The sequence below is a fragment of the Microbacterium sp. P5_E9 genome (assembly GCF_054049175.1).
The window spans coordinates 1-47,617 of record NZ_JBFUMV010000024.1 but is presented as its reverse complement, the minus strand read 5'-3'; the positions used below and the strand labels follow the sequence as shown (position 1 = coordinate 47,617).

Here is a 47,617-nt window from a genome sequence, read left to right as displayed (position 1 = left end):
CCCCCCGCCCCCCCCCCGCCCCCCCCCCCCCCCCCCCCCCCCCCCGCCCCCCCCCCCCCCGAGTCTGGCCAGCGTCTACATCATGAACGAGATTCGCACGGTGCGGCGTCGCGGGATCGAGGGGTTCTGGAGCAGCAGGGCCCGGCGGGCAGCTGGACCGACCTGGTCGAGGTCAACCCGCGAAATCGGCAGCGGCTGATCGATGTCGGTGCCGCCGAGTTCGAGAGTGTCATGTGGCGAGGCGTACGTGCCGAAGTCGACCGAGTCGATCCCCGGCGTGCCCGACTACCTGATCAATAGCATCAGGGTGCCCACGCTCATCGTTCGCGGCGGCGCGAACGACATCGATCATCCGAGACGGACATCGTTCGACGTCCATTCGCCTATTGCGGGGTCCACGCTGATCGACCCGCCATGGCCTGAAGACGCCTGGGAGCGCGCGCAGGCAGCCCGGGACGCGGGGCGGGGGAGCATCTTCGATCCACGGATGGACGCAGTCCCGGCCTTTCTCGACTCTCTTGAGCAGTGAGCGCCGTGGAAGAAGATTGGGACTTGCGCGACGCGACTCGGAGCAAGTGTTTGGTCCAAATGACGAATCAGCCTACGCTGGTGCAACCTGAAGCCGTCCGCCGCATCGACGCGAGTGTGCACGTGTTCTTCGCATCGGACGCCGAGTTGCGCGAGTACCTGGGTGAGCCTGGGCCAGCCGGGGATTCCTTACTCCGGACGTCTCGCACACGATGCAGTTCGGCAATCGGTACGTGCGCGGATCGCAGCCCGACCCGGCGGCACGCCCGGGCTCTGACCCGGAGTGCGTCGGACGGGCGTCTCTGTGAGGAGAAGGGCTTCGGTCGCCGGCGCTTGTCGAGGAACCATTCTTGACATAGGGTGAGAGCAAACATTTGGTTCCCGGCAGTGATGCCGGCGATAGACCCAAAGAGAGGTTCACTGATGAGCACCGTCACCGAGCATCTTCCCGCCACGGACATCGAGTCGGCAATCGCCACCGGTCCCAACGGCGACGACGTCAATGCGAAGGTCCCCTTCCACATGGTGGACTCGCTGCACGTGCCGGCTGAGCGCTACTACTCGCGAGAGTTCTTCGAGCTCGAAAAGAAGCATCTCTGGCCTAAGGTGTGGCAGATGGCCGCCCGCGAGGAGGAGATCCCGCACCCGGGCGATTTCGTCGAGTATGAGATCGTCGGCCAGTCTTTGCTGATCGTCCGTCAGACGGACGGAAGTATCAAAGCCCTGCACAACGCGTGTCGCCACCGTGCGACCGAGCTGGGCAAGGGATGCGGCCGCTTCCCCGGGAACCAGATCGTCTGTCCCTTCCACGGGTGGCGGTGGAAGACCGACGGCTCGATCAGCCATGTCTTCGGCCGTGAAGGCTTCGAATCGAGCACCATCGACCCGACGGACATCAACCTGCGTGAGGCGCGTTGTGAGACCTGGGCTGGCATGGTCTGGATCAACATGGACCTCGACGCACCGCCTCTCCTCGAGGCGCTCTTTCCCGCCGCGAACATCCTCGAGCGCATGGGCGTGCAGAACATGCAGGCCAAGTGGTGGAAAGAAGCGATCATCAATTGCAACTGGAAGCTTGCACAGGAAGCGTTCTTTGAGGGGTGGCACGTGAAGCAGACCCACCCCCAGCTGTACATGTACGGCGGTGACCCGGACAGCGAGCAGAACGTCGTCAACACCGCGTACACGCCGTTCATCAACGGCCACGGCCGATTCCAGAGCGGCGACGCACGGTCAAGCTACGGAGGCGCGCTCGATTTCCTCAAAGCAGCGAAGACCCTTGCGAGTGGTCAGGATGCCATGACGCTCGAGCGAGATGTCACCATCTTCGAATCCGTCGCCGGAGACATGGACACCAGCACCCCGGAGTACATCCAGAGGGCGCTGAAGGCGCTGTTCGACTTCTGGGAKAGCGCGGGAATCGCAGCCCCGGAGTTGACCCCTGAGGTGATGAAGCAGTGGGGCGGCGACATCCACATGTTCCCCAACTACCTGATGCTGCCTCAGTACACGAATTGCCTGGTCTATCGCGTGCGTCCATACAACGATGACCCGGACTGGTGCCGTTTCGAGGTGTGGTCTCTGACGACCTACCCCAAGGGCCACGAGAGCGGGCGCCTCACGCTGAGCGGTCGCTACGACAAGGACGACGACGACCACTGGGGCCTCATCCCCCGCCAGGACTTCGCCAACCTCGAGCGGATGCAGCGTGGCATCAAGAACGTGTCGCTGGCTCAGACGACGCTGGCTCGCGACTGGGAGATCACGATCTCCAACATGCACCAGGAGCTCGACCGCCGCCTGGCCGCGGAGCTGTGAGTGGCGTGTTCACTGCAAGCAACGTCCAGGACGTCTCGTCGGAGGGGGGTGCGCAGTTCACACGCGCCCTCGCAGACAAGCTCGTCGATATCGACCGCAACCGCATCAACAAGTCGGATGAACTCGTCCTGCGAAAGGCCGTCTTCGGCCTGATCGAGATCGTCAGCATCCTCGAAGCGAGGGTGGCTGCGCTCGAAGGAGACGACGCGGAGGCCTATTGGCGCGCGAAGTTGGAAACCGACATGGGAGCACCGCGCCCCGATGTGCTTCGAATCGGTGATGACGATTAGCGGGGAGGCGCGATCCTCATGGCGCGCGTGAGGATCCTCCCGGCAGGAATCGATCTCGAGGTCGAGCCGTATGAGTCGGTGGCAGAGGCGGCTTGGCGTCAGGGCTACGTCTGGCCGACTCAGTGCTGGGGGCAGCTGGATTGCATGAGCTGCTTCACGAGGATCGTCGACGGTGAGCGCGATGCTCTGCCTGCCGGGGATGCAGAGCTCGACGCTGTACGGATGAAGATGCCGGGACCGATGGCTAGCGACAGCCTGGTGCGGCTGGCATGCCAGCTGCGATGCAAGGGCGACTCCCTGGTTCTCGAGAAGCGGGGCGTGCGGTCCGAGGTCGCCGAAGACAACAACATGAAGGATCTGGAAAGGAGTGCGACATGAGCGCAACAACCGAGGTCGTCGGTACGGCCTCCGTTCTCGACACCGCGGCGCTGCGGAGTCTGTGGCGGTCGATGGCCCGTGAGGAAGCCCTCGATACGCGCATCGTCACCGGCATCAAGCGAGGGGAGCTCGCTACGGTGATCTGGCCCTCACGGGGACAGGAAGCCGTGTCCGCCGCGATGGGTCACGTGCTCCGGCAGGACGACCGGCTGATCACCACCTACCGCGGTCTGCACGATCACGTCGCGAAGGGCGTGCCGCTCACCGAGATCATCGGCGAGGTGATGGGCACCTCCGTCGGCGCCTCGCGTGGCAAGGGCGGCACGATGCACATCACCGATCCCGAGCATGGAGTGCTGCTCACGACCGGCATCGTGGGTTCCGGCGTACCGATCGCAGTGGGTGCCGCCCTCGCCGCGGTCAAGCAAGGCTCGGACCGTGTCGTCGTCGTCACGTTCGGCGACGGGGCCACAAACACGGGGTCGTTCCATGAAGGCGTCAACCTGGCGGCGGTCTGGAAGCTCCCGGTCGTCTTCCTGTGCCAGAACAACCTGTACGCCGAGATGACTCCGATCGAGGACACGATGGCGATCCCGCACGTGGCCGATCGCGCAAAGGGCGTCGGGATGCCGGGGGTCACGATCGACGGCAACGACCCGGTCGCGATGGTGGCGGCACTCGAGCAAGCCGTCGATCGTGCACGGTCGGGAGGTGGGCCCACCCTCGTCGAGGCGGTGACCTTCCGCTTCGAGGGTCACTACGCGGGCGACTCCGGCAAATACATCCCCGGCGATCAGCTTGCGCACCAGAAGACGGTAGACCCCATGATCACCTTCCCCCGCTACCTCATCGAGAACGGGGTCTCGCAGGAGGAGATCGACGAGATCCGTGCCGAGGCTGCGGCCGAGGTCGAAGAAGCGCTCAAGATCGTTCTCGCGGCAGCCATCCCGGATGCCGATGAGATCCGTGCCGACGTCTACGCAAATGAATTGGTGGTCACTCATGACTGAGACACGCGTCATCTCCATCCGTGAAGCCCTCAACGAGGCACTCGAGGAAGCCCTTCGGACCGACCCCACAGTCTTCCTCCTCGGGGAGGACCTCGCAGATCCCGCCGCGGGGGTCAACGGTGTCACCCGCGGACTTTCGACCGCCTTCGGTGACGACCGGGTGATGAACACCCCGATATCGGAGGCAGCGATCATCGGCGCCGCCGTCGGTGCCGCGATCGAGGGCTTCAAGCCCGTTGCCGAGATCATGATCATGGACTTCATCGGAATCGCGATGGATCAGATGGTCAACCATGCGGCCAAGATCCGATACATGTCGGGCGGGCGCACAACCTGCCCGCTGACCGTGCGCACCGCCGTCTTCGCGGGAACCGGTTCGGGCGGCACGCACTCGCAGTCCCTCGAGGCCTGGTTCATGCACGTTCCAGGAATGAAGGTCGTCTTCCCGAGCAACCCTGCCGACGCTAAGGGGCTGCTTCTCGAGGCCATCTTCGACCCCGATCCTGTCCTCGTCATCGAGGCGTCACGCCTGTACGGGCTGAAGGGTGAAGTGCCGGTCGGTGACGGACATCGGGTGCCCATCGGAAAGGCGGCGGTACTCCGCCCCGGATCGGACATGACCCTCATCACGTACGGCCTGGCGACCACGGCGACCTTGCAGGCCGCCGAGAAGCTGGCGGAAGAAGGCATCGAGGCCGAAGTCATCGATCTTCGATCGTTGCTTCCCCTCGACATGGACACCGTGCTCGAGTCGGTGGGTCGCACTCGTCGTGCCGTCATCGCCCACAACGCCACGACCTTCGCGGGGCCCGGGGCCGAGATCGCCGCGCAGATCTCGGCGAAGCTCTTCGGGGTCCTGGCCGAGCCGGTCCAGCGCGTCGGGGCGGACTTCACGCCGATTCCCGCGCGGGCCTCTGAATTCGCCGTGACGCTTGGCGTGGACGGCATCCTCAATGCAGCAAGAACAGCGATGGGAGCAGTACGTGTCTGAAGTGTCGGTAACGATTCCGAAAGTGTCGATGGCGTCCGAGGAGGTCGTCTTCGTGGGATGGCTGGTCGGCGACGGGGCTCCCGTCACCGAGGGGGATGCGATCTACAGCATCGAGACGGAGAAGGTGGAGACGGACATCGAGGCGGCTGTCAGCGGCATTCTCCGGCACGGAGACGCCACGGACGACGAGACATACGCGGTCGGCAGTGAAATCGGACGCATCGAGCTGGCGTCTTGAGCGCAGTGGTCTGGGACGAAGAGTTCGACGTTGTTGTCATCGGCAGCGGGGGCGGCGGACTTGTTACCGCTCTCGCCGCGCGTGAGGCCGGCGGGACAGCGCTGGTCGCCGAGAAGCGGGATCTTGTCGGGGGGGTCTACCTCGATGTCGGGCGGAGTCGTTTGGCTTCCGAATAACCCCCTGATGCAGCGCGCGTCGACGTTCGTTCACCGCCGTCCTACGAGGACGCCAGCGGATGCCGCAACGAGGCCACTGCAGGGCCAGCGCTCAGAATTGAGGTCTTGCCAAACATCAGGGGCATCTCCAGGTATGCCCTCTGCGCCTCGCTCAGAGCACCTTCGAGCGGAGCATCCGAGCCGTGGTCGCCCGAAGTCACCGGTATCGGTGGTACCCCCACAGAGCTGGGGGCCAGCCACGGCGTGAGGACGCTTGCAGGGCCCGTCACGACCAGGATCTCTGTGCCGAGCACCGCAGAGATGATGTCGCCGAAAACGCCCAGCTTCTCGCGGGCGTCGCCAAGCGCATCCAGCACGGCGTCTTCTGCCCGTTGAGCACGCTCCGCGAGTTGCCGGGCGTAGGCCGCAGGGCCTAGGGACTCCAGGGTCGGCCTCTCGTTCAGATGGAGTGCCAGCGCCGTGAGCGACGCGAAGCGCTCCAGGCACCCGCGGCGACCGCACCCGCACTCAGGTCCGTCTCGCGCGACGGGAGTGTGTCCGAAGCCCGACGTTGCGCCGTGGTTGAGGAGCATTGCGCCGTGGATGATCGCGCTTCCCCCGACTCCGCTGCCCACCATGACGACGACGGCGTTGTCGGCGGTGCGCGCGGCGCCGGACGCATGCTCGGCCAGCGTGGCGGCGTCGCCGTCGTTGACCACATGAAGCGCACGGACGTTCGCCTCCGCGAGTGGAGAGAACAAGTCGTCCATCGACTCGGCGTCCCAAAGCATCTCCTCGGAGCTGAGTCGCCCACCCTGCTGGATTCCTGGGAATGCGATAGCCAGGGACGTACCGGGGGCATCGACCGCGGTCGAACCGCGGACGACGTCCGCGATGGCCGTCCCGATCCGTCCGGGCTCCCAGAGGCCGGGGTGCGTCACTGTCTCTGAGGCGAGCACGCGGCCCTTGAGGGCGGCTATGCGGATGTCAATGGCGTTGTGATGAAGAGCGACCCCCACCAGCGCGGGTCGCTCGTCATCCAGTGTCAGAAGCCGCCGTGGCCGTCCGCGTCCGGATGCGGGTGCGGATTCGGAATGGAGCACCCTTGCAGAAACGAGCTCGTTGACGAGCAGCGAGATAGCTCCTTCAGCGAGTCCGGTTTTCTGCACCAGCTCAGTGTGAGTGATGTCGGGGGTTTCGCGGATCGCCGTGGCGACGAGCCCCAGGTTGCGGTCTCGCAGCTCGCCCAACGCTGATCGCGAAGACATCAGTTCGCGCTCCCTTGCTTTTATCTCAAACTTCGAGAATAATAGAAACGTTGCGACATGACGTCGCACCCCTTCCATACCCCGACGACGAGGAGGTCGTGTGTCCGACCATACGCGCGCCAATCAGAGCGCGATCGCACCGAAACCCCGCATTCAAGGCGGAGCAAAGTTCGTGTCAGGCTATCTCCTGTCCACGGCAGGGCTGTTCGCCGTTTTCCAGGGGATGCAGCAGATTCTGCTGCCGAGCCAGGTCGCCTCGATCGACGAAGCGGGCAAGGTTGCGTCGCTAGGTGTGCTTGCCTCGCTCGGAGCGCTCGCGGCGGCGGTCGGCAACCCGCTGTTCGGCGCCATGTCCGACAAGACCCGAAGCCGCTTCGGCCGCCGCACGCCGTGGCTCGTCGCCTCCGCCATTGGGCTCACCGGGCTGCTGGCCTTGATGGGTTCGATGCACGAGCTGCTCTGGCTCGGCGTTGTGTACGTAGGTGTGATGCTCAGCGCGGCCGCATACCAGGCAGTGCTGACCTCGCTGCTCCCCGAGCGGGTGCCCGTGAGCCGACGCGGCCTCATCTCCTCCTTGATGGGTATCGCCACGACCCTGGGCGTCATCTACGGGCTCAACCTGGCGCCCGCCTTCGTCCAGAACCCGGTCGTCGGATACCTGCTGCTGGTCGCCGTTCTGGTGGTCGGAACTCTCTTCCTCGTGTTCCTCGCGCCGGACCCGCTGGCAGGCCGGGACGAGCCCGAGCCGTCGGCTCGTCCCCGTCTGTCGGCGAGCGAGCGCGTTAGCAGTTTCGCCGCGTTCTTCGCCGGCTTGCGCGACCATGACTTCGCATGGGCGTTCTGGGCGCGCGTGACAATCATGGTCGGGTTCTGGACGGTGTCGGCGTACCAGTACTACGCGCTCACCGACTACATCGGCGTCGAGAACCTGCCAGGGGGCGATCCGGCGACGGCTGTCGCTCTCCTGGGCACAGTGAACCTCGGATTCTCCATCCTCTCCACGGCGATCGCAGGACCTTTGTCGGATCGCATCGGACGGCGGAAGATCTTCGTCATCATCGCCTCAGTCGGCATCGGCATCGGAATGCTCATCCCGGTGTTCGTCCCCACCTTTGCGGGGATGCTCGTCTGGGCAGTCGTGGTCGGGCTCTCGTACGGCGCTTACGCGTCCATCGACCAGGCTCTGATGACCGAGGTCCTTCCCGACGAGGAGCACAACGCGCGCGACCTCGGGCTCCTGAACGTGGCAACCGCAGGTCCGCAGATCGCCGCGCCCTTCCTCGCAGCCGTCATCATCGGGGCCACCGGGGCGTATCCGCCGATCTACATTTTCGCCGCGGTGGTCGCGCTGCTCGCCTCGGTGTTCATCATCCCGATTCGAAAGGTGCGCTGAGATGAAGCTGCGAGAAATCCAAAGCATCCAAGGCACACTCCGCGGTGTGGAGGCCGATGGGGTGTTCACTCTCCTGGGTGTTCCTTACGGCGACGACACGTCGGGCCCCCATCGATTCCGCGCACCGCGGCCGGTGCCGAGCTGGTCGGGCGTCCGTGAGGCGGTCACCTTCGGACCGGCAGCGCCTCAGCTCGACTCTCGTGGGGAGCTCGAGAAGTTGATGCACCCGCGGAACGGATCGCCTCTCGAAGGCGGACCGATGGATGAGGACTGCCTCCGCATGAACGTGTGGGCCCCGTCCGGGCGCGAGGGCGCCGAGTTGCCTGTGCTCGTATGGCTTCATGGAGGTGGTCATCTCGCCGGCTCCGGCAACGAGATGTGGTTCAACGGAGACGTCCTCGCCGCGCGCGGTGATGTCGTCGTGGTCACGGTGACCCATCGACTCGGACTCTTCGGATTCCTCGATCTTCGCGATCAGGGCTACCCAGACTCCGCCCACGCGGGGATGCTCGATATCATCGCCGCGCTCGGCTGGGTGAGTGAGAACATCGCGTCGGTGGGTGGCGATCCGTCACGCGTCACCATCGCCGGGCAGTCGGGAGGAAGCGGCAAAGTGGCGGCGCTGCTCGCGATGCCCGCCGCCCGTGATCTGTTCGTCCGGGCGATCATGATGAGCGGGCCGTTCGCCCGGGTGCTGCCTCAGAATGCCGTCACCGGATTCCGTGACCGCGTCTTCGAGGCACTCGGCGGCCCTTCCCCGGATGCGCTCGAGAATCTCTCCGCCGCCGACCTGCTCGCCGCACAAGGGCGCGCGCTCGCGGGAGGTGCCGATGTCTTCGGGCCCCAGGCCATGGAGTCGATGGCCGGAATCGGTCCAGTCCTCGACCGCGTTCACCTGCCCGAGCACCCGTTCTGGCCCACGGGCGGAGTCGGATTGCGAGGGAAGCAACTGCTCATCGGTTGGACCGCCCACGAAGTCGGTTCGCTGCTGGCATCAGACCCCGGCTACACGATCCAACTGACGGCGGACGATGTCGTCGCTCGGCTCACCGCCTTCGGCATACCGGATCCGCAGGCGCTCTTCGACGCCACATCCGCCACAGTGCCGTCCGAGCCGCCGCACCTCGTCTACGCGCGACTGCTCAGTGGGATGCTGTTCGCCGGACCGGCACGAGAAGTCGCCACGCGTGCGCGCGAGACCGCCGACGAAGTCTGGGTATACGAATTTGCGGAGCCGAGTGACGCGCTGGGTGGGCTGCTCGGATCGTGCCACTCGTTGGACATCGCCTATGTCTTCGGCACAGTGGATCGGATCCCGCTCGTCGGCGCGACGCCGGCGCGCGTCGATCTGTCGCGCCGGATGATGAATGCGTGGGTCGGCTTTGCGACGAGTGGTGCGCCCGCTCCCGTCGAGGAGTGGCGACCGTGGGGGAGCGGCGGAGAGTCGATGCACCGCTTCTCAGCGACCCGGTAGCACGCAGAGAGCGTGACCAATTTGGTGCGCTGATGGTCGTATGGATCCTCGCTCTCGCAACTCGAGCCTGAGAGAGCAACACTGAGCCAGCCGAAGCTGGGCTTGGGGTGGCGTTCGAAAGTTTCCCGGCTGACTGTCAATGAGCCCGAAGGTGGCTTCCCAGTCGTCCCATTCGAAGTTGTCAAGCAGGCTCCAGTGCAGATACCCCGGATGTCGATGCCGTCGGCGATCGCGTCGGCCATGTCGTTCAGTGCGATCGTGGTGTACGCGATGCGTCGCTTGTCGTCGCTGGCGGCGATGCCGTTCTCCGTCACCAGGATCGGGACGTCGCCGACGACGTCGCGGGTGTGGCGGAGTGCGATGCCGAGTGCGTCGGGGCGGTATGCGCACCCCATGATTGTGTTGTCGGGGTGCCCGGGGTGAGGGACGAAATCGTCATCGCGCGCGACTTTGAGGTATTTGTCCTCGATTAGGTACTGGACGTCGGCGTACTTCGCTTCGTTGCCGGGGGTAGGGGTGCGCCTCCATCCGCGGCCGTTTTCGCGCCCAAGGGTCCCACTGAGCGTTCCAGGGGCGCTGTCGCGCCGTGGGGGGCGGGAGTCTCGTGCATGGCTGGCTCTTGCCGGCCAGGGTTGTCGAGGTGGATGCTGGCGGTGTCGGTCGCGGTGACGTCGAGATCCCTTGGTGCTTCGAGCCCGACGCTGAGCGTGACGCGGAAGGGCACCCACGGGAACCGTGGATTGTTGCCTTCGAGCACGAGTGTTAGATTCCTGAACTCTTCCCCGCCCTTCCCCGTGACCGGCCTCGTTTGAAGGAGGCTGCTGATGGATGTGGTGCACGAGCGGGCGGCGGGGTGGACATCTCCAAACGCGACGCGAAGGTCGCGATCCGGGCGCCGGGTAAACGCGCAGGGACGTTCACCACGAGCGTGACGACGTGGGGTGCGATGGTGCCGCAGATTCTGGAACTGGTCGAGTTCCTGCAAGCCCAGCAGGTCACGGTGGTGATGGAAGCGACCGGCGACTATTGGAAGCCGTTCTACTTCCTGATGGAAGACACGCTGCCGGTGATGCTGGTCAATGCCCGGCAGGCGCGGAACATCCCKGGGCGGAAGACCGATGTGTCGGACGCGGCGTGGCTGGCGCAGTTGGCCGCGCACGGACTGCTGCGGGCGTCGTTCGTCCCGCCGGAACCGATCCGGCAGCTGCGGGATCTCACCCGTGCCCGCGCGGTCGCGACCAGGGACCGGACCCGGCAGGTGCAGTGTCTGGAGAAGTTCCTCGAGTCCACCGGGATCAAGCTCTCCTCGGTGGCATCGGCATTCCCGCGTGAGGCGCATCCACCCTAACGGCTATCGCGCAGGCCACTTTCGCGTCCAGGGGTCCCCAGGGGGACCCTTGGGGGACCACTGTGATGCGCCACCCGCACCGTGCTCCTGCCCCGGAATCCCCAGCACCCGCGTGATTCCGCGGTTGCGATCAGCGATGACCGGTGAGGGGATTCCACCCCGCAGGGGTGGTGCACTGCAGACGGACTTCTCGCTTGAGTCGTCTGACTCTGCCGCCCCGCAGGCCCGCGATTCGCTCTTGGGCGCGGGCTTACGGGCTCCGTCGGAGCAGGTTGATGCGGACTGTGCGCAGGCTGGTCTTGGGAAACATGAAATACCGCTCGTCCCCGTTCAAGGTGCGCCGCGGGATCCATCGCCCATCGTGGTACTCACCTTCGATGAGCGTGTCCAGTTCGACGATCGCGTCTGAGCGCGAGAAGCGCACGGAAGCGCCGCGTGCGACCACGAGGAATTCGTCCTCGGCGGTGCGGATGATCAGGCCGTAGCCGATCAGGACCGCTGCGGCCTCGCCAGTACCCTCACCGAACATGCCTCGCGTGTCCATTGGCCCCGAGATCGTCACCGTGTAGCCGCCGAGTTCGACCTGCTCCTGCTCACCGGTGACGAGACGGAAGCCATGAATGCTGCCCGTAGCCTGTGCGTCGGTGATGACCCTCGTCATGCTCTGCATCGTCGAGAACGCGCTGAACAGATCCTGGTCGTCTAGAACGTCCTCGATGCCGAACGGATGAAAGCCCATCGCTCGGTACGCGCCGATCGCTACGAACGCCAACCCGGCATCGGGGCGGGCTTCGGGAATGAATATGCCGTTCCCTGCGACGTCATAGTCAGCCAGCGTGCCCGCGAAATCATCGATGTATATGTCGGGTGCGAGGAAGTCAAGCGAGGGGGCGCCGATCTGCCAGATGTCGATCATTCGAGAAACGGGTCCGCCGCTGGGGTATCGCCCAGGGACGTCGGCGTTCGGCTGTGGGCCCAGCCATGCATTGGTGTAGATCGGCAGCGGGTGTTCGGCGACTCCGGCGCGAGCAACGCGTTCTACGAAGCGGCTGAAGCCCCAGCTCATAAACACCTCTTCGGCATCCTGGTCCGTGCCGAACACCTCGGCCCAGGTTCCCGATTCGGCGGAGCCGCCTCGATCCCAGAGGTTACGGACCCACGGGTGCAGCGCAGCGCCTCTCGTGGCGAGGCCGCGAAGCAGCTCTGTGGGCACCGGCTCGGCCCAGGCGGTGTCGGCCAGCGCACTGCGGTCACGGCTGTCGCCGAGCAGTCCGACCTCGTTCTGCACCTGTACAGCGACCACGGTGTGGTCGGGATCCACCCGGCGGATGTGTTTCATGAGGGTCGCGAACGCACGCGTGTCTGCTTCGACGAGCGCCTCGCTGAACACGCTGAGGATGGGGCCGTCGAGGCTGAATCGACCGGTGAGCAGTCGTTCGGGGTCGCGCTCCGCACGGGGGAAGCGCTTCTCATCGCGTCGCACCCAGCTCGGTGCGTAAGACGACTCGGCATTCTTGTAGGAGCCGAACCAGATGAGGACGAGCCGGATGCCACGGGCTCGCGCCTGAATGATCTGGTCGTCCACCGCGGTGAAGTCGAATAGGCCTTCCTCGGGCTCGACAAGCTGCCAGCTGGCAGCTCCGATGATCGAGCGAACGCCGTTCTCGGCCAGACGATCCCAGACCGGAGCCATATATGCGGGGCTCGACGGGCTCGAGTTGTGCAGCTCGCCACCAAGAGAGAGAAACGGTGCGCCATCGACCAGCAGATGAGCGCCGTGCGCGGTGCGCTCCACTCGGGGGATGCTATCCAACCCACCGGCACGGTCTTGGAGAGCAGTTGTTTCGGCGGCGTGCGTCATTGCGAACCCTTCGCGGCTGTGAGTATCCGACGCTTGAGTATGCATGAGTGGCAATCGGTTGTCAAACGTCTATCCTGGTTTCTCTCGACCGGGCGGTGCACGGTCAGGCTGAAGCCCGAACCGCCCTCAGCGGGCACGACGCGGTTCATTGGGCGATCGCCGCGGCGGATCAGGATGCCGCTGCCGGCGCGATGGCGACTCCCATGGCGACCGCATCCCGACGACTGGCGTCCGACCGGCGGACTGGTCCGCATCGACGTGGATACGGATTGCCGCGCTTCCCTCGTCGGGGATGGTTCGACCGACATCACCTTGTGGCGGCACACACATCGCCAATATCACCGAGCTCTCCGGCGATACCACCTGGCTCAGGAGCAATGGGGTCGAAGGGGGGATCGAGCTGAGCATGCAGACAACCGTCAACGTCGGCTGAAGAACGACCAGGTGCGGGCCGCAAAGATGCTGACGTCTCCGAACCAGACCTGACGGTCATAGGCGAATTCAGCCGCATAGTGGGCGGCACTCCAAGACCMCGGTGGGCATCACAAGTCCGAACGACTGGGACAGTTGCAACCTTTCGCTGAGCGAGTGGCTGTCGCAAMTCATGAACACCGTCCTCGACGCATTCGACCGCGCTCCGACAAGCGGTTGCGATTGGTGGATCGGGTGACACACCGCATCGCCGAATACCGTTCCGAAACATGGCCCATGCGCGGAGTAACCTGCCGACAAGTGTGCTGGCAATCGCTTGCCAAAACTGCATGGCCATGCTTGACTAATGTCCGGAACGCCATGCGCAGCGCAGCGAGGAGAACAGATGCTGAAGCCCCGATTGACCGCCACCCGCGAACTCCAACGGTTGGACGGATTGTGGAAGTTCGCTCTGGACACGGATGCGGGGGAACGTCCTTGGGCTGCCGAACTGCGAACGACGCGCGAGGCACCAGTCCCCTCGAGCTACAACGATCTCTTCGTCGATGCGAAGGTGCGGGACCACGTCGGTGTCGTCTGGTATCAGCGCATCGTGCGTGTGCCCCGCGGATGGGCGGGCGACAGCGTCTTCGTCCGACTCGATTCGGCCACTCACGAGGGCGTTGTGTACGTGAACGACGAGCTTGTCGCCACGCACGCCGGCGGATACACGCCGTTCGAGGCCGACATCACAGCGTTCGTCGAGCCCGGAGCCGAGTTCCGGCTCACGGTCGGCGTCGACAATCGGCTGACGAGGGACACGATTCCTCCGGGCCATGTAGAGATTCGCGACGACGGGCGTCCCCGGCAGCGATACATGCACGACTTCTTCAATTACGGCGGCCTCGCCCGCTCCGTGTGGCTGTACTCCGCTCCCGCGGAGCGGGTGCAGGACCTCACGGTCGTCACCGACGTGGACGCCGGCACCGGACTGGTGAGCTACGACGTGCTCACGACATCTCTCGGGGCTGATGCCGACGTCCGCGTGCGCATTTCGGATGCCGAGGGTGCCACGGTCGCAGAGGGCTCGGGCCACAACGGACAGCTGCGGATCGCCGATGTGCGACTCTGGCAGCCCGGCGCAGCGTACCTCTACGAACTCACCGCTGAGGTGGTGCGTGAGGGAGAAGTCGTGGACAGCTACCCGTTGCCTGTCGGTGTCAGAACAGTTGAAGTCCGCGGCAATCGCATCCTGATCAATGGGAAGCCGTTCTACTTCACGGGTTTCGGCAAGCACGAGGACTCTCCGGTGCGCGGAAAGGGTCACGACGACGCCTACCTCGTTCACGACTTCGAACTGATGGGCTGGATGGGCGCCAACTCTTTCCGGACCTCGCACTATCCGTACGCCGAGGAGGTCCTCGAGTACGCGGACCGCCAGGGGATGGTGGTCATCGGTGAAACAGCCGCGGTCGGTCTGAATATGGCGATCGCTGCCGGCTATCTCGGGAAGACCGACGTCGTCACATTCGGGCCAAAGGGATTCGGCGAGACGACCCAGGCGGCCCATGCACAGCACATCCGGGAACTGATCGCTCGCGACAAGAACCACCCGAGCGTGGTGATGTGGTCGATCGCGAATGAGCCCGACGCGCGTGACGGCGGTGCACGTGGGTACTTCGAGCCACTCGTCGCACTGACTCGTGAGCTCGACCCCACGCGTCCGCTCACCTACGCCAACATGATTCTGGCCAGCCCGGAGAAGGACGTCATCGCCGACCTGTTCGATGTGCTGAGCATCAATCGCTATTACGGCTGGTATCAGGACACCGCGGATCTGGAGTCCGCCGCAGCACACCTCGAAGCGGAGCTGCGCGCCTGGGAGGACAAGTTCGGCAAGCCCATCATCATGTCGGAGTTCGGGGCGGACGCCGTCGCCGGGCTGCACACGGTGCTGGACCAGCCGTGGGCGGAGGACTATCAGACCGCGTTGCTGACGACTTACCATCGCGTCTTCGACCGCATCGACTCCGTCGTGGGGGAGCACGTGTGGGCGTTCGCTGATTTCCAGGCGATGCCCATCACTCAGCGCGTGGACGGCAACAAGAAGGGCGTCTTCACCCGGGACCGTCGCCCAAAGGGAGCGGTGCACGCGCTTCGGGCTCGCTGGACGGCGATGAGCGCGTGAGTTCAGGACGGATGCGGATGAACCCCGGACCACTGTGGTGACACCGACTGCTACGCCACGCAGGCCCCGGGCGCTGCAGATCGACGCCGGTGGTGACGCGTTCATCGTCAGCGGCAGCCATCCGCGGCTGTCGTTTCAAGTGCCGGAGAGTATCGGAAGGCAGAGCTCGTACACCCTTGAGGCCGTGGTGGACGATGCGGCACAGCCCAGTGTGTCTGCGAGTGGTGGCCAGCACCTGTTCCTTGAGTGGCCGTGGGCGCCGCTGCGGAGCGGGCAGCGCGTGCAGTGGAGAGTGCGGGTCTCCGGGACAGCAGACGTGTCGGAGTGGTCCGATCTTCACGAGTTCGAGGTGGGGCTGCTCGATCAGGACTGGCGAGCGGAGTGGATATCACCGATTGAGGATGTAGCCGCCGGTCAAGGTCAACGCCCTGGTTATGTGCTGACCGCAGATTTCGACCTGCCGGGCGACGGCGCAGTATCCGCTCGCCTCTACGCCACCGCCCTCGGTCTCTACGACGCACGCATCAACGGCAAACGGGCGGGAACGACGGAACTCGCCCCGGGATCGTCGTCCTACGACCGCACCCTCTATGCGCAGGCATATGACGTCGGTGACGCCCTTGTTCGCGGCACGAATCGATTGGAGCTGCTGCTCTCCGACGGGTGGTTTCGCGGCGAGGTTGGCGCGTATCGTGTGCCGGCCGGCTGGGGTGAGCGCACCGGCGTGAGGGCGGAGCTGCACATCACGCTTGTGAGTGGCGAACGGCAGATTGTGCGAACCGACGGCACGTGGACGAGCGGCCGTAGCACGTTGACCAGAGCCAGTCTGATGGGCGGCGCAACGCTTGACCTCACGGCACCGCCGGCGCAAGAACACCGCGCACGAGTCGGCGTCGTCGACGCGCCCGCCGTCTCATGGTCACCCGCTCCACCCGTCCGCGTTGTCGAGACACGCGCCCCCGTGTCCTCGCGAAAGCTCCGTGACGGTGTGTGGGTATTGGATTTCGGTCAGAACGCGTCCGGGTGGATTCGAATGACCGATCTCGGCCCCGCCGACACCCGGACGGTCATCGATCATGGCGAGTTCCTGGCATCCGACGGCGACCTCTCAACAACGCACCTCGATTCCACGCGTCCCGGGGAGCCCACCAAGGAATTCGTCCAGCGCGACGAGGTGGTCTCCGACGGGGACAGCGGCAGACACTTCGAACCGCGACACACCATCCACGGTTTCCAGTTCGTGCGGATCACCCGCGACGGAGCCCGGTTCGATCCTTCGACGGTGTCGATGCAGGTCGTCCATACCGATCTCCGTCCGGTCGGCGGCTTCGCCTGCAGCGATGACGATCTCAACCGGCTCCATAGAGTCGCCGACTGGAGCTTTCGCGGCAACGCCGTCGACGTTCCGACGGACTGCCCGACACGGGAGCGGCTCGCGTGGACGGGGGACTATCAGGTGTTCGCGCCGACCGCGACGCGACTTTACGACGTTCTCGGCTTCTCCAGGAAGTGGCTGCGGTCGGTACGCGACGATCAACTGCCCGACGGTCGCGTGGCCAACTTCGCGCCGGACGGGCGAAGGATCAAGCTCAAGCTCGACGACCAGTTCGCTCAGATGACGGGTTCCGCCGGGTGGGGCGACGCCATCGTCGCGGTGCCGTGGGAGATGTACGAGTCGTACGGCGACATCGAAGTGCTCGCCGAGAACTGGGACGCGATGACGCGCTGGGTCGAGTGGGCGCTGTCCACGGCTCGGACCGCCCGGCATCCTTCGCGCCGGCAGCGATCTCCGGAACCCCTTCCCCACGAAGAATTCCTCTGGGACGGGTCGTTTCACTGGGGCGAATGGATCGAGCCGAAGCAGAAGGACGCCGACGGCAATTCGATCAATCCTGTACACCACAACCCCATGGCGTGGTTCACCGCAGACAAGGGCGAAGTCGGAACGGCCTACCTGTATCGCTCGACCCTCACTCTCGCGCGCATCGCGCGGATTCTCGGACGCGTGGGCGACCGCGATCGCTACGACGATCTGGCGGCGCGCATCCTCAGCGCCTGGCGAACCGAATTCGTGCGCGCCGACGGTCGCACGGTTGTCGATACTCAGGCGGCCTACGTCCGTGCGATCGCGTTCGGCCTTGTGCCCGACAGCGTTCGCGGAGCGGCAGCGGCCCGGCTCGTCGAGCTCATCCGGGAGGCCGGCACCCACCTGGGGACCGGGTTCCTCTCCACGGGGCACCTGCTGCCGGTGCTCGCCGACACGGGATTCGCCGACGTCGCCTACGAGCTCCTGTTCCAGCGCTCCGCGCCGTCATGGCTGTATATGCTCGACCGCGGTGCCACCACCATCTGGGAGGAGTGGGAGGGCATCGACGAGCAGGGGCGCGCCCACGAGTCGCTCAATCACTACAGCAAGGGCGCTGTCATTCGGTTCCTCCACACTCACGTTCTGGGCTTGCGGCAGGAGCCAGGATCGGTGGCGTGGGAGTCATTCGAGGTGGCACCAGTGCCCGGCGGCGCGCTCACGTGGGCGCGAGGTCACCACGATGGTCCCCACGGGCGCATCGAGGCGGAGTGGAAACTCATCGGGGATGAGCTGGAGGTCACCGTGGTCGTCCCATCTGGCAGCGCAGGGACCGTCGTGTTTCCGTCTGGCCGTAGCGAGCCTGTCCCCGTGGGTCAAAGCACGCTGCGCGGGCGCTGACCCCGACCAAGCCGAAGGCGACACCGTCCCCGTTCGCCGCCTCGGATCAGCGATCGCTCTCGTCAGTGCGACGCTCGGCGTGGGTGGCTGCGCTGGGATTGCCAGTGGACGCCCTCGTCACCGAGTACCTCGACTGGCACGCACGCCCTCTTCTGGGTCGCAGCCGCGATCTCGGCGCTCTCGTTGGGATTGTTCGCCGCCGTGATCCCCACGGCACGCTGCGCACCGGCGGTCGGCTCGACCTGGTCGCTGCGCTCGGGCTCGCGGTTGGACCCACGGGAGTGCTCCTTGCGATATCCAAGGGCGCTCAGTGGGGGTGGAACGCGCCGATCATCCTGTTGCTCGTGCCGAGCGATGCGGGCTTCCAATCGGCGCTCGTTTGCGGTCTGCTCGCCGCGGCGGCCTGCGTGATCATCGCGGCGCTGATTCCGAAGCCGACCCCGCATCCCGCGGAGGTCCCGTCGCTGCCGGAGGGCGTGCTCTGAGTCCGCTTCAGTCCGACCTGAGAGGGTGACCGCCGTCGGATGACCGAGCCCCCGCGACCGTGGGATCCGGGTCGCGAGGGCTCTGTCAGAACTGGTTGGGCTACTGCACCGACCAGCCGCCATCGGAAGCAAGGACCGCTCCGTTGATGTTCACGCCCTCATCGGACAGCAGAAATGTGATGGATGCGGCGAGTTGCTCGGCCGTCGCAATCGTCGGGATCATCGCTTGGAAAGGTTGCAGGCGCGCGGAGCCCTGCTCCGACATGTGCGGCGGCATCGGGATGCCGGTCGCAACACCACCCGGTGCCACCGCGTTGACGCGGATGCCCTTCGGGCCGTACATGAATGCAGCCGACTTTGTCAGGCCGATGATGCCGTGTTTGGAGACGGTGTACGCGTTCCCCGATGAGTTGCCTCGCAACGCCGCTTCGCTCGCGACATTCACTATCGAGCCGGATCCGGCATCGATCATGGCGGGGAGCACCGCCCGGAGCACCTTGAACGCTCCCGTGAGGTTGATCGCGAGGACCCGGTCCCACACCGCGTCACTCGTCTCGTGCGCGGGCGAGAAGTCGTCATTGATGCCGGCGACGTTCGCCAGAGCGTCGATCCGACCACCCGCGGCGGCGATGATGGCGTCAACATCCTCCTGCACCGTGATGTCGGCACGCACGGTCACGATGTCGAAATCCTGGTGTGTTGCTCGCAGATCGTCGAGACGTTCCTGGGAGACGTCGACGGCGATCACGCGCCCACCCTCCCGCGCAATGCGCGAAGCGGTTGCGCGCCCGATGCCCGAGGCTGCCCCGGTCACTGCGATCGTCTTGCCTGCGAAGCGACCCGTGTGAGGTCGTTCCACCCAGCCCTCGGGGGCGCCCTCGGCGGGCATCACACCGTCGTTTGCGGCCAGGACGAGCTCTTCGACCACGGACTGGGGAATCTGCCCAGCGCTCGCGGCGACGAGCTGCTGCAGCGGCAGCCCGCGTAGCGGCGCGAGCATCTCTTCCTGAGCTCCGGTCTTCTCCAGCAGCCCTCGAACGAGCGGGCCGCCCTTCGGATGATCGAGCCAGTCGCCGATGGAGGAAGCGGCGGTCAATGGAGCATTCTTCGTCATAGGGTGTGCATCTTTCGGTGGGGGAGCGGCTGGCAGATCACCAGTCATGGACGGTGCCGTCGAGCAGTCGGTTGTAGGGAAGGTAGGCCTGCTCGTACGGGTACTTTCCCGCCTCGTCGGTGTTCAGCTCGACGCCGAGTCCGGGCTTGTCGCCCGGGTGCAGGTAGCCGTCGGTCCAGGTGAAGGACTGCTCGAAGACCTGGTCGGTCTTCGAGCCGTGCTTCATGTACTCCTGGATGCCGAAGTTGTGGATGGCGAGCCCGAGGTGCATCGCTGCCGCCATGCCGACCGGCGAGATGTCGGTCGGCCCGTGCATGCCGGACTTGATCTGGTACATCGCGGCGTAATCGAGCGTCTTCTTGAGCGCGGTGATCCCGCCCATGTGGGTGACCGCACCGCGGACGTAGTCGATGAGCTGGTCGCGGATGATGTCCTTGAAGTCCCAGATCGTGTTGAAGATCTCGCCGATCGCGAGCGGGGTGGTGGTGTGCTGGCGGACCAGTCGGAGCGCTTCCTGGTTCTCCGCGGGGGTGCAGTCTTCGAGCCAGAACAGGTCGTACGGCTCGAGGTCCTTGCCAAGCCGGGCGGCCTGGATGGGCGTCATCCGGTGGTGCCCGTCGTGCAGCAGGGGGATGTCGGGGCCGAACTCGTGGCGGACGGCCTCGAAGACACCCGGCAGGTGGTTGAGGTACGCGCGGGTGTCCCAGTCCTCCTCAACGGGTTTCGCACCGCGACGGGCCGGCTCGTGGTCGTACCGGACCGTCGCATCCCCGACATCCGCGCCCTGGGCAGCGATGCCGTAGATCGCCTTCAGGGTCGGCACCCCGGTCTGCACCCGGATCGCCTTGTATCCCTGCTCCTGATGCGCGCGAATCGAATCGAACAGCTCGGGCAGCTCCTTGCCTGACGCGTGACCGTACGCCATCAGCCCGTTCCGGCTCGCGCCACCGAGCAGCTGGTACACCGGCATCCCGGCCGCCTTGCCCTTGATGTCCCACAGCGCCATGTCCACCGACGCGATCGCCGCCATCGTCACCGGACCGCGCCGCCAGTACGCCGAGCGGTACAGGAACTGCCAGGTGTCCTCGATCCTGGACGCATCCGCCCCGATCAGCAGCGGCACGACATGCTCCGTGAGGTAGGCGACGACCGCGAGCTCGCGACCGTTCAGCGTCGCGTCGCCGAGACCCGTGAGCCCATCGTCGGTGGTGAGCTTCAGCGTCACGAAGTTGCGGTCGGGACTCGTCACAATGACTTCTGCTTTGTCGATGAGCATCGGGGGCCTTCCGGTMGGGGACAGCCGCGGCGCCTGATTGCGCGGCGATGCGGGCTGGCCCAGTCAACCAGAAACGAAACATGTTGGCAAGCGGTTGCACGACATCTATCCAAGCGAGGTGGATGGTGTATTGGTTGCAGGCTGCAACCGATTGACAAGCCATGTCAGAACTTGGATCATGAGGGAATGTCTTCCCCCCAACGTCGTGACCCAGATCGGCTGCTGCCCGCCGACCCGCGAACCCGCGAGATCGCAAGGCAGCTCTATGAGGCGGTTGCCACCGCGCCCATCGTCTCTCCGCACGGTCATGTGCCGGTCGAGTGGCTTCGCGATGACACGTCATTCGAGAACCCCACTGCACTCCTGGTCACGCACGACCACTACGTCACTCGCATGCTGCACGCCGCGGGGGTGGACTACGCACAGCTCGGGCTCGCGGGCCACGCTGCTGACCCGCGCGAGGTGTGGCGGATCCTCGCGTCGCATTGGCACCTTTTCGCGGGGACGGCGTCGGGCTATTGGCTCGAGGAGGAGTTCACCCAGGTTCTCGGAATCGACGCGGAGCTCAACGGCGACACGGCAGATCACTTCTACGACAAGATCGCCACGCAGTTGGAATCGCCCGGTTTCCGACCACGTGCTCTGTTCGAGCGGTTCCAGATCGAGGTCCTGGCGACTACGGACGATCCTCTTGACGATCTGTCCGCCCACGCCGCGCTGCGCGGCCTTCTCCCCGGGCGCGTGCTCCCTACCTTCCGACCCGACCGCTATCTCGATCCGGGCGTGGAGGGCTTCGGTCAGCGGGTGGAAGCCCTCCTCGGGTTTACGGGGGAGCGCACCACGTTCGATGGATATCTTCGTGCATTGGAGGATCGGCGGGCGTATTTCGTGGCTCACGGAGCGGTCTCCGCCGACCACGGCGTGGAGCAGCCCGTTACGGTCGACATGGACTCCGTTGATGCGCAATCGCTCTTCGCTGCCGTCATCGACGGCTCGGCCTCGGCCGCGGAGCGCTCGACTTTTCGCGCGCACATGCTGTTTCAGATGGCCCGGATGAGCGTGTCCGACGGGCTGGTGATGACGGTGCACGCCGGCGTGCTGCGCAATCACAGTTCTGCAGTGCACCGCCAATTCGGGGCCGACACGGGGCACGACATTCCGGTCGCGACAGACTTCGTGCGCGGACTCCGGCCGCTGCTGGAACGCTTCGGTCTCGAGAGGGACTTCCACCTGGTGCTCTTCGCCGTGGATGAGACGGTCTATTCGAGGGAGATCGCTCCGCTGGCCGGGTTCTACCCTTCGGTATTCATCGGCGCGCCGTGGTGGTTCCTCGACGCTCCCGATGCCATCGCACGGTTCCGCTCCGCCGTGACTGAAACCGCAGGCTTCTCACGCGGGTCGGGATTCATCGACGATACGCGAGCGTTTCTGTCCATCCCCGCTCGTCACGACACAGCTCGGCGAGCCGATGCGGCGTTCCTTGCCAGGCTGGTGGCGGAGGGCCGCCTGAATGCGCGCGATGCGGAGCGGATCATCGTCGATTCGGTCGGCGCCCAGCCCAAGCGGGTGTTCAAACTATGAACGCTTCTCCGCTGCATCGCGCGGTCCCCGCCCCGCCCGTTCGCATCGTCCACCTCGGGCTGGGAGCCTTCTCGAGATCACACACTGCGTGGTACACGCATTCCAGCCCGGACTCGGATCACTGGGGGATCGCCGCATACACCGGCCGGAGCCGAGAGCTCTCCGATCGCCTCACTGCCCAGGACGGGCTCTACACCCTCATCGAGCGAGACGATCAGGGCGACAGGCATGAGGTCATCACCAGCATCTCTCGCGCCCAGCGAGGTGACGACATCCCTTCCTTGATGACGGACCTGACCGCGCCCGAGACGGCGATTATCACTCTGACGATCACCGAGCTCGGCTACTGCCTCACTTCGGACGGCGAGCCGGACTTCGACGATCCGCGCGTGGCGCGTGATCGCGATGAGTTGCGCTCAGTTGCAGACGGTCGTCTGGAACTTGCGGCGGCGCGCCCCGTGACGGCGCCCGGTCGGCTGCTTCTCGGGCTGGAGTCCCGCAGGCGCGCAGGCGGCGGCCCGCTGGCGGTCCTCTCCTGCGACAACCTGCCGGACAACGGCGGGCGTCTCCGCCACGGTCTGACGGAATGGGCAGCAGGCGCCGCGGCTGATCTGGTCGTTTGGATCGAGGACAACGTGTCATTCGTGTCCAGCTCGGTGGATCGCATCACCCCCAGGATCTCCAGCCACCAGGAGGAGGTTCTGCGCGCCACGTATGGCGACCTCGCCCCGGTCGTTGCCGAACCGTTCCGCGACTGGGTCATCAGCGGCAGCTTCCCCGCCGGTCGACCAGCATGGGAGAGTGCCGGCGCCCGATTCGTCGATGACCTCGAACCTTGGGAGGCCCGCAAGCTCTGGCTCCTCAACGGAGCGCACACGCTCTTGGCATGCCTGGGACTGCTCCGCGGGCACGCCACCGTGGCCGACGCGATCAAAGATCCCGTGTGCCGGTCGGCCGTCGAGGAGTTCTGGAATGATGCTGAAGCCGCGCTCCCAGCTGGCCTTGGCGTGCCTGCATACAGGGCCGCCCTCTTATCCAGGTTCGCCAATCCGCGCATCGAGCATCTGCTGAGTCAGATCGTGCAGGACTCGAGCACCAAGGTCCGGCTGAGAGTCGCACCTGTCGCCGAGATCACCTTGGCGAACGGTCGCGATGCGCGTGGGTGCGCCCTCGCCGTCGCTTCATGGATCGTCGCGCAGGCGACGGGCCTCATCCCCGGCGGGGCGGTCGAACCTGTGGCTCACGGGTCAGTGGCGAGCTCCATCGGGCAGCTAGGAGAAGTGCTGGCAGCAGACCCAGGCTTCGTGTCGCGGGTGCTCGAACTCGTGACCACGCTCTCATCACGACGCAGTACGAACATTTTGGACCGAATTTAGGCAATCGGTTGTCAAATGATCGCTGAGCTGATTTACTTGGCGATAGCGGAACCACAGGCAGACCACAGCAAGCGGTTGCCTCCGCTTCCCTCATCCAAAGGAGTATGAAACGATGTCGACTTCCCGATTCCGCTTCCGCGGCCTAGCCGCTGCCACGGCGCTGGTCGCAGGGGCAATGATTTTCTCCGCCTGCAGCGCGCCGGATTCGTCCTCGACGAGTTCAGCGTCTCCCGCAGCAAACGTTGGCCCTGCGCCCGACCTCGCGATCGCAGCTGTCTCCGCACCGAACTCTCTGGACCCCGCGCAGCTGGTGGACGGACAGCAGATGTACGTGTGGTCCTCGATATACGACACCCTGCTCGCCCGCGACAGCTCGACGGGAGAACTCATCCCCAATGCCGCCACCAGCTGGGAGTACAACGAGGACGGAACGGAACTGACCCTCAAGCTGCACGAGGGGATGACCTTCAGCGATGGGGCACCCGTCACGGCGGATGACGTCGTCGCGACCATGCTGCGAAGCAAGAACACTCCCGGCATCGTGCAGCCGCGGTACGGTCTCGTTTCTGACGTGACCGCTGTCGACGATCTGACCGTCAAGGTGTCGTTCACTGCGTTCGACCCGCAGTTCCCCTGGCTGCTCGCCTTGGGCACCGGGGCGATCGGAGATGCGCGCTCGCTCGACGACCCCGCCATCGCCACCAATCCCGTTGGTTCGGGGCCGTACACACTGGACGTTGCTGCCACAGTGCCCGGCACCTCATACGTGCTCAAGAAGCGCGAGGACTATTGGAACGCCGACGCCTATCCGTTCCCCACCCTCACAGTTCGCGTCCTGCAGGACCCCACCGCGTCGTTCAACGCACTGCAGGCCGGTGAGATCAACGCAGCCACCGTTCAGAGCCAGGTTGAGGGACAGCTCGACCCGAACAAGTTCACTCTCTCGAAGATCGGTGCGCAGGCTGTCGCCTATATCGACATCCTCGATCGCGCTGGAGACAAGTTCCCGGCATTGGGCGACCAGCGGGTTCGTCAGGCCATCAACTACGCGCTCGATCGCGAGGGCATCCTCAAGGGCCTCTACGCGGGTAATGGAATGGTCACAGAGCAGGTCTTCAACCCGGCTGGCGAGGTCTACGACGAGTCTTTGAATGACACGTATTCCTACGACGTCAAGAAGGGCAAGAAGCTCGTGGAGGACGCTGGGTTCGCCGGGGAGACCTTCCGGATCCCGAGCACGTTCCTCACCACGTCGATCGAGCCGACGCTGTCGCAGGCGTTCGACGACATCGGTCTCAAGTTGGAGTGGGTGGCCGTGCCGCCGCAGCAGGCGCAGTCGGCTCTGCAGTCGGGCGAGTTCGGACTGACGTTCCAGATCACGGGCTTCAACTCGGACCCCGCCGATGCATTCACTCACTACAGCATCAACGGTGACCGCAACCCGCAGCACTACACCGACGACACCCTCGACGAGCTGTTCGGAACCATCAACTCCACCGTCGACTTCGAGGCCGCGGTGCCGACGTATAAGGAACTCAACGAATACGCGGTGGACCAGGCATTCGAGGCACCGGTCGTCTTCCTCGGGACCACCTGGGCATCCACTGACGGCATCAAGATCGTCAACTACGGCGGCGCACCGTCCACCATCCGAACGTTCACGTTCGGCGGCTGACCCTGAGGGGGCGGGCGAAAGCCCGCCCCCATCTGGATTGGAAAAAGAGATGATCCCCTACATCGCCAAGCGGCTGGGTGCCGGCATCATCCTCGCCGTGCTGGTCACCTTCATCACCTATCTTCTGCTCAGCACGTCGTTCGAAGACGTGGCCAGCACAATTCTCGGCCCGTCGGCGAACCCGGAGACTATCGCCGGAGTGATGGCGGCAGAGGGCTGGGACCGCCCGGTCATCGTGCAGTACATCGACTGGCTCCTCCACGCGATACAAGGAGACTTCGGAGTCTCGGTCTACACGTCGCTTCCGGTTCTGCCCTCAGTTCTGCAACGTCTCGCGGTAACGCTTTCGATCATCATCCCCGCCCTGTTCCTCACCCTGATCATCGGCACCACCCTTGGCGTCTGGGCAGCCTCTCGAGGCGGCGCGGTCGACCGCATCGCGCAGGGCGTGTCCCTATTCGGGTACCTGATTCCCGGGCTGCTGCTGGCCATCGCGCTGGTCTGGGTATTCGCGATTCGACTGGGGTGGCTGCCGGCCACCGGCTTCACACCCCTCGCCGAGGACCCTGCCGCGTGGGTCAGAAGCATCACCATTCCGGTCATTGTGCTGATGATCGGCGGCATAGCCAATATGGCCGCCCAGGTTCGCGGACGGATGATCGACGAGCTCCGCAAGGATTACGTTCGCACCCTCCGCACTCGAGGGGTCTCCTCCAATGCGATCGTCCTCAAACACGCCCTCCGCAACGCCGGGAGCCCCGCGCTGACTGTCCTGTCGCTGGAATTCATCCAGATGTTCGGCGCCGCACTGATCATCGAGAACGTCTTCGCGCTCCCGGGCTACGGAAGCTACGCGTTCAACGCCTCCCTGCAAGGCGACATCCCGGTCATCCTCGGCATCACCGCGTTCGGCGTGCTGCTGGTGATCGTAGTGAACCTCTCCACTGACGTGGCCAACGGCTGGCTCAACCCGAAAGCGAGAGTCCGATGACCCTGCCCATTGATCCCTCGATCAACCCCGGCACCGACCAGCCGGCAGAGACATCCACGTCAGAAGGCGTCGACGCCGTCACCAAGACCGTGAGGACTCCCAGCACCGAGCTTCTCCAAACAGTGGCTGCCGCCGCACGGTCAAGTCGAACCCCGCTGTGGCGCAAGCTGCTGAAAGATCCGCAGGCCGTGGTCACCATCGGCATTCTCGCGTTGACCCTGCTCATCGCCCTCCTTGCAACGTTCCTCGCGCCACACGGACCGAACGAATCCGACCTGGCACTCATCAACGCTCCGGTCGGTACTCCAGGATTCCCTCTCGGCGGTGACGAGTCTGGCCGCGACATCCTCAGCCGGCTTATCTATTCCACTCAGACAGCGGTGATCGCCGGTCTCATCGGCACTAGTGTCGCGCTTCTCATAGGCGTGACGGCTGGGCTCGTCGGCGGCTATTTCGGCCGCGTCACACAGGCCAGCACCGAGTGGATCTTCAGCCTCATCATGACCTTCCCGGGCCTGTTGCTGCTCATCATCCTGATGCCCGTAACAAAGGGCGACTATCGCGCGACGATGCTGATTTTCGGAGTTCTTCTCGCTCCCGGCGTTTATCGGATCGTGCGTAACCTCGTGCTGGGCGTGAAGAACGAACTCTACGTCGATGCCGCGCGCGTGGCCGGTCTCGGAAACCTCCGCATCCTCGCACGACACGTCCTGTTTGTGGTTCGCGGACCCATCATCATCGCCACGGCATTCCTCTTCGGCTCAGCCATCGCTGTGCAATCCGGCCTCGCGTTTCTCGGTGTCGGCTCACTGGAGGTGCCGAGCTTCGGCGCCATGATTGCATCGGGCTTCCGGAATCTCTACATCGCGCCCACGCAGTTCCTTTGGCCGAGCCTCAGCCTCGGCGTGATCACCGCCTCACTCGTGCTGCTGGGCAACTCGCTCCGCGATGCACTCGAGGGGTCAAAGCCCAAGCCGTTCAAAGTCGGTGCGGGTCAGCGAGTCGCCAGCGACGACATCGGCGACGCCGACCGAGGCGCCCGCTCACTGCTCGATATCCGCGACCTTGCAATCGCATATCCACGTCCGGATGGTCGCCTGAATGAGGTCGTGAGAGGCGTCTCCCTGAGCGTGCCCCGAGGAAAGGTCACGGGATTGGTCGGCGAGTCGGGATCCGGCAAATCGCAGACCGCCTTCGCGACTCTCGGCGTGCTCCCCAACGAAGCGGTGATCGTGCGCGGATCCATCCTGTTCGACGGCAAGGAGCTGATCGGCCTCACTGACAGGCAGATGCGACCACTGCGCGGCAAGGAGATCGCCTATATTCCGCAGGAGCCGATGTCGAACCTCGACCCGTCGTTCAAGGTCGGGGCGCAGCTCGTGGAAGGTGTTCGAGCCGCACTGGGAATCTCGAAGAAGGAGGCCAAGCAACGCGTTCTGGCCCTCTTGAAGCGAGTGGGTATCAATGACCCCGAGAGAACCTTCGATTCCTACCCGCATCAGATCTCGGGCGGGATGGCGCAGCGCGTGCTCATTGCCGGCGCGGTCGCCAGTCGACCGAAGCTGCTCATCGCGGATGAACCGACCACGGCACTCGACGTGACCGTTCAGGCCGAGATCCTCGACCTGCTGCGCGACCTGCAGGCGGAACTCAACATGGCGGTGCTGCTYGTCACTCACAACTTCGGAGTCGTCGCGGACGTGTGCGATCAGATCGCGGTGATGCAGTACGGCGAGATCGTCGAACAGGGAGATGTCGACGCGATCTTCACCGCGCCCCAGCATGAGTACACGAAGATGCTGCTCGGAGCGATTCTCGACGAAAGCACAGTGCGCACCGATCCGCCGGTTCCGGCGATCAACAATGGAGGTGCGAAGTGAGCCTGCTCGAGATCCGCGACCTGCGCGTCGCGTTCGCCGGCCGGGGCTTCCGCGCCAAGCCCGTCGAGGTGCTGCACGGGGTGAGCATCGATGTCGCGTCCGGCGAGACCGTCGGACTCGTCGGCGAGTCCGGGTCTGGCAAGACGACGATCGGCCGTGCCGTGCTGGGTCTCGTAAAGCCGTCTGGCGGGTCCATCCGCTTCGACGGGGATGAGATCTCCGGCCTCCAAGGCAAGGCTCGTCGTGCTTTGGCCGACCACATCCAGGTCGTCTTCCAGGACCCCTACACATCGCTCAACCCGTCGATGACGATCGGCGACATCCTTGCCGAGCCCCTCGTCGTGCAGGGCTCCACCGCCAAGGACGCCAGATCCCGCGTCCGCAGCCTGCTCGACCAGGTCGGTCTGCCTGCGGACTCCGTTGACCGGTTTCCGCGCGAGTTCTCCGGCGGTCAACGTCAGCGCGTGGCCATTGCGCGGGCACTTGCCCCGCAACCGAAGCTGATCGTCTGCGACGAACCGGTATCTGCGCTGGACCTCTCGACACAGGCGAAGGTGATGGAGCTGTTCGTCGACATCCAGCGCGCCACCGGTGTGGCGTATCTCTTCATCTCCCACGACCTCTCGGTGATCCGCCATCTCAGCCACCGGGTCGCCGTCCTATACCGGGGTGACATCGTCGAATCCGGCGACACTCCGGTCGTCACCTCGAGTCCCTCTCATTCCTACACGCAGAAGCTGCTCCTGGCGGCTCCGGTCGCGGACCCGCGCGCGCAGCGGGAACGTCGGGAGCAGAGGAGGAACGTCCTCGCAGGTGAGGCCTCGTGACAACTCTGGCGCTTCCCGGATTCCATCCGGACCCATCTATCTGCCGTGTGGGGGACGAGTACTTCCTCGTCACATCCACCTTCGAGTACTTCCCTGGCGTTCCGATCTTCGTCAGCCGCGACTTCATCTCTTGGCGTCAGCTCGGCAACGTCCTCACCCGCCCCTCGCAGCTGAACGTGCGTAAGGGGATCGACAACGCCAGCGGGGGCATCTACGCCCCCACGGTTCGCCACCACGATGGGCGGTTCTGGATGACGACCACGAACCTTCACGACATCAGGGACGGTCATCTCATTGTGCACGCGTCTGACCCGTCCGGCCCCTGGAGTGATCCCGTCTACACCTCCGGGTTGATTGGAATCGATCCCGACCTCAGCTGGGACGAGGAGGGCTCGTGCTACCTCACTTGGTCGGACGTCGTGCGCGGCGGAATCTCCCAGGTGCAGGTCGATCCCTTCACTGGAAGCCTCCTCACTACGGCTCAGGAGATATGGCGAGGAACCGGTGGCGCACACGCCGAAGGACCCCACCTGTTCCGGCGCAATGACTGGTGGTACCTCCTGGTTGCTGAGGGCGGAACCGCCGCCGGACATATGGTTACGATTGCGCGTTCACGCGCCATCTCCGGCCCTTTTGAATCAAACCCAGCGAACCCGATCCTCACTCATCGCAGCACCACGGATCCGGTGCAATCGACCGGTCACGCTGACATGCTCGAGCTCGCGGATGGGTCGTGGGGCATGGTGCACCTGGGTACTCGCCCACGGGGATCGTTCCCGAAGTGGCACACCAACGGTCGAGAGACATTCCTGACGGGCGTGGACTGGGTGGAAGACTGGCCCGTGATCGTCGAAGAGCGGTACTCGGCGGTGCACCCTCGGTCCGACTTCTCCGAGGCGTTCACCGAACCATTCCTGCACCCACGATGGATCGCGCCTGGCGCTGACCCGACGACGTTCGCGGTGCCGTCGGAGTCGGGACTTCGCCTCAGCGCCGGCCGAACACCCGACAGCGCAACCGCGAACCGGCTGCTGGCAGTGCGGGTGACCGATCACGAATGGACGGCGACCGTACGCGGGGCGGGTGACCTCTCGATGACAGTCCGCATCGACGATGAGCACCAGGCGATGGTGGAACGAGTTGGCGAGGTCGTCACCGCGCGAGTGGTGATCGGTCCCGCGGATCAGAGGCTGGCGCGGCGATCCGACCTCGGGAAAGACGCCGAGCTGATGGTGCGGGCCGTGCCCTCCGGAGGTCTACCGGGGCAGAGGCAGGGCCCCGACCGGCTGATGCTGGGAGTGATGCGCTCGGGACACTTCCTCGAACTCGCCTCCTTCGACGGCCGATACCTCTCCACCGAAGTCGCCGGTGGATTCACGGGTCGCGTCGTCGGTGTGGAAGCGCTCGGGTCGGACGCCGTGGTCACGGCGTTCGCCTATTCGTCGCCGTAGCCAGCTTCGCGACCCAGGACCGCACGAGCTCCGCCAGGTCGAACGCACAAGATGCTGAAACAGAAAGGCCGCAAGATGACCACAACGGACAATGCACGAACCGACGACGCAAGGGGCACCGCGGACCTCCTGACATCCGCGGGGGCAGTCATCGATCTGTCSCCGCGCCTGAAAGAATTCACACTCCGCACCGACGCGCTGGCGACCGCGCCGGGATTCCCGTTCGGCGGGGATCCGGCGGGCCTGACTCGGGTTCGCGTGCTCCTTCCTGTCGATTACGACCATGACGCGGAGCGGCGTTACCCGGTGCTCTATCTGCTGCACGGCGGTGGCGACGACTATGCCTCCTGGACGACGCCCGACGGCAAAGGCGACGCTGAGGCGATCACCGGCGAAACGCCTCTCATCGTCGTCATGCCCGACGGAGGCACCGCGGGCGGATACGCCGACTGGTATAACGATGGGCGGTTCGGGGCCCCACGCTGGGCTGCCTACCACCTCGACCAGCTCGTTCCCTGGGTGGATGCGAACTTCCGAACGATCGCCGACCGAACCGGCCGTGCGGCGGCCGGACTGTCCATGGGCGGCGCGGCGGTGCGGTACGCGGCCCAGCGGCCCGACCTCTTCGGCGTCGCGGCGGCGTTCTCGGGTGACGTCGACATCATGCAGCCAGAGAGCGGATGGCGCGGCGCGGGCAGCTTCGTTGCGCGCCAGATCTGGGGAGATCCCGACGCGGACGAGCTGAGGTGGCGCGCGGTGAATGGGCCGGATCTGGCCATCAACCTCCGAAACACGGACGTTTCGATCTATACCGGCGACGAGGGGGAGCCCGAGGGTACGTTCATCAAGGCCGGCTCCGAGGCGCTCCATGCTCGGCTGGACGACCTGGAGATCGACCACGAGTTCACGCTGTACGAAGGCATGAGCCACGAGTGGGCGACGTGGAATCGAGCCTTGCGCGAATGGCTGCCCCACCTGTCGAAGACGTGGAGCGAGCTCGACGCTCACCCGTCGGGCTTCGCGTACATCTCGATCGCCGACGCGTTCTCGATCTTCGGCTGGGATGTCGCCCTCACCCGGGCAGCTGCGGGCTTCAGCTCCCTCGAGGTCGCCGCGCCGGGCTCCTTCGTGTTCACAGGCGCCGGCTCAGCCATCGTCACGACGCCTCCGCTGACTTCACCGAGCGGGCGGGTACGAGTCACATCCGCCTACGAGGACAACCTGACGACTGTCGCCGAACTGCGCGCAGACGAGGGCGGACGAGCGGCCGTGGCACTCGAACTGGATGGCGCTGCCGGCCCGGAATCCGTAGTGTCGGTCGGCACGAAAGCCACTGTCTGGGTCGAGCCACTCGACGGGTGAGTCGACCGATGCTGCGCACCGACGCGTCGTGCGCAGCATCCGTTCATCACGAACGATCCACACGGATTCGACGCCGCGGCCTTCGAACTCGCTCAATCGTCGCCGCGCAGCTCTGGCACGAACGAGCCCAGTGTCGCGCGCAGCACCGAGTCCGCATCGAATCGACGATCCGTGGAGTAAAGCCATTGCAGGTGCAGGCCCTCGGTGAGGGCGATCGTGGCGGCCGCGAGCTGGTCGGGGCTCGCTTCGCCCACCAGTCTGCCGTCATCGTGAAGGCGCTGGAACAGCCGACCCAGGAAGCGACGGATGTCGTCATACCGGCGTGCGAAATGGTCGTGGGCCGGGTGAGTAGAGGGGGCTGCCTCACCGGTAAGCACTGCGCTCAGTTCCACGAGCCCGGCATGGCGGTCACGCGCAACGAGAGTGTTCACCATGCCGCGAAGCACGTCGACGGGATCTGATTCGAGATCGAATGTGCCGTACTCGAGCAGGTAGGCCGCGCTGTTTTCGTCCTGCAGAGCCAGCACCGCCGTCAGCAGGTCCTCCTTTCGGGGAAAGTGATGAAGCAGTCCGGTATGGCTGATCCCGGCGCGCCGCGCGATCTCGGCCATGGACACCCCGTGGAATCCGCTTTCGCCGAACGCCGACGCACACGCCGCGACGATCGACTGACGAACGCCTGCGGTCTTGGCATATGTCCGTGCCATCAGCCCCCCCAAGAAATAGTAAGACCTTTCGAGATTATGCTACAGTGGTCGGGCAATCGGTTGTCACGACGCGAACTCGGAGGAAGAGATCAATGGTGACGAACTTCCCAGACAGGTTCCTGTGGGGGGCTGCGACGGCCCCGCACCAGATCGAAGGCAACAACATCAACAGCGACTGGTGGGCGCGCGAGCAGATCACGCCTGGCATTGAGTTGTCCGGCGACGCAGTCGACAGCTATCACCGATATCGGGACGACATCTCCCTCCTCGCTGCCGCAGGCCCGAACAGCTACCGCTTCGGCATCGAGTGGTCTCGTATCGAGCCCATCCCCGGGCACATCTCTCGCGCGGAACTGGCGCACTACCGCCGCATGATCGAAACATGCTTCGAGTTCGACGTGACCCGGGTGATCACCCTGCAGCACTCCAGCCTCGCGTGGCTGGGTGAGGTCGCGCGTCGAGGCGTGCTCGCCTGAGCGGGCGAGTCCGACCTCGCGCCTTGGAGCACGCATGACTCGCCTCGCTGACGAAGACGAGCCCATCGGCGCCGACGACGAGCCCCGCGTCGTCCCCGCGAATACGGCGCTGGCGCAGCCCCCAATCGCCGAGCCGACCGCGGCAGTCCCCCGACCAGCCGAGCTGTCACCCGTGCCGGTGTGGGGGATCATCCTGCTGGTGGCGGCGACTTTCGGGACCGGCATGGCGATGATCGTGCCGATGTCATACTCTCTCGCCGTACGACTCGACCAGCTCGCCCCCGGAAGGGCCGACATCCTCGGCTACATGCTCGGGATCGGCTCGGCGGCGACGCTCGTCGTCGCACCGCTCACCGGCATCCTGAGCGACCGCACTCGGTCTCGGTGGGGTCGCCGACGTCCGTTCACCGTCATCGGCGTCGTCCTCGGCCTCATCGCCGTTCCGACGATGGCGCTCGCCCCCAATCTCATCGTGCTCGCCGCGGGATGGGTGCTCTCCACTATGGGGTGGAACACGGTGGGTGGGTCGATCGGCAACTGGCAGGCCGACCGACTGCCCGCCCACCAGCGGGGCAAGGTCTCGGGGATGACCGGGCTGGCCATGCAGATCGCTCCGGTGATCGGAATCATTCTCGTCGGGACCGTCCGCGCCGAGACACTGCTCGTCTTCGCAATCCCCGCGGCCGTCGGCCTCGTGCTGGTCGGGCTCTTCGTATGCTTCGCGCGCGACCCCGACAGCCGCGCCACCCTGCATCCCGAGGCGCTCACGCTCGGGCGCCTCGTACGCAGCTACGCTTTCGATCCTCGAGCGCATCCGGACTTCGCGTGGAACTGGGCGGGAAGGTTCGTCTTCTTCCTCGGCCTCACCTTTGCCACCAGCTTCTCCGTGTTCTTCTTCGCGCAACGTCTCGACGTCCCGGTCCCCGACGTGGCCAGCTTCCAGGCCATTACTGCCGCACTCAGCATCGGCACGGCACTGCTGGGGTCACTCGGTGGCGGATGGCTGAGCGACAAGACCGGAAGGCGCAAGCCGCTCATCGTCGGAGGCGCGACGATCTTCGGGCTGGGGTGCGCGGTGTCGGCCTTCGCCGGCGACATACCGAGCCTCCTGACAGGAACACTCATCTCCTCGCTGGGCATAGCGACCTTCTCCGCTGTCGGCCAGGCGCTGACCCTCGACGTGCTGCCGAACCGCGAGACCGAAGCCGGCCGATACATGGCGATCACCCTGTTCGCCCAGAAGATCCCCGGAGTGCTGGCGCCGGCCACGGCCCCCTTCGTGCTCGCGATCGCCGGAGGGGAGAACTTCTTCGCGCTGTATCTCTCTGCAGCGGCGCTGGCTCTTATCGGCGGTATCACGATCGGCGCCGGAGTGCGCACGGCTCGGTAGAGCTCCCTTCCCGCCCCATCCACGAATCATCTGTCCCAGGAGAAGATCATGCCGTTCCCTTTCGCTGACAAGTCGGCCGAACCACTCGCCGACCTGTTCTCACTGTCCGGACGGAGCGTGCGCCTCGATGCGAGCGTGGTCATGCCGGTGATGGCGCAAAGCCTGATCGGCCGAACGGGAACACACCGGATCACATTGCCCGCGTGGTGCTGTTCTGCGCGAGCGACATATCAGCCATCATGACCGGCAGCACGCTTCTTGCGGACGCCGGGCAGACCATCTGAGCCCGTATCTCTGGCAATCGGTTGCCAATCGAGTGGTTTTCTGGTTAACTTCATCCATACACGCACAGTCGCGCAGAAAGGCCGCAATGCTGAAGCCCCGTTCTACCCCCACCCGCGATCTCGTCAATCTGGACGGGGTCTGGCGCTTCGCGCTGGACTCCCGGGTAGACGAGAAGCCGTGGGAATCGACGCTCCGCACACCGCTCGAGGCGGCGGTCCCGGCCTCGTACAACGACCTGTTCACAGATCCGGAGATCCGCAAGCACGTCGGCTGGGTCTACTACCAGCGCACGGTCCGGGTGCCCCGTGGGTGGAGCGGCGAGGACGTGCTGTTGCGGTTCGATGCAGCAACCCACGCCGCGCGCGTATACGTGGACGACGCCCTGGTCGGCGAGCACATCGGCGGCTACACGCCTTTCGATGTCGACGTCACTGATCTGATGCCGGCCGGGGGAGAGTTCCGACTCACGGTCGCCGTGTCGGGCAATCTCACGAACGAGACGATACCCCCGGGCAAGATCGAGGTCGGAATCACCGGAAAGCAGAAGCAGACCTACTTCCACGACTTCTTCAACTACGCGGGTCTTGCTCGATCGGTGTGGCTTTACAGTCGCCCGAAGGCGCGCATCGAAGACCTCGTCGTGGTCACTGATTTCGAGGACGCCATCGGCTCTGTCGACTACCGCGTAGCGGTGAACGGTGCCGGCGATGTCCGCGTGCGGCTCGAAGACGCGGAAGGCAATGTCGTGGCCTCGGCTGGCGGCGCTGAAGGCACCCTTTCGATCCCCGACGTCGTGCTGTGGAAGCCCGGCGCTGCCTATCTCTATCAGCTGACTGCTGAACTCGTCGTCGGCGACGAAGTCGTAGACAGTTATCCGCTGGCGGTCGGCGTACGCACCGTGGAAGTGCGCGGATACGAGTTCCTCATCAACGGCGAGCCGTTCTACTTCACAGGATTCGGCAAGCACGAAGACGCCCCTGTGCGAGGCAAGGGTCATGACGACGCCTTCCTTGTGCACGACTTCCAGCTGCTCGAATGGATCGGCGCCAACTCCTTCCGTACGTCGCACTACCCGTATGCCGAGGAGGTTCTGGAGTTCGCCGACCGCCACGGCATCGTCGTCATCGATGAGACGGCCGCAGTCGGACTGAACATGGGCGTGGTCGGTGGGATGACCGGCACGCCCCCGTTCCCGACCTTCTCCGATCAGTACGCCAACGACAAGACCCAGGCGGCGCACGCACAGCATCTACGCGAGCTCATGACGCGAGACCGGAACCACCCCTCGGTGGTCATGTGGAGCATCGCGAACGAGCCCGCCTCGAACGAAGAGGGTGCCCGCGAGTATTTCGAACCGCTCGTCGAACTTGCAAGGCAACTCGATCCCACTCGCCCGCTGACCTACTCGGCGGTTATGTTCGCCACCTTCAAGAACGACCTCATCGTCGACCTTTTCGACGTCGTCAGCATCAACCGCTACTACGGCTGGTACATCGCCGGCGGCGAGCTAGATGTTGCTCAGGCATACCTACAGGGCGACCTGCAGGGCTGGATCGACCGGGTCGAGAAGCCCATCATGATGAGCGAGTACGGTGCCGACACCGAACCGGGCGTCCACTCCGTCTGGGAGGACAAAGTCTGGACCGAGGAGTATCAGATCGCGTATCTCGAGGCGAATCACAGCGTGTTTGACCGCTTCCCCCAATTCGTCGGGGAACACGTATGGAACTTCGCCGACTTCGCCACCGACAACGGGCTGCACCGCGTCGACGGCAATAAGAAGGGCGTCTTCACGCGTGACCGCAAACCGAAGTCTGCTGCGCGGCTTCTGCGTCAGCGCTGGCGCGGACTCGAGGGCCGCAAGCCCGGTGCCGGCGAATGAGATGGCGCCAGTGACCAACTCGGACTCAACCCAGCGGTGGGGCGTGCTCGGAACTGGCCGCATCTGTGAGACCTTCATCCCTGACATTCAGGCCGCCGGCGGAGTCGTCGCGGGGGTGTGGGGGAGGCGCCCCGAGAAGACCGAAGCGTTCTCGCAGGAACATGGGATTGCATTCGCGACCACGGACCTCGACGCCCTCCTGCAGCGCGACGATGTCGATGTCGTTTATGTCGCCACACCGCCGGCGACTCATCTCGACCTGGCGGTCCGCGCTCTCGAAGCGGGCAAGCACGTGCTGGTCGAAAAACCCATGGCGATGTCGGCCGACGAGGTGGAGCGGCTGTTCGAGGTGGCGAGCGCACACGACCGCTTCGCCATGGAAGCGATGTGGATGAAGTTCAACCCACTGCATGTCGAAGTCCTCCGCCTCATCCGAGATGGCCTGATCGGGGAGCCCCGAGACGTCCGCGGCGCGTTCGGATTGCCCTTTCCGGCGGGAGGGAACCGGTGGAATGCGGAGCTGGGCGGCAGCACGGTGCTTGACCAGGGGATCTACCCCGTCACGCTCGCAGAGTGGGTGCTCGGACCGGTCATCGATGTCTCGGCAACCGGGTCGGTTCTGGACGGGGTCGACGTCTCAGCCCGCATCACTCTGAGGCACGAGGGCGGAGGGTCATCCCAGCTCGCCTGCTCCATCATCGAGTTCGTCGATCCGTCCGCCTCGATGAGCGGCACCGCGGGCTGGATCGAGATCCCCGCGATGTTCTGGGCGACGGACGTGGCGCGGCTGCACGCCGGATCCTCGGGGGCAATGTTTCGCGAACCGGACCGCCTCTCCCGTCCACGGGAAGGCAACGGGTATGTCCCCATGATCCGATCAGTAGCCGACGCGATCGCGAGAGGTGAGCGCCAGCATCCGTCCCATGACGCGGTGGCGACCCAGTCGGTCGCTCGCGTCCTCGACGACATTCGTGCGCAGGTATTCGCCGGAGCTTCGGCGTGACCGCGGTTGTTGTGATGGGCGTCTCGGCGGCGGGTAAGTCGTCGGTAGCGAGCGCTTTGTCGACGCGATTGCGGACACCTTGGATCGACGCAGACCAGCTACACCCCGCGGCGAATGTAGAGAAGATGGCCTCAGGTATCCCACTCGAGGACGAGGATCGGTGGCTGTGGCTCGATCGTGTCGGGGCGCGCCTCGCGGACAAGGTAGACGTCGTGGTGGCGTGCTCGGCGTTGCGGCGTACCTACCGTGATCGGTTGCGCAGCGCTCGCCCCGACGCGGTCTTCGTTCACCTCACCGCGCAGCGCGCCGTGTTGGCCGCCCGAGCGGCAGCGCGGGATGATCATTTCATGCCGCCCGGACTCCTGGACTCCCAGCTGTCCGCCCTGGAGCCCCTCGAGTCTGATGAGCGAGGCGTTGTCGTCGACGTGGAGTCGTCGTTGGCCGAGGTTGTGGACAGAGCAGCAGATTGGATCTCACGAAATGGTTGACGGCGCTCCGGCACACATCGATGGGAAAGTTCCCCCGGAGATCGCCGCGCGGGTGCGGCGGCGTGGAGGAGCGGCGACGATCTACGACATCGCTGAGCTCGCCGGCGTCAATCCGTCGACGGTCTCGCGCGCACTGTCAAAGCCAGGGCGGATCAGCGTCGCGACAGAGGCAAAGATCCGCGCGGCGGCAGACACACTCAACTTCCGGTTCAACCCGATGGCCAGGGGCCTGCCAACGGGACGCAGTCATACGCTGGCGCTCGTCGTTGCAGACATCACCAACCCGGTGGTGTTCGGCATCGTGCGTGGGGCGGAGCAAGCAGCCACCGCCGCCGGCTACACGCTGGTCATCGCCGAGTCCCAAGAATCGGGCGAGGCGGAGGCCACGGTGATCGAGCGACTCATGCCGAGTGTCGACGGGGTAGTCATGGCGACCACGAGGCTGTCCAGCGAGCGCATCGCCGAGGTTGCGGAGCGGAAACCAGTCGTGCTCATCAATCGTGCTGTCGAGGGCGTTCCGGGGGTGCTCCCCGATGTCGAGAGCGGTGTGGGACAGCTCCTGACGCATCTCACCGAACTGGGACACCGGTCCATCGCATACCTATCGGGCCCGGAGACTTCTTGGATCAGCGACAAGCGATTCGAGCTGATGCTCGAGGCCTCCGGCCGACTGGGATTCTCCCTCGTGGAGATCGGACCCAATTCGCCGACCATCGACGGCGGTCGGGCAGCGCTGCGCCGCGTCCTTGCTGCACGTCCCACCGCGGTCGTCGCTTTCAACGACCTCCTCGCGATCGGTCTCATGCAAGCCGCGGCCGCGAAGGGCATCACAGTTCCGGACCAGCTGAGCGTGGCCGGATTCGACGACATCTTCGGCAGCGAACTGATCACACCCCCACTCACCACCGTGCGGGCGCAGCTGGTGGAGGCCGGTGAGCGTGCCGTGGCCAATCTGCTCGCGCGGCTCGCCGGCGACGAGGCGGCCGACGCAATGCCGCCGTTGGCCACGACCCTCGTCGTGCGCGCATCGACTGGCATCGCGCCGGCCCAATAGGCGTCGACGTACGTCCAGGCCGGGTACGGAAGGCGAGCTGCACTGACATGCTCCCTTTCGGCTCGTGGCACAGACCACCGAATCGGAGCCTCCTACTTGAAGGGCGTATCCATGGGACACCTCTTGTCAACGAAGGAAGAACATGAACTCGAACGACAACCACGCGCAGACGAACGTCTCGACCGACCGCGATGACCAGCCCGGCTCCACCCGGGTGCACGAGGGTGCCCCTCCCCCGGAAGAGGTGAAGCGCCCGGCTCCGACTCCCACGGGCCCGGGTGCCGCCCGCGAGCCGGTTGCGAATATCGGCGTCGTGGGGCTGGCGGTGATGGGGTCGAATCTGGCCCGGAACCTCGCCAGTCGCGAGGGCAACACGGTGGCCATCTACAACCGCAGCTATCCGAAGACCGAGACGCTGCTCACTGAGCACCCCGAAGCGGAGTTCGTGCCGGCCGAGACGTACGAGGAGTTCGCGGCGTCGCTGCAGAAGCCGCGGACGGCGATCGTCATGGTAAAGGCCGGGGCCGGGACGGATGCCGTCATCGACGCGCTCGTGAACGTCTTCGAGCCGGGCGACATCATCGTCGACGGCGGCAATGCCCTCTTCACCGACACGATCCGCCGCGAGAAGGCGGTGCGGGAGACGGGCATCAATTTCGTCGGCGCGGGCATCTCCGGCGGGGAGGAGGGCGCGCTGCACGGCCCGTCGATCATGCCGGGCGGTTCGGACGAGTCCTGGCTGACGCTCGGTCCGATCCTGCGCTCGATCGCGGCGGTCGCCGAGGGCGAGCCGTGCGTGACCCACATCGGCCATGACGGCGCCGGGCATTTCGTGAAGATGGTGCACAACGGCATCGAGTACGCCGACATGGAGCTCATCGCCGAGGCCTACGACCTCATCCGCCGCGGCACCGGCAAGAGCCCGGCGGAGATCGCGGACGTGTTCGCGGAGTGGAACCGGGGTGAGCTCGAGTCGTATCTCATCGAGATCACCGCCGAGGTGCTGCGCCAGGTCGACGCCGAGACGGGCGCGCCGCTGGTCGACGTCATCCTCGACCAGGCCGGCGCCAAGGGGACCGGCGCGTGGACGGTGCAGACCGCACTCGACCTGGGCGTTCCGGTGTCGGGCATCGCCGAGGCGACCTTCGCCCGTTCGCTCTCCTCGCACCCCGAGCAGCGTGCCGTCTCGCGTGAGCTGCCCGGTCCCGACGCCTCGGGCGGGTCCGCCTCGGGCTTCGCGGAGGACGACGACGCGTTCATCGAGGACGTGCGTCTGGCCCTGTACGCGTCGAAGATCGTCGCGTACTCGCAGGGGTTCGACGAGATCCGCGCCGGCGCGGCGGAGTACGACTGGAACATCGACCTTGGCGCGGTGTCGAAGATCTGGCGCGGCGGTTGCATCATCCGCGCACAGTTCCTCAACCGCATCGCGGACGCCTACGCCGAGACGCCGGAGCTGCCGGTGCTGCTCACCGCGCCGTACTTCGTCGAAGCGCTCGGCCGCGCGCAGGACGCGTGGCGGCGGATTGTCGGCACAGCGGCGGGCACCGGCATCCCCGCTCCGGCGTTCTCGTCCTCGCTGTCGTACTACGACGGGCTGCGCGCCGACCGCCTGCCGGCGGCACTCGTGCAGGGGCAGCGGGACTTCTTCGGCGCCCACACCTACCAGCGCGTTGACAAGCCCGGCACCTTCCACACGCTGTGGTCGGGCGACCGCACCGAGATCGAAGCCGAAGACACCCACTAGACCTTGACAAGTCGCTGATCGGTGCGGTGGCGGCCCCGAGGCTACACGACAATCGATTGGCCAACCTGCCAAAGATCTTGCCCGAGTCTGGGCGGCCGCACTGCGACCGAGCGTGGCGGCCGCTGTGAGCCGGACCGCCAACGGCGCCCGTGGGTCGGTCTGATGTCGTTTAGCCGGCGCTACTACGCGGCTCTGAACGTCTCGCCCCACGACAGACCTCTAACTAACTGTCGGGCGGCGGTCCTGAGGATTCACGGACAACAAGTGTCGTCGCTAGCGCGACTCTCTCGGACTCGGTACCCGGAAAGGCGCCCGTGATCAACCGGTTCATGGCCACTGTCCCGATTTGGCGCAGCGGCGAGCGAACAGTTGTCAAGGCAGGGACCGAAAGTTCCGCGCTGAAGATGTCGTCGAAACCCACAACGCTCAGCCTTCCGGGAACATCGACGGTCGCGCTTCGGGAAGCGAGCAACAGGCCGTGCGCGACCAAGTCGTTGTACGCCACCACCGCGGTCACGCCGCTCGCGAGCACCCGGCGAAGGGAACCAGCGCCGCCCGCCACAGTTGCGGAATCGGCTTCGATCTCGACGATGGACATTCCCCTACTCTCCGCTTCACCKAGCAGCAGATCCCATCTGGCCGCGTCGATCCAAGCGTTGAGACCGCCGAGGTACGCCAACGACCGGTGCCCCAGCCCGTGCAGGTGCTCCACCGCTTCGATGAGACCGGTCCGCATGTCCGCAAATACCGATGGGATCCCGTCTGCTGCATGATTTGCGGCAACGACGGGCGTCTCTGCGGCAATAGCGCGCAACGAGTCGGCATCTAGACGCGACGCAACGACCAGGATTCCATCGACCGAGCGCTGCAGACGGGCGATCGTCGCTCTTTCTGCGTCCGGAGAGCCTTGGGTCTCCGCAAGAACGAGCGTGAGGCCGTTTCTGGCGGCCACCTGCTCGGCCCCCCGGATGAGGTCGAAGTGCACCGGATTGGTTATATCGGAGAGGATCACCGCGAAGGTGCCGGTCTTACCCGTTTGCAGCGCGCGAGCGAAGGGATTCGTCCGGTAGCCAAGTTCATTGGCCGCCGCACGAATCTTGGCTTCGGTCACCTGATTTACTCGGCCGGGGTTGTTGAGTGCCCTGGACACCGTCGACGGATTCAGTCCGAGGTGTTTTGCGACGTCATATATCGTGGGCTTACGGTTGCGGACCGATTCAACGCGCGTCGCTTCTGTGTCTGGGGAATCGTCGCTCATCAGGATCAGAGCCTATCGGCGGAGCCGCCGACGGATGGGGATACTGCTGGACCCGAGGACTTAGCGGCTGCGCGTGGGAAGTCGCCTATGTCGGGTGCGATCTCGTACGGTCTGAACGGTGCCGTGGGCTAGTCGCCCGCACTGCTCGTCGCGGTGGGTTGCAGTCGGCTGAGCGCAGATCGGGACCTGGGCGGCTTCAGCCCTGCACTCTCCGTCTCCGCCAAAACAACCCAGGTCAAAGGCATAATTCCTGATCCGGTCGTCTCCTGACTGATGCCTCTAGTTGAGGCGTTTTCGGCGTCCAGGGGGCCCCCTGGTGGACCCTTCGGGGACCTCTGCGTTTAGGCAAGCGTGTAGCGTTTTTCTTTGATGGGTGAAATGGTCAGCGTCGCCAACGCGACCAGCACGAGCGCCGCCACCCAGACGAACTGATACCCACCGGTCACCGCGACCACAACGGCAGCGAGCGCGGGGGCAAGCGCCTGCCCGAGGTTCATCGCGACCGTGGCCAGACCAAGGTCACGCGCTGCTCGGGCGGGGTCGGGCAGAAAATCGATGAACATTGCGTTGTCCACGGGGATGTAAATGCCGAACGCCGCGCCGGTGATGACGACCTGGATGAACAGCGCCGGCAGCGTCGGGGAGATGAGCGGAATCGCCAGAGACACCGCCATGAGGACCGATGCGACTACCACGAAGGGCTTGCGACGACCGATGCGGTCAGAGAGCCGTCCGGATACCGCGATAGCGATCAGCGTGGAGGGGATTCCACAAAGGCCCAGCAGCGGCACGGTGGCGGAGGCCTCCGCGGCGCTCAGCGCCGGCGATATGTAGCTTTGGAGCATGTAGAGACTGAGAACCGTCGTTGTGCTGTACCCGAAGAAGAACAGGGCTCGGGAGATCCAAAGCCAGCGGTAATTCGGCTCTTTCAACGCGCTGGCATATCCGCGGAGGAACGGCTTCCACGCGAACTTGTCCCGCTGGAGATCGACGGAACTCTCGTCCCGGTTGCGAGTCACGAACAGAACGGCCGCGATCACCACGACTAGAGCCAGGATCAGGTAGAAGTCCAACCCTATGAGACCGAACAAGGCACCGGCGCCGATGCCGCCGATCAGGCCACCGATGATTGAGCCCATGCTCGTCCAGGAGGTCACCCGCCCGCGGCGTTCATGCGGTACACGATCTGCAACCGTGGCCTGGAGCGGGTTGCTGGTGACGTTGAACGCGAGCTCCGTCAGGGTCCAGAGCACGACGAGGACCGCCACCGACGGAGCGTAGCGAACCGCGACGAGGAGAATCGCGCCGACCAGCGCCGAGTAGAGGATCCACGGGGCACGTCGCCCAGCCCTGGAGCGAGTCCGGTCGGACATGACACCGATGACGGGCTGAAGGAGCATGACGACGATAGCGCTGGTCGTGGTGACGAACGCCAGGCCGGCAGCGCGAGAGGCCTCAAAGTCATCGAGCAGGGCAAGCTGTCGGGTCTGGTCGGCGCTGGGCTGAATGTCACCGGCAGCGACCGCTCTTCCCAGCTCGGTGAGCGCCTGCAGGTCCACACCCGCGTCCGCACCGGTGAAGAACTGACCGAACTGAAGGATCTGGACCTGGTTCGGCATCAGAATGCCCTGCGAGGACGTCCAGATCGCTGCGATAGCGAGCGCGAGGAACAGGTACCAGCGGATGTAGCGAGAGAGCCGCTTCTTGGAGTCGTAGTGGACCGCGATTGCGGACGTCCAGCGCTGGTCCTCGCCTTCCTCCTTGACGACGGGATCGGTCATGCGAGGCTCCAATTCCGAAGTTTCGCAGCTTTCATTTCAAACCTCCTTGTTTGGCACCGAACGGCAACGCGCCGGGTGCTTCGTTATCCTGCGTGCGGGATTGAATTCCGAGTAAGGCCAGTCCGTTTCCGCGTGCCACCTCGCCGAGCCAGGCGAGGCTGGGCTTCGGTGTTCGGACGAACGTGTCGCGGTCGACAGCGATCAGGCCGAAGGTCGGAGCCCAGTGTCCCCATTCGAAGTTGTCGAGCAGGCTCCAGTGCAGATAGCCGCGGACATCGATGCCGTCGGCGATGGTTTCCGCCAGGCCGCGCAATGCTAGGTCGGTGTAGCGAACACGTTGCGCGTCATCAGCGGTCGCGATTCCGTTCTCAGTGACGATGACGGTCACACCCTCCGACACCTCCCACGCGTGGCGGACCGCCATCGCGAGCGAGTCTGGTCGGAACGCCGTTCCGACCAGCGTGTTGTCGGGGTGCGCCGGGTGCGGGACGAGTCCGTTGGCGTCGACCTGCTGACTCGAGTACGCCTGGACTCCGACGAAGTCGTCGCCCCGGGCACCCTCCCAATAGACGTCCTCCTTGCCGTAGCGGATCTGCCTCAGCTTCTCCTCCCCTCCCGGAACTGCCGTCAAGGCGCCCGCGGCGATGGTCCAGCCCACCTTCGCGTTCGTCTGTGCACGCACGATCTCGCGTGCGGCGTGGTGGATGTCCACGAAGGTGCGACCGATCTCGGGGTCGGCGTCCTGCAGAAACGCGCCGTGCTGCTTCTTCTCGAGCTTCGTCTCCTCGCCGTCCTCGCGCTCGGTGCCGCTCTCGACGGTGGGGCTCTGCCACTGACCGCCCTGGGTCGCGGTCATGCGGCGCATCGCCGTCATGATGGCCGCCTGCATGTTCGGTTCGTTCATCGTCGCGACCCACTCGACGCCGTCGAGGATGGTCGTGGCCTCGGTCACGAAGCTCAGGAAGCGTTCCTTGGCCCTGGGGGAGGTCCAGCCGCCGTCGTTCGCGAACCATCGCGGAGTCGTAAAGTGCTGCAGGGTCACGAAAGGCACGACTCCCCGTGAGAAGCAGTACTCGATCACCCGGCGGTAGTGGGCGAGCTCGGCGCGCGAGAAGCGCCCCTCCACAGGTTCGATGCGGGACCATTCGAGGCTGAAGCGGTAGGTCGTGAGCCCCGCATCGGCGAGAAGGTCGATGTCCTCGCGGAAACGGTGGTAGCTGTCGACCGCATCGCCCGAGAGTTCCATGCCGGGAAAGGTCAGCTCACGCTCCCACCAGTCACTGTTGACGTTGTTGCCTTCGATCTGGTGTCCGGCGGTGGCAGCTCCCCAGAGGAAGCCGGGGGGAAAATTCGTCATTGATAGTCCGTCTTTCATTTGGCGAGTCGGTGCGTTCTCAACGGAGACGCCACCAACTCAGCAAGCTCAAACTCGAGAGATCTGATTCAGAGCGGCGTTGAGCGCCGAGACCTGTTCCCTGGACACTGACCCCGGCGCCTGCTGCAGAACGGCCTGGAAGGTCATCCGGCTGAGCACATACTGGGCCACCTCCGTGGTCATCATGTTCTCGGCAACGTGACTTGCACCGCCCGCCATCCGAGACATGAGCTGCTCGATCAGCGCAGCGCCTCCAGGAGACTGCTTGATGTCTCCGAGCGTGTCCCGGACCGAGTAGAAACCGTCCGGGGCCGGAAGCTCGTCTTCCTCAAACCAGTTCGTCACTTCGGCGACTTCCATCGAGTACTGCTCGTTCGGCGTCGCGACGCGACGAATCCGGATCGAATCGGTGGTGTCCCCGGCACGTGCAACCAGCTCGTGGTCGCCCGAGAGCGGGACAGAAAAGCGGAAGACCCTCGTCCCCGACTGCTGACCGACGAGCTGACCATCGCACCACAGCGAGACTTCGTCGGAGTTCGAATAGACGGCCACCTGGGTCACCTCCTCTGCGCGATCCTCGTACCGACGTCCAGCGATGTGGACGAACGGTTGCGCGGACCAGGCAGCCTTGTAGAGGTAGAACGCATCCTTCTTCAGCGAGCGGTCGAAGCTGACCAGACCTTTCTGGTTCCGTCCTGGAAACTCGCCTTCGTTGCGGCCATCCACACCGAAGTCCGCGAGGTTCCAGACATGAGTAGCCCAGAGCCAAGGACGCTCCGCGATGATTGTGAGCATGTGCTCGTGATAGGCCGCCTGAAACTGCTCTGAGTAATCGCCTCGCACGGGGTTCGCCGTCTGAAAGCGCGGGTTCGCGTCTGCGCCGTATTCGGAGATACCGACGGCTACTCCGGGATGCTCGACGCGGAACTCGTCGAGCCACTTCTCGTTGTCACTGAAGTCTCCGACGTACCAGCCGTAATAGATGTTGTAGCTCATCACGTCGGTGACCGTCGCGAGAGGGTCGGAGGCATCCAGCACGAACACGTTCGCAATGGCCGTCAAACGAGTGGGGTCGAGGCGATGTGCGAGCTCGTTGAGCTCCTGGTGCGCGGTCAGAATCTCGGGCGTATTGCGGGTGATTGTGATCTCGTTCGACAGGCCCCAACACATGATGCTGGCGTGATGGCGGTTCTGAACGATGAGTTCGGTCAGCTGCCGTTCTGCGTCTGCTTTTCCAAGGGGCAGGAAGTCGGAAATCTGCGGGATCTCCGCCCACACCACAATGCCGGCCTCATCGCATCGGTCGTAGAAGCCCTGGTCGTGCTGGTAGTGCGCGAGTCGCACGGTGGTGGCGCCGAGTTCACGCAGAAGTTCGAGATCGGCGTCCATATGCTCGGCGGTGATCGCGTTGCCAACGCCATCCCAGTCCTGGTGTCGGGACACGCCACGAAGCGGATAGTCCTCGCCGTTCAGGACGAATCCCCGATCCGGGTCCACGGCGAACTCTCGGCATCCGAAACGCAAGGCGACGTCGTCGACGGCCTGTTCGTCGACGAGAAGGGTCGCCACGAGCGAGTAGAGGTAGGGATCACGCACTCCATGCCAGCGGCGAACGCTCGCGATCTCGACGGATGCCCTGGCCACGCCCTCGGTTACGGGAGCGACGACCTCCCCGACGCCATGGATGAAAAAGTGGACGGCGTCGCCGCCGGAGACCTGCGCGTTGAGCATCACGCGGGCGTTCGATCCGTCGAGATGCACAGTCGCCACCACCCCAGGACCACCCGAGTCGTCCAGTGCGAAATGTTCTCGCGGCACCTCGATGAGGTACACGTCGCGATAGATACCGCCATAGAAGGTGAAGTCGGCACGCTGCGGATAGCTCGTCTCGTTCGGGCCGTTGTCGACGAGAACGACGAGGGTGTTCTGCGGGGCCACCACCTCCGAAAGGTCGACGCGGAACGTGGAGTACCCACCCTCATGAGTGCCGACCAGTGTGCCGTTGAGGAACACGCGGGCGGACGAGTTCACTCCGCGGAACTCCAACCATCGTTCTTGGTCGTCATCAGCGGCAGAGAAGTGCTTGATGTACGAGGAC

Annotated in this window: 37 protein-coding genes and 2 pseudogenes; 29 read left to right on the top strand and 10 right to left on the bottom strand. The window is 65.0% G+C overall.

All coding sequences use genetic code 11. From position 1 onward, the window contains the following. Positions 1–247 precede the first annotated feature (247 nt). The 8 genes from ACXJ3V_RS19570 (at position 248) to ACXJ3V_RS19535 (ending at position 5,429) form a co-directional block, all read left to right on the top strand. Positions 248–529 carry a hypothetical protein gene (locus ACXJ3V_RS19570; protein WP_457102022.1) on the top strand — a complete coding sequence of 94 codons (282 nt, stop codon included), beginning with the start codon at positions 248–250 and terminating at the stop codon, positions 527–529. A 422-nt stretch (positions 530–951) separates the two neighbouring features. After that, positions 952–2,346 carry an aromatic ring-hydroxylating oxygenase subunit alpha gene (locus ACXJ3V_RS19565; RefSeq protein ID WP_457102021.1) on the top strand — a complete coding sequence of 465 codons (1,395 nt, stop codon included), beginning with the start codon at positions 952–954 and terminating at the stop codon, positions 2,344–2,346. 5 nt (positions 2,347–2,351) lie between these two features. Next, complete coding sequence (locus tag ACXJ3V_RS19560) at positions 2,352–2,636, top strand: hypothetical protein (RefSeq protein ID WP_457102020.1); 285 nt, start codon at positions 2,352–2,354, stop codon at positions 2,634–2,636. Between the two features lie 18 nt (positions 2,637–2,654). Continuing rightward, positions 2,655–3,014 carry a 2Fe-2S iron-sulfur cluster-binding protein gene (locus ACXJ3V_RS19555; protein WP_457102019.1) on the top strand — a complete coding sequence of 120 codons (360 nt, stop codon included), beginning with the start codon at positions 2,655–2,657 and terminating at the stop codon, positions 3,012–3,014. Next, on the top strand, positions 3,011–4,024 hold the full coding sequence (locus ACXJ3V_RS19550) for a thiamine pyrophosphate-dependent dehydrogenase E1 component subunit alpha (protein ID WP_457102018.1): 1,014 nt from the start codon (positions 3,011–3,013) through the stop codon (positions 4,022–4,024). The genes ACXJ3V_RS19555 and ACXJ3V_RS19550 overlap by 4 nt, the downstream gene beginning before the upstream one ends. Next, positions 4,017–5,015, top strand: coding sequence for an alpha-ketoacid dehydrogenase subunit beta (locus ACXJ3V_RS19545; RefSeq protein WP_457102017.1), 999 nt, complete (start codon positions 4,017–4,019; stop codon positions 5,013–5,015). Before ACXJ3V_RS19550 ends, ACXJ3V_RS19545 begins: the two co-directional genes overlap by 8 nt. Beyond that, the gene (locus ACXJ3V_RS19540) at positions 4,978–5,253 is read left to right on the top strand and encodes a biotin/lipoyl-containing protein (RefSeq protein WP_457102016.1); all 276 of its coding nucleotides are present in this window, start codon (positions 4,978–4,980) and stop codon (positions 5,251–5,253) included. Before ACXJ3V_RS19545 ends, ACXJ3V_RS19540 begins: the two co-directional genes overlap by 38 nt. A gap of 5 nt (positions 5,254–5,258) precedes the next feature. Next, positions 5,259–5,429, top strand: coding sequence for an FAD-binding protein (locus ACXJ3V_RS19535; protein ID WP_457102025.1), 171 nt, complete (start codon positions 5,259–5,261; stop codon positions 5,427–5,429). A 41-nt stretch (positions 5,430–5,470) separates the two neighbouring features. Here ACXJ3V_RS19535 and ACXJ3V_RS19530 read toward each other — a convergent pair whose 3' ends face one another. Further along, a complete protein-coding gene (locus ACXJ3V_RS19530; RefSeq protein ID WP_457102015.1) occupies positions 5,471–6,754 on the bottom strand; it encodes an ROK family protein in 1,284 nt (427 codons plus the stop codon). Between the two features lie 94 nt (positions 6,755–6,848). Between ACXJ3V_RS19530 and ACXJ3V_RS19525 the strand changes: the two genes are divergently transcribed. Then, positions 6,849–8,069 carry an MFS transporter gene (locus ACXJ3V_RS19525; RefSeq protein ID WP_457102014.1) on the top strand — a complete coding sequence of 407 codons (1,221 nt, stop codon included), beginning with the start codon at positions 6,849–6,851 and terminating at the stop codon, positions 8,067–8,069. Position 8,070: 1 nt separating this feature from the next. Continuing rightward, positions 8,071–9,543 carry a carboxylesterase/lipase family protein gene (locus tag ACXJ3V_RS19520; RefSeq protein WP_457102013.1) on the top strand — a complete coding sequence of 491 codons (1,473 nt, stop codon included), beginning with the start codon at positions 8,071–8,073 and terminating at the stop codon, positions 9,541–9,543. Between the two features lie 92 nt (positions 9,544–9,635). Here ACXJ3V_RS19520 and ACXJ3V_RS19515 read toward each other — a convergent pair. Beyond that, positions 9,636–9,938 (bottom strand): annotated as a pseudogene (locus tag ACXJ3V_RS19515) (family 1 glycosylhydrolase); the annotation flags it as partial. Between the two features lie 429 nt (positions 9,939–10,367). Here ACXJ3V_RS19515 and ACXJ3V_RS19510 point away from each other — a divergent pair. Continuing rightward, a pseudogene (locus ACXJ3V_RS19510) lies at positions 10,368–10,861 on the top strand (IS110 family transposase); the annotation flags it as partial. A 280-nt stretch (positions 10,862–11,141) separates the two neighbouring features. Here the strand turns inward: ACXJ3V_RS19510 and ACXJ3V_RS19505 are convergent. After that, the gene (locus ACXJ3V_RS19505) at positions 11,142–12,686 is read right to left on the bottom strand and encodes a GH35 family beta-galactosidase (RefSeq protein ID WP_457102012.1); all 1,545 of its coding nucleotides are present in this window, start codon (positions 12,684–12,686) and stop codon (positions 11,142–11,144) included. Between the two features lie 883 nt (positions 12,687–13,569). Here ACXJ3V_RS19505 and uidA (ACXJ3V_RS19500) point away from each other — a divergent pair. The 3 genes from uidA (ACXJ3V_RS19500) (at position 13,570) to ACXJ3V_RS19490 (ending at position 18,540) form a co-directional block, all read left to right on the top strand. After that, positions 13,570–15,351 carry a beta-glucuronidase gene (uidA, locus tag ACXJ3V_RS19500; protein ID WP_457102011.1) on the top strand — a complete coding sequence of 594 codons (1,782 nt, stop codon included), beginning with the start codon at positions 13,570–13,572 and terminating at the stop codon, positions 15,349–15,351. A 34-nt stretch (positions 15,352–15,385) separates the two neighbouring features. After that, a complete protein-coding gene (locus tag ACXJ3V_RS19495) occupies positions 15,386–18,055 on the top strand; it encodes a family 78 glycoside hydrolase catalytic domain (protein ID WP_457102010.1) in 2,670 nt (889 codons plus the stop codon). A gap of 104 nt (positions 18,056–18,159) precedes the next feature. Then, positions 18,160–18,540, top strand: coding sequence for a hypothetical protein (locus ACXJ3V_RS19490; RefSeq protein ID WP_457102009.1), 381 nt, complete (start codon positions 18,160–18,162; stop codon positions 18,538–18,540). Positions 18,541–18,640: 100 nt separating this feature from the next. Here the strand turns inward: ACXJ3V_RS19490 and ACXJ3V_RS19485 are convergent, their stop codons facing one another. Together ACXJ3V_RS19485 and manD are read right to left on the bottom strand one after the other, a co-directional pair. Then, positions 18,641–19,654, bottom strand: coding sequence for an SDR family NAD(P)-dependent oxidoreductase (locus ACXJ3V_RS19485; protein WP_457102008.1), 1,014 nt, complete (start codon positions 19,652–19,654; stop codon positions 18,641–18,643). Between the two features lie 37 nt (positions 19,655–19,691). Continuing rightward, entirely contained in the window at positions 19,692–20,930 is a 1,239-nt protein-coding gene (gene manD / locus ACXJ3V_RS19480; RefSeq protein ID WP_457102007.1) for a D-mannonate dehydratase ManD, read from the bottom strand. Between the two features lie 186 nt (positions 20,931–21,116). Between manD and uxaC the strand changes: the two genes are divergently transcribed. The 8 genes from uxaC (at position 21,117) to ACXJ3V_RS19440 (ending at position 32,073) form a co-directional block, all read left to right on the top strand. Continuing rightward, positions 21,117–22,511, top strand: a complete 1,395-nt coding sequence (gene uxaC, locus ACXJ3V_RS19475) for a glucuronate isomerase (RefSeq protein ID WP_457102006.1) — start codon at positions 21,117–21,119, stop codon at positions 22,509–22,511. Next, positions 22,508–23,887: a mannitol dehydrogenase family protein gene (locus ACXJ3V_RS19470; protein ID WP_457102005.1), complete on the top strand. Its 1,380-nt coding sequence runs from the start codon at positions 22,508–22,510 to the stop codon at positions 23,885–23,887. The genes uxaC and ACXJ3V_RS19470 overlap by 4 nt, the downstream gene beginning before the upstream one ends. Before the next feature lie 331 nt (positions 23,888–24,218). Continuing rightward, on the top strand, positions 24,219–25,562 hold the full coding sequence (locus tag ACXJ3V_RS19465; protein WP_457102004.1) for an ABC transporter substrate-binding protein: 1,344 nt from the start codon (positions 24,219–24,221) through the stop codon (positions 25,560–25,562). A gap of 49 nt (positions 25,563–25,611) precedes the next feature. Further along, complete coding sequence (locus ACXJ3V_RS19460) at positions 25,612–26,553, top strand: ABC transporter permease (RefSeq protein WP_457102003.1); 942 nt, start codon at positions 25,612–25,614, stop codon at positions 26,551–26,553. 122 nt (positions 26,554–26,675) lie between these two features. Continuing rightward, positions 26,676–28,433, top strand: a complete 1,758-nt coding sequence (locus ACXJ3V_RS19455; RefSeq protein WP_457102002.1) for a dipeptide/oligopeptide/nickel ABC transporter permease/ATP-binding protein — start codon at positions 26,676–26,678, stop codon at positions 28,431–28,433. Then, positions 28,430–29,260: an ATP-binding cassette domain-containing protein gene (locus ACXJ3V_RS19450; protein ID WP_457102001.1), complete on the top strand. Its 831-nt coding sequence runs from the start codon at positions 28,430–28,432 to the stop codon at positions 29,258–29,260. The genes ACXJ3V_RS19455 and ACXJ3V_RS19450 overlap by 4 nt, the downstream gene beginning before the upstream one ends. Continuing rightward, complete coding sequence (locus ACXJ3V_RS19445) at positions 29,257–30,711, top strand: family 43 glycosylhydrolase (protein WP_457102000.1); 1,455 nt, start codon at positions 29,257–29,259, stop codon at positions 30,709–30,711. Before ACXJ3V_RS19450 ends, ACXJ3V_RS19445 begins: the two co-directional genes overlap by 4 nt. A gap of 75 nt (positions 30,712–30,786) precedes the next feature. Then, positions 30,787–32,073 (top strand): alpha/beta hydrolase, encoded by a 1,287-nt coding sequence (locus ACXJ3V_RS19440; protein WP_457101999.1) that lies wholly within the window; start codon positions 30,787–30,789, stop codon positions 32,071–32,073. Between the two features lie 92 nt (positions 32,074–32,165). Here ACXJ3V_RS19440 and ACXJ3V_RS19435 read toward each other — a convergent pair whose 3' ends face one another. Beyond that, a complete protein-coding gene (locus tag ACXJ3V_RS19435; protein ID WP_457102024.1) occupies positions 32,166–32,780 on the bottom strand; it encodes a TetR/AcrR family transcriptional regulator in 615 nt (204 codons plus the stop codon). Positions 32,781–32,872: 92 nt separating this feature from the next. On the opposite strand from ACXJ3V_RS19435, the gene ACXJ3V_RS19430 reads away from it, so the two are divergent. The 7 genes from ACXJ3V_RS19430 to gndA all read left to right on the top strand — a co-directional run bounded on the left by ACXJ3V_RS19430 (position 32,873) and on the right by gndA (position 41,105). Continuing rightward, the gene (locus tag ACXJ3V_RS19430) at positions 32,873–33,256 is read left to right on the top strand and encodes a family 1 glycosylhydrolase (protein ID WP_457101998.1); all 384 of its coding nucleotides are present in this window, start codon (positions 32,873–32,875) and stop codon (positions 33,254–33,256) included. Between the two features lie 34 nt (positions 33,257–33,290). Further along, the gene (locus tag ACXJ3V_RS19425) at positions 33,291–34,646 is read left to right on the top strand and encodes an MFS transporter (RefSeq protein WP_457101997.1); all 1,356 of its coding nucleotides are present in this window, start codon (positions 33,291–33,293) and stop codon (positions 34,644–34,646) included. A gap of 370 nt (positions 34,647–35,016) precedes the next feature. Beyond that, positions 35,017–36,813, top strand: coding sequence for a beta-glucuronidase (gene uidA, locus ACXJ3V_RS19420; RefSeq protein WP_457101996.1), 1,797 nt, complete (start codon positions 35,017–35,019; stop codon positions 36,811–36,813). Positions 36,814–36,823: 10 nt separating this feature from the next. Then, positions 36,824–37,816: a Gfo/Idh/MocA family protein gene (locus ACXJ3V_RS19415; protein WP_457101995.1), complete on the top strand. Its 993-nt coding sequence runs from the start codon at positions 36,824–36,826 to the stop codon at positions 37,814–37,816. Beyond that, a complete protein-coding gene (locus tag ACXJ3V_RS19410; RefSeq protein ID WP_457101994.1) occupies positions 37,813–38,304 on the top strand; it encodes a gluconokinase in 492 nt (163 codons plus the stop codon). Before ACXJ3V_RS19415 ends, ACXJ3V_RS19410 begins: the two co-directional genes overlap by 4 nt. Continuing rightward, a complete protein-coding gene (locus ACXJ3V_RS19405) occupies positions 38,297–39,358 on the top strand; it encodes a LacI family DNA-binding transcriptional regulator (protein WP_457101993.1) in 1,062 nt (353 codons plus the stop codon). The genes ACXJ3V_RS19410 and ACXJ3V_RS19405 overlap by 8 nt, the downstream gene beginning before the upstream one ends. 142 nt (positions 39,359–39,500) lie before the next feature. Then, entirely contained in the window at positions 39,501–41,105 is a 1,605-nt protein-coding gene (gndA, locus tag ACXJ3V_RS19400; RefSeq protein WP_457101992.1) for an NADP-dependent phosphogluconate dehydrogenase, read from the top strand. A 223-nt stretch (positions 41,106–41,328) separates the two neighbouring features. Here the strand turns inward: gndA and ACXJ3V_RS19395 are convergent, their stop codons facing one another. From ACXJ3V_RS19395 to ACXJ3V_RS19380, 4 genes are all read right to left on the bottom strand, one after another. Then, positions 41,329–42,363: a LacI family DNA-binding transcriptional regulator gene (locus ACXJ3V_RS19395; protein WP_457101991.1), complete on the bottom strand. Its 1,035-nt coding sequence runs from the start codon at positions 42,361–42,363 to the stop codon at positions 41,329–41,331. A gap of 341 nt (positions 42,364–42,704) precedes the next feature. Further along, positions 42,705–44,144 carry an MFS transporter gene (locus tag ACXJ3V_RS19390; protein WP_457101990.1) on the bottom strand — a complete coding sequence of 480 codons (1,440 nt, stop codon included), beginning with the start codon at positions 44,142–44,144 and terminating at the stop codon, positions 42,705–42,707. A gap of 31 nt (positions 44,145–44,175) precedes the next feature. Further along, a complete protein-coding gene (locus tag ACXJ3V_RS19385; protein ID WP_457101989.1) occupies positions 44,176–45,501 on the bottom strand; it encodes a family 1 glycosylhydrolase in 1,326 nt (441 codons plus the stop codon). A gap of 66 nt (positions 45,502–45,567) precedes the next feature. Beyond that, complete coding sequence (locus ACXJ3V_RS19380) at positions 45,568–47,607, bottom strand: glycoside hydrolase family 2 protein (RefSeq protein ID WP_457102023.1); 2,040 nt, start codon at positions 47,605–47,607, stop codon at positions 45,568–45,570. Between the last annotated feature and the right edge of the window lie 10 nt (positions 47,608–47,617).

Excerpts from the sequence above, each read along its gene's own strand:
- ACXJ3V_RS19555 (WP_457102019.1), top strand. The coding sequence starts at position 2,655 with ATGGCGCGCGTGAGGATCCTCCCGGCAGGAATCGATCTCGAGGTCGAG.
- ACXJ3V_RS19550 (WP_457102018.1), top strand. The coding sequence starts at position 3,011 with ATGAGCGCAACAACCGAGGTCGTCGGTACGGCCTCCGTTCTCGACACC.
- uidA (WP_457102011.1), top strand. The coding sequence starts at position 13,570 with ATGCTGAAGCCCCGATTGACCGCCACCCGCGAACTCCAACGGTTGGAC.
- uxaC (WP_457102006.1), top strand. The coding sequence starts at position 21,117 with ATGTCTTCCCCCCAACGTCGTGACCCAGATCGGCTGCTGCCCGCCGAC.
- ACXJ3V_RS19430 (WP_457101998.1), top strand. The coding sequence starts at position 32,873 with ATGGTGACGAACTTCCCAGACAGGTTCCTGTGGGGGGCTGCGACGGCC.
- ACXJ3V_RS19425 (WP_457101997.1), top strand. The coding sequence starts at position 33,291 with ATGACTCGCCTCGCTGACGAAGACGAGCCCATCGGCGCCGACGACGAG.
- ACXJ3V_RS19470 (WP_457102005.1), top strand. The coding sequence starts at position 22,508 with ATGAACGCTTCTCCGCTGCATCGCGCGGTCCCCGCCCCGCCCGTTCGC.
- ACXJ3V_RS19435 (WP_457102024.1), bottom strand. The coding sequence starts at position 32,780 with ATGGCACGGACATATGCCAAGACCGCAGGCGTTCGTCAGTCGATCGTC.
- ACXJ3V_RS19385 (WP_457101989.1), bottom strand. The coding sequence starts at position 45,501 with ATGACGAATTTTCCCCCCGGCTTCCTCTGGGGAGCTGCCACCGCCGGA.
- ACXJ3V_RS19530 (WP_457102015.1), bottom strand. The coding sequence starts at position 6,754 with ATGGAAGGGGTGCGACGTCATGTCGCAACGTTTCTATTATTCTCGAAG.
- ACXJ3V_RS19460 (WP_457102003.1), top strand. The coding sequence starts at position 25,612 with ATGATCCCCTACATCGCCAAGCGGCTGGGTGCCGGCATCATCCTCGCC.
- manD (WP_457102007.1), bottom strand. The coding sequence starts at position 20,930 with ATGCTCATCGACAAAGCAGAAGTCATTGTGACGAGTCCCGACCGCAAC.
- ACXJ3V_RS19485 (WP_457102008.1), bottom strand. The coding sequence starts at position 19,654 with ATGACGAAGAATGCTCCATTGACCGCCGCTTCCTCCATCGGCGACTGG.
- ACXJ3V_RS19390 (WP_457101990.1), bottom strand. The coding sequence starts at position 44,144 with ATGACCGATCCCGTCGTCAAGGAGGAAGGCGAGGACCAGCGCTGGACG.
- uidA (WP_457101996.1), top strand. The coding sequence starts at position 35,017 with ATGCTGAAGCCCCGTTCTACCCCCACCCGCGATCTCGTCAATCTGGAC.
- ACXJ3V_RS19545 (WP_457102017.1), top strand. The coding sequence starts at position 4,017 with ATGACTGAGACACGCGTCATCTCCATCCGTGAAGCCCTCAACGAGGCA.
- ACXJ3V_RS19520 (WP_457102013.1), top strand. The coding sequence starts at position 8,071 with ATGAAGCTGCGAGAAATCCAAAGCATCCAAGGCACACTCCGCGGTGTG.
- gndA (WP_457101992.1), top strand. The coding sequence starts at position 39,501 with ATGAACTCGAACGACAACCACGCGCAGACGAACGTCTCGACCGACCGC.
- ACXJ3V_RS19405 (WP_457101993.1), top strand. The coding sequence starts at position 38,297 with ATGGTTGACGGCGCTCCGGCACACATCGATGGGAAAGTTCCCCCGGAG.
- ACXJ3V_RS19540 (WP_457102016.1), top strand. The coding sequence starts at position 4,978 with ATGCAGCAAGAACAGCGATGGGAGCAGTACGTGTCTGAAGTGTCGGTA.